This is a genomic window from Nocardioides sp. NPDC006273, from assembly GCF_040613495.1.
GTDB lineage: Bacteria > Actinomycetota > Actinomycetes > Propionibacteriales > Nocardioidaceae > Nocardioides.
Map to the genome: position 1 here is coordinate 1 of NZ_JBEXSD010000044.1, position 49,028 is coordinate 49,028.

Below are 49,028 nucleotides of genomic sequence, written 5' to 3' on the forward strand. Positions count from 1 at the left end.
CGCGAAGGTCATGTACTCGCTCGAGTGGTGGGCCTGGTGGGCCGCCCAGCCGACCCTGGTCCGGCCCACAACTGATTTCTCGGCCGCCGAAACTACAGATTCGGCTCGCCAGAACTACGGTTTCGGCGAGTTCCTCGGGGTCAGTCCTCGGGGTCGTCGAGGCGGGCGAGCCAGGTGGCGAACCGCTCGACGGCGGTCTCGTGCTCGGGGTGTATGTCGACGAAGGCCTGGAGCTGCTCGGCGAGCCAGGCGAGGGTGACCTCCTCGTCGCCCCGACGGGTGACGAGCTCCTCGATGCCGCGGTCGGTGAAGTACATGGACTCATTATTTCACCCACCTGTCTCAGACGTACGAAGGCCCCCCGGCGCGAACGCCGAGGGGCCTTTCATCTGCGTGGGTTTCGACTCGCGGTCACGGCCTCGCAAAATCGGCCGTGCGCTCGCTCAACCCGACCGGCCGACGCGGAGCGCTCCCTCGTCGCGCTACGCTGCCCGGTCGATCAGGAGAAGGCGCGCTCGATGAGCTCCGCCTGCTCGACCGTGTGCCGCTTGATGGTGCCGACGGCGGTGGTGGAGGAGGCCGGGCGGGTGATCGGCTCGACCTCGCGGTCCAGGTCGGGAACCACGTTGAGGTAGTAGCTCGGCCACGGGCCCTGGTTGTAGGGCTCGTCCTGAACCCACTTGACCTTGGCGTCGGGGTATTTCGCGAGCTCGGCTGCCAGCTCCTCGGTCGGCCACGGGTAGAGCTGCTCGACGCGGACGATCGCGACGTCCTCGCGGCTCCGCTTCTTACGCTCCACGACGAGGTCCCAGGTCAGGCGGCCGGAGACCACCAGCACGGTGCTGACCTTCGAGGCGTCGGCCTCGGCGTCGGCGATGACCGGCTGGAACGAGCCCGAGGTGAAGTCGGCCGGCTGCGAGGCGGCGTCCTTGCGACGCAGCATCGACTTCGGGGTGAAGACGATCAGCGGGCGGTGCTCCTCGCCGAGGGTGTGCGTACGAAGCAGGTGGAAGTAGGACGCCGGCGAGGACGGCTGAGCCACCACCATGGCCTCGTCCGCGCACAGCGTGAGGAACCGCTCGATGCGCGCCGAGGAGTGGTCGGCACCCTGGCCCTCATAGCCGTGCGGCAGCAGCAGCACGACACCGGAGTCCTGGCCCCACTTGGTCTTGCCGGCCGAGATGTACTCGTCGATCACCGACTGGGCGCCGTTGACGAAGTCACCGAACTGCGCCTCCCAGAGGACGAGCGCCTCCGGGCGAGCCACCGAGTAGCCGTACTCGAACCCGAGGGCGGCGTACTCCGAGAGCAGCGAGTCGTAGACGTAGAACTTCGCCTGCTCCTCGGTCAGGTTGTTCAGCGGCGTCCACTCATCGGCGTTCTTGCGGTCGATCATGGTCGCGAAGCGCTGCACGAACGTGCCGCGACGCGAGTCCTGACCGGCCAGACGCACCGGGCGGCCGTCGAGCAGCAGGGAACCGAAGGCGAGCGTCTCGCCGGTGGCCCAGTCGATGCCGCCGTCGGAGATCTGGGTCGCGCGACGCTGCAGCTGCGGCATCACCTTCGGGTGGACCGTGAAGCCCTCCGGCGGGGTGACGTACGCATCCGCGATCCGCTTCAGCACGTCCTGCGTGATGGCGGTGACAGTCTCGCCGGCAGGCTTCTCCGGGTAGTCCGGGACGGTCTCCCAGGCCTGCGGCATCTTGTCGGCCTCGCGCACCTCGGTGAAGACCTGCTCCAGGCGGGCCTGGTAGGCGGCCAGGACCTGCTCGGCCTCCTCGATCGTGATGTCACCGCGACCGATCAGGGACTCGGTGTAGAGCTTGCGGACCGAGCGCTTCTGCTCGATCAGGTCGTACATCATCGGCTGGGTGAACGACGGGTCGTCGCCCTCGTTGTGACCGCGGCGGCGGTAGCAGATGAGGTCGATGACGACATCCTTGTTGAACGCCTGTCGGTATTCGAAGGCGAGTCGTGCGACACGCACGCAGGCCTCGGGGTCGTCGCCGTTGACGTGGAAGATCGGCGCCTGGACCATGCGCGCGACGTCGGTGGCGTACAGGGAGGAACGGGAGGAGCCCGGCGAGGTGGTGAACCCGACCTGGTTGTTGATGACCAGGTGGACGGTGCCACCGGTGCGGTAGCCACGCAGCTGGGACAGGTTGAGCGTCTCCGCGACCACACCCTGGCCGGCGAAGGCGGCGTCACCGTGGACCAGCAGCGGCAGCACCGGGAAGACGGGGCCCTGGTCGAGCACGTCCTGCTTGGCGCGGGCGATGCCCTCCAGGACCGGGTCGACGGTCTCGAGGTGGGACGGGTTGGCGGCGACGGAGACCTTGATCTTGTCGCCCAGGTCGGAGACGAACTCGCCCTCGGCGCCGAGGTGGTACTTCACGTCGCCGGAGCCCTGCACCGTACGCGGGTCGATGTTGCCCTCGAACTCGCGGAAGATCTGGTTGTAGGACTTGCCGACGATGTTGGCGAGCACGTTGAGGCGACCGCGGTGGGCCATCCCGATCGTGACCTCGTCCAGACCGGCCTCGGCGGCGGCCTCGCAGACCTCGTCGATGACCGGGATCGCGGTCTCGCTGCCCTCGAGGGAGAACCGCTTCTGGCCGACGAACTTCGTCTGCAGGAAGGTCTCGAAGGCCTCGGCCTCGTTGAGCTTCGACAGGATCCGGAGCTGCTCCTGGCGCGGGGTCTTGTCGTAGGGCCGCTCCACGCGGTCCTGGATCCACCGGCGCTGCTCGGGGTCCTGGATGTGCATGTACTCGATGCCGGTGGTGCGGACGTAGGAGTCACGCAGCACACCGAGGATCTCGCGCAGCTTCATGAACGGCTTGCGGCCGCCGGCGAAGGAGCCGACCGGGAACTCGCGGTCGAGGTCCCACAGCGTCAGCCCGTGCGACTCGATCTGCAGGTCGGGGTGCGAACGCTGCTTGTACTCCAGCGGGTCGGTGTCGGCCATCATGTGACCACGCACGCGGTGGGCGTGGATGATCTCGCCGACCTTGACCTGCTTGGAGATCTGGTCGTCGTGGGTGGTGTCGATGTCCTGGTTCCAGCGGATCGGCTCGTAGGGGATCCGCAGCGACGCGAAGATCTCGTCGTAGAACTCGTTCTCGCCGAGCAGGAGCCGGTGGACGGTGGCCAGGAACTCGCCCGACTGCGCGCCCTGGATGACCCGGTGGTCGTACGTCGAGGTCATCGTCATGATCCGCGAGACCGCGCTCTTGGCCAAGGTGGCGTTGGACGCGCCCTGGAACTCGGGCGGGTAGTCCATCGAGCCGACGCCGATGATCGCTGCCTGCCCCTGCATCAACCGCGGCACCGAGTTGTTGGTGCCGATGCCGCCGACGTTGGTCAGGCTGACGGTGGTGCCGGAGTAGTCGGCCATGGACAGCTTGTTGTCCTTGGCCTTGCGGACGATGTCCTCGTACGCCGTCCAGAAGCCGGCGAAGTCCATCAGCTCGCATCCCTTGATGGACGGCGCGACCAGCTGGCGGGTGCCGTCCTTCTTCTGCTGGTCGATGGCCAGACCGAGGTTGATGTGCGGCGGGGTCACCTGGGTCGGCTTGCCGTCGATCTCGGCGTAGGTGTTGTTCATCGCCGGCATCGCCTTGATCGCCTTGATGATGGCGTAGCCGATGAGGTGGGTGAAGGAGACCTTGCCACCGCGAGCGCGCTTGAGGTGGTTGTTGATGACGGTGCGGTTGTCCCACAGCAGCTTGACCGGCATGTTGCGCACGGAGGTCGCGGTCGGCACCGCGAGCGACACGTCCATGTTCTTGGCGGTGGCGGCGGGGATGCCGCGCAGCGTGGTGTAGGTCGGCTCGTCGGTGACCGCGACGGCGGTCGGCTTCGGGGCGTCCTTGGGAGTGGGCTTCGCGGTGCCCGTGGCCGGCTCCGCGGCCTGAGCGGCCGGGCGGGGCTTTGCCTTGGGAGCCGGAGCCGCCTTCGCCACCGGCGCCTCGGCGGAGGTGGGTGAGGTCGGCGCGGGAGTGTTGGCCGACGCGGGGGAGACCGGAGCCTTGGCGGCGGGCGAGGCCGGAGCCGAGGCACCGTTCTGCGACGCGCCGGGCTGTCCGTTTGTCTCGAAGAACTTCACCCACACGGGGTCAACACTGCTGGGATCCTTGGTGTACTGGTCGTACATCTCCTCGACCAGCCACTCGTTGGCGCCGAATTCCGCGGGGATGTCGGCAGTGTTGGGGGACGGGGTGCCTGAGGACACGGCTTGATTCGCCTCTTCCGAATTTTCGCACTGTAAGAAATGGGTTGCCCACGGGCAAGGCTATCCCGCCGAACACACAAATGCCCGATGCTGGCTCCACCTGTGGACAGGATGTAATCCGTCACACATATTGCGTTACCTGCCGGGCGGAGTTGCAACCCGGGTCCTTGTGCGTACAGTGGCCCGGTCCGAGAGCAGGTCGACGAGGCGGATCCCCTACATGACGAGCAGCAGCACAAGGCAAAGTCGGTCGACCGGTCGGCGCGTCGTGACGGCACTCACGGCGGCCTTCCTGAGCGGCACCGTGGCCCTCGCCGGATGCGGTGGCGAGCCCGACGAGCCCGCCGCCTCGTCGTCGGCGTCGCCGCCCCCTGCCCCTATGGTGAAGTCGGCCGCCAAGCTCATCCACGTCCAGGGCAAGTTCCCGAAGAGCCGGCACCAGGCGGTCGCCGCCAACGTCTCCGCGGTCGTCGACCGCTGGCTGCAGGCTGCGTACGTCGGGGGTGACTTTCCGCGCGCGACCTCGACCTACGGCAACGTCTTCCCGGGGTTCTCCAAGGGCGCGGTCGCTCAGGCGGGCAAGCAGATGAGCCTGATGAGCAGCGCCACGATCGCTCCCCACATCGACGGCGTCGAGGTGGTCTCCAGCGACGTGCACGTCGACCTGCTGGCCAACAACAACCATCCGGTCGGCGCGGTCGCGCGGGTGCGACTGGTCTACGACACCACCGGCGAGCGCGAGTCCCGCCAGATCGTCCGCGGCCACCTCGACCTGGTGCCGACCAAGAGCTCCTGGGCCGTCTTCGGCTTCAACATCACCCGCGAGGAGAAGGGGGCACTGGACCCGTCTTCGGCGCCGTCGGCCTCGCCCAGCCCGTCCTCCTCCAGCAAGTCGGGAGACAAGTCGTGAGCCCTCTGACGAAGTTCGTACGCCGCCGCCTCCTGGCCACGCTCGCGCTCGGCCTGATGCTCGCGATGACCGCGATCCTGGTGCCCGACGCCCAGGTCGCCGAGCCGCGTGCCGAGCTGATCGCGACCAAGTGGGCCAAGGGCCTCGACGTCGCCAAGCACACCCGCAAGGGCGGCACCATCTGGGTCCTCGCCGTGGGCTCGGACGCCCGTCCCGGCCAGAAGGTCACCCGCAGCCGCGGCGACGCGCTGCACCTGATCGGCTTCAACCCGTCCTCCGGCCACGCGACCGACATCAGCATCCCCCGCGACTCCTACGTCAACATCCCCGGTCACGGCCGCTCCAAGATCAACGAGGCGCTGACCTTGGGCGGCCCGAAGCTGATGGGCCGGGCCGTCGGCAACCTGGTCGGCGTGCAGCCGCAGTACGTCTTCGTCACCTCCTTCTCGGGCATGAGCGACCTGGTGATCGGCATCGGCGGGGTCGACGTCGACAACCCGCGCGCCTTCAGCGACCCCTACGTCGCGCGCTACGGCTTCAAGAAGGGCCGGATCCACATCAGCGGCCCGCACTCGGTCGACTTCGCGCGGGCCCGCAAGACGCTGCCCGGCGGCGACTTCGACCGCTCGGCCAACCAGGCCCGGGTCATCCGCGGCATCCACCGCAAGATCGTCGCCCGGCAGAACGAGACCGGCTTCATGGCCAAGGGCGTCTCGCTGGTGATGAAGAAGATGCACACCACCGGCCTCTCCGGCCGCGACCTCTACCAGCTGGCCCACGCCGTCGCCGCGATCAACCCGAGCAAGGTCCGCACCTGCGTCCTTCCGGGCGGGATCGGCAACGTCGGCGCGGCCAGCGTGGTGTTCCCCAACGTCCAAGCCGCCCGCGCGATGGGCAACGACGCGCGCAACGACGGCCGGCTCAACCGCGGCTGCCGGGGCTAGCTTCGAGCTCTGACGAAGTCGCGCACCAGCGGTGCGACCCGCTCGGGATGGTCGGCGACCACCCAGTGGGAGCCCTCGATCTCGTGGACCGTCAGGTCCGCGACGTACGGCTTCGGGGCCTCGGCGGCCAGAGCGCGGCTGACATAGGCGTCGCCGATCGGGGCGATGACCTGGACCGGGACGGTCACCGGGCGCGGCCGCGGGCGAGCCATCCGGGCGATCGCGTTGGCCCGGTAGAGCTCGAGGCCGTTGATCCGGTCCGAGCGGGTGCGGTCGAGGGCCGAGCCGCCGACGATCCGGTCGAGGAGGCCTGAACGCCAGGCGAGCTCGGGAAGCAGCGGCGCCTGGAAGAACCCGATGTAGGTCGACCCGGCACCCTGCTTGAGGCGAGCGAGCACGCCACGGGCGGTTCTATCCGGCGTACGCAGCCAGGCCCCGGTCTGGTCGAGGCTCGGCCCGGAGATCGACGTGAACGACGCGATCCGTTCGGACGGTACGTTGCCGGCGACCGCCTCCCAGGTCTGGGTCGAGCCCCAGTCGTGGGCGAGCAGGTGCGCCGGCGCGGCCGGGCTGACCGCGTCGATGACGGCCTGCAGGTCGGCGTTGAGCTGTTCGATCAGGTAGCCCTCGCGGGTGGCCGGTGCCTGCGAGCTGCCGTGGCCGCGCACGTCGTACGTCACGATCCGCAGGTCGCCGCCCAAGATCCGAACCAGCGGGAGCCACACGCTGGAGTTGTCGGGATAGCCGTGGACGCAGATCAGCGTCGGGCGGGTGTCGCCGGGGGAGCCGAAGTCGGTGACCGCCAGTCGGAGCCCCATCGGTGGTCGTCACATGCAGGGTGCTCACGCGACCACCTCCGTAGCGCGAGCGCCAGAGTACGGACGCGGTCGCGTGTCGATTGGATGGTTCACTCGCTGACGCTCGTTCACGGAACGAGGCTAGTCCGACGGAGTTCACCGCTACGTGACACGATTCGGACATGGACATCAGCTATCCGGTCACGATCGCCGCGGCTCGCACCTGGTTCAAGCTCGGCGACATCAAGATCAACATGACCGGCGTGGAGCACATCCCGAAGTCGGGCGGCGCCCTGCTGGCCGTCAACCACCTCTCCTTCGTCGACTACGTCATGGCGGGATTCCCCGGGGCCGAGCGTGGCCGGCTGACCCGCTTCATCGCCAAGAAGGAGGTCTTCGACCACCCCGTCGGCGGCCCGGTGATGCGCTCGTTCCACCACATCCCGATCGACCGCAGCTACGGCGCGGCCGGGATGAAGAAGGCCGTGGACTACCTCCAGGACGGTGAGGTCGTCGGGATCTTCCCCGAGGCCACGATCTCGCGCTCGTTCCTGATCAAGGACCTCAAGACCGGCACCGTACGCATCGCAGCCGAGGCCGGCGTCCCGCTGATCCCCGTCGTGCTGTGGGGCACCCAGCGGATCATGACGAAGGGCCGACGCGTCGATCTGTCGCGCCACAAGACTGTCGGCATCGAGATCGGCCCGCCGCTGCCGGTGACCGGCGAGGACCCGGCCGCCGAGACCGCGGCGCTCAAGGCGCAGATGGAGGCCATGCTCGACCGGCTGATCAAGGCGCACCCGGCCGAGGAGCAGCCCCCGGGCTCGTGGTGGCTGCCGAAGGCGTACGGCGGCTCGGCCCCCACGCTCGAGGAGGCCGAGACGATGTACGCCGAGGAGCGCAGGCTCCGCGCCCAGCGGAAGGCCGCGAAGCGGAAGTCCTAGGCGCCACTAGGTCGGGGCGCCGACCTTTTCGGGCAGGAGGCCGCGCTCGGCGGCGGTCATCGCGGTGATCGCGTCATCGAGGAACTCCTCGATGACGCCGTCATAGCTGTGGATACTGCCTGGTCGGGGATTCTGCCCGGTGGCTCCGATGAGTGTGGCGATGGCCTCGCCGGCCTCTTCGCTCACCTTCGCAACTCTCCCCCAGAGAACGGCTTCCACGTCGCGATCGCCCTGGGACTCATCGAGCCACCGGGACAGATACGCGAGCAGAGCCGGCGTAGCGTCGGTCATGCGGTCGGAGTCTAGGGCGCTCCCGGTAATTCGGTCGAGCCTTAGAATTTGTGGCTACTCGGCAGGTTGATACACGCCGAGCCGATTCCCGGACGGGTCGGTGAAGATGAAGCGACGCCCGCCGGGGTAGTCGTAGGGCGGGTCGAGGACGGTGCCGCCGGCCTTCTCCACAGCCGCCAGCGCGGCCTCCAGGTCGGCCGTCCGGATGAGCGGGAGCGGGGCGACCGGGGTCTCGGAGGCGTACATCCCGCCGTTCTCGTCCTTGCCGTCCGGGCCGACGATGCCGGCGTACATCCCGCCGTAGTCGTTGAAGGACCAACCGAAGGCCGACTCGTAGAAGGCGCGGGAGCCCGGGAGATCGGTGACCGCGAGCTCGAGGTAGTCGATGTGAAGTGCATTCATGCCACTCGACGCTACCTGCGACCACCGACACTCGGACTCAGCCGAAGTCGACCTCGAAGCCCTTGCCGCGGAACGACGCGATCTTGGTGGCGTCGCGGAGGTAGGCGAGCGGGCCGTCGGGGTCGAAGCGCCAGCTGCCGCGTGCGGGCAGGAGCTTGGCCCGGCCGCTCATGGTGAGCCAGGCGGTCTCAGGGTGCTCCTCGATTCCGAGCTGCTCCACGTTGCCCCGCATCTGGACCCGAGGAGCGATCCGGGTGACGTCGCTGAACCGGGCCGTCGCGATCGGGCCCTCGTCGTGGCTCGACTCCCAGGTGTGGGTCGACAGCGGCCCCTTGGTGGCGGATCCTCCGCTGAACTTGGCCAGCCCCTTCGGGATCGCCCACAACGTACGGCCGCCGGCCACGGAGTCGGGGGAGTCCACCCAGATGTCGACCACGCTCACCGCCTTCTTCCCGTTTGAGGCGGTGATCACTCGGGCGGAGAGGAGCTCGTGGTAGGTCAGCGGGCTGGGCTCGGTGTAGTCGACCAGGGCGACGGCGTAGATGCCCTTCGGGTGCCGCTCGTCGACATGGTGTCCGAGCCGGTAGACCGAGAGCCACATCGATCCGTGCATGTGCCATGGGGCTGGGGGATAGCTGGTCACGTACGTCTCCCGAATTCTGTTGTCGATCCGTGTCGAGATGGTGATGCTTCGCTCGACGCGTTGGTGAGTGGCGATGGTCGCCACGCTTGCACAAGGAGACCAGAGATGACCGATCAGGTGAAGGGCCCCGCCTCCTACTTCCCGTCCATCGAGAAGAAGTACGGCCGCCCGATCGCCGAGTGGAAGCAGATCATCCGCGACCACAGGAGCAGCAAGCACATGGAGCTCGTGGCCCACCTGAAGAGCGAGTACGCCCTCGGCCACGGTCACGCCAACGCACTCGTCGCGCACACGCTCGCCGAGGGTCGGTGAGCAGGTGGACCGGAACCGTTACGCCTGCGACGGTTGAGGTGCATCAACTGCCTCAGGTGCAACGGTTCCGGTCCGTCGGCAGGCCGCGAAGGTTGCCTGCTGGTTGGGCGAGCCGATCCTCGATGCACACAGTTCGTTCCTTCCGCGGCGTGCATGAGTGTCACTGGCTCGGCCAGGGTCACGAACCGTGTGTCGCCGCTTCTGCGCGGATCAGAGAGCCACGCCGTGGGTCGCCAGCTGGGCGATGAGGGCGGCCATCGCGAGCTCGTCGTCGACGTCGAGGGTCCAGTGGATGGCTGACATGCCTGCTGATCGCGCGCCCTCGACGTTCTTGGCGCTGTCGTCGACGAACAGGATCTCGCCGGGCTCGGATCCGATGAGATCGGCCGCGCGCCGGAAGAAGCTCGGATCGGGCTTGGCCACGCCGAGCTCGTAGGAGTAGCAGCTCACGTCGAAGAGGTCGTCGTAGCCGAGCGTGGAGCGCATGAGGTGGCTTCGGTGTGCGGCCTGGTTCGTGCCGAGGTGCACGCCATAACCGGCGGTCCGCACCCGACGTATGACCTCGGCCGTCGCCGCGACCGTCTCGACTGTGCCCCACACGGCGGCATAGACCTCCGCAGTGGAGGCGGACGACCCGTGCTCGACGAGCAGCCCCTCCAGCGTCGCGACGAAGTCGACATCACCACCGGTGAGGAGCGGCGACTCCAGGGCCCAGGCGGCATGGAGGAAAGCCTCCGAGCTCTCCCCGAGGAACGGCTCCGCCGCGGCGTACCAACCTCCGGGGAGATGCTGGAGCACACCGTCGGCATCGAAGAGGACATGGCGTACGTCTGCGGTGTTCATCTCGCCGACAGCGTGACATGGATCGGCGTCGCGCATGACCTGTTCTCGGGCAGAAAATGAGAGAGACCGCTGGTCACCCAGCGGTCTCGTCTGTGCCCCCGGCAGGAATCGAACCTGCGGCCTACGGTACCGGAAACCGGCGCTCTATCCCCTGAGCTACGGAGGCAGTGCACCGCCTGAGCGATGCAGATGGAACCCTACAGGCTGGGACGGATAACGGTGAAACCGACTGGCGCTTATACGCTGGACCTCGTGACTCCTGAGCAGCTTTCCACCGCGGTCGTCGATGTCCTCACCGCGCTCGTCGATGAGGGTGCGATCACCCTTCCCGACGGCGTTCCGAGCACTGTCACGGTGGAGCGACCCCGGCAGAAGGGGCACGGCGACTACGCCACCAACGTCGCGCTGCAGCTGGCCAAGAAGGCCGGCATGAACCCGCGCGCGCTGGGGGAGCAGGTCGCCGAGAAGCTGAAGGCGACCGACGGGATCGCCGACGTCGAGATCGCCGGGCCGGGCTTCCTGAACATCTCCGTGGAGGCCGGTGCCCAGGGCAAGGTGGCGGGCGAGATCGTCGCTGCCGGCGCCGCCTACGGCAACAACGAGGCCTTCGCGGGACACAACATCAACCTGGAGTTCGTCTCCGCCAACCCGACCGGCCCGCTTCACCTCGGCGGTGTCCGCTGGGCCGCGGTGGGCGACGCGCTGGGCCGCGTGCTCGAGGCGAGCGGCGCCGAGGTGACCCGGGAGTACTACTTCAACGACCACGGCGGCCAGATCGACCGTTTCGCGCGCTCGCTCCTGGCCTGGGCGCAGGGCAAGCCGGTGCCCGAGGACGGCTACGGCGGGGCGTACATCGAGGAGATCGCCAAGCAGGTCATCGCCAAGGAGCCGGGCGCGCTCGAGAGCGATGACCCGCAGGAGGTCTTCCGTGCGATCGGCGTGGACCTGATGTTCACCGAGATCAAGCAGAGCCTGCACGACTTCAACGTCGACTTCGACGTCTACTTCCACGAGGACAACCTGCACAAGTCCGGTGCCGTGGACCGCGCCATCGCGAAGCTCAAGGAGCTCGGCAACGTCTACGAGAAGGACGGCGCGATCTGGCTCGCGACCGAGAAGTTCGGTGACGACAAGGACCGTGTCGTGATCAAGGCCGACGGCAACGGGGCCTACTTCTCCGGCGACCTCGCCTACTACCTCGACAAGCGCGAGCGCGGCTTCGACCGCTGCTTCATCATGCTGGGCGCCGACCACCACGGCTACGTCGGCCGGATGATGGCGATGTGCGCCGCCTTCGGCGACACGCCCCATGAGAACCTCGAGATCCTGATCGGCCAGATGGTCAACCTCCTCAAGGACGGCCAGCCGATGCGGATGTCGAAGCGCGCCGGCACCGTGGTCACCATCGACGACATCGTCGAGGCGATCGGCGTGGATGCGGCCCGCTACGCGCTGGCCCGCTACTCCAGCGACTCCAACATCGACATCGACCTGGACCTGTGGGCCAAGGCCGACAGCGCCAACCCGGTCTACTACGTGCAGTACGTCCACGCGCGCACCTGCCGGATGATGGCCAACGCCGCCGATCTCGGCATGCAGATCGACCTCGACGCCTTCGACCCCTCGCTGCTCACCCACGAGCGGGAGGGCGAGCTGCTGCGCGCGCTCGCCGAGCTTCCGCGCGTGGTCGCCACCGCCGCCGAGCTGCGTGAGCCCCACCGGGTCGCCCGCTACCTGGAGGACACCGCCGGGATCTTCCACCGCTGGTACGACGATGACGACTGCCGGATGCTGCCCAAGGGCGACGAGCCGGCCGGCCCTGTCAACCTGGCCCGGCTGGCGCTCGTCTCCGCTGCCCGCACCGTCTTCGCCAACGGCCTCGGGCTGCTCGGCGTCTCCGCTCCGGAGCGGATGTGAGCGGGCACGCATCGCCGGGCTCGTTCACCGGCACCTCCCCGGTGTGGCTGAAGACCCCGGACGACGTCAACGCCCTCGTGCCGGCGCTGTGGTCGGCGACGGCCGAGAAGACCGACGGTGTCCTCACCGTCGGTGGTGTCGCGGTGCCCGACCTGGTCGCGAACATCAACACCCCTGCGTACGTCCTGGACGAGGCCGACTTCCGCGAGCGTGCCCGCGCGTTCCGTGACGCCTTCACCGGCTACGACGTCTACTACGCCGGCAAGGCGTTCCTCTGCACCGAGGTCGCGCGCTGGGTGGCGCAGGAGGGGCTCTGCCTCGACGTGTGCTCCGACGGTGAGCTCTCGGTCGCGCTGCGCGCCGAGGTGGACCCGGCGAAGATCGGCTACCACGGCAACAACAAGACCCCGATGGAGCTGCGTCGGGCGATCGTCGCGGGCGTCGGACGGATCATCGTCGACTCCTTCGCCGAGGTCGAGCGGGTCGCCGCGATCGCGGCCGAGACCGGCATCACCGCCAAGGTGATGGTGCGGGTGACCGCCGGCGTCGAGGCCCACACCCACGAATACATCGCCACCGCCCACGAAGACCAGAAGTTCGGCTTCTCGATCTCCTCCGGCGACGCCTTCGAGGCCGTACGTCGGCTGCTCGAGGCTCCGAACGTCGAGATGCGCGGGCTCCACTCCCACATCGGCTCCCAGATCTTCGACTCCTCCGGCTTCGAGGTCGCTGCCCGGCGCGTGCTGGCGCTGCAGGCGCGGATCCGCGACGAGCTCGGCACCGAGCTGCCCGAGATGGATCTCGGTGGTGGCTTCGGCATCGCCTACACCACCCAGGACGACCCCTCGACGCCCAAGGCGCTCGCCGAGGAGCTGACCGCGATCGTCGAGCACGAGTGCCGTGGCTTCGGCCTGGCGGTGCCGCACCTCTCGATCGAGCCGGGCCGGGCCATCGTCGGGCCTTCGATGTGCACCGTCTACACGGTCGGCACGGTCAAGGAGGTCGCCCTCGACGGCGGCGTCACCCGCACCTATGTCAGCGTCGACGGCGGGATGAGCGACAACATCCGCACGGCCCTCTACGACGCCGACTACTCCGCCACGCTCGCCGGCCGGTCCTCGACCGCCGGGCCCGTCCTCGGTCGCGTCGTCGGCAAGCACTGCGAGGCCGGCGACATCGTGGTCAAGCACGAGTTCCTTCCCGGCGACATCGCTCCCGGCGACCTGATTGCCGTGCCGGGCACCGGTGCCTACGGGCGTTCGATGGCCTCCAACTACAACCACGCGCTGCGGCCCCCGGTCGTCGCGGTCCGTGACGGGGAGTCCCGCGTCATCGTCCGGCGCGAGACCGAGGCCGACCTGTTCGCCACCGACCTGGGCTGATCGGGTCTGTTCCTTCGTCAAGGTATGCCGACGAAGGAGCACATCCCTTGCGGAGCTCCGCTTGGGATGTGTTCCTTGCCCTGCATACCTTGATGGAGGGACAACCTCACGCCCGCAGCGCCCGGAGCACCGCCCGCCCACGAGGTGAGAGGCGATAGCCGACCGGGAGCGACTCGGTGAGACCGAGCTCCTTGAGGCGGCGGATGTCGGCCTTGAACGGCTTCTTCTCGCGCCCGATCGAGGCCGCGATGGTCTCGGCGAGCTCCCCGGGACGGGCCTCGATGAGCTCGAGGTGCTCCCGCGTCCACGGCCCCCGACGACTGCGCCGGTCCATGTCGGCCAGCTTTGCGACCAGCGCGGCGGTCTCCGTCTTGCCCGGGCGCTTGGCGCGCAGCGCGATCCGCTCGTCGTCGCCGGCGTAACGCACCTCGATCCGATAGACCTCCCCGTCCTTGCGAGCGAGGAACTCCAGCAGGTCCGGGAGCGTCGTACCTGCCCGGCGGGCCTCCTCGTCGGTGAGCGCATCACAGGTCACCGGGGACACGGCGACGAACTCGACCACACCCACCCCAGTGCGCTGGCGACCGCCGGCGACATGCATCGGACGCTTCCAGCGGCGGAAGGCCAGATCGATCTCACCGGCGCGGATGCGTTCGAGGTCGGCGTTGGGGAACAGCACCCACCCATCAAACCTCGTAATCAAGAAATTCGGTTTCGCCTTCCCGAAATCCGGTGGTGCAGGCGCTTACGATGGAGCGCATGCCGAGGGGCGCCTACTCAGATGGAGCCGCGGCGCCGTCGCAGGCGCCGCGGACCTCTGTCGCCCGCATGACGAAGGAGCGGCGCGACAGCGTGACCCGCGCTGCGCAGACGTTCGGCTGGTCGGTCGTGACGGGCAAGGCTGCGGCGCAGCGGCCGGTTCGGTGGGAGGTGCTGGGCACTGACGTACGCGCCGAGCGCTGCGACCTCGTCGTCGACGGCTCCTGCGACGGGATCCTGGTCGAGTACTGGCACGGCAAGGCGTCCCCGGGGAAAGGTGCCTGGCGCCCGGCGCGCTGGGTGGTGGTGCGGGTCCCCGCCCACCTGCCCAAGACAGCCGCGATGATCGGGCTCTCGCCAGGCTCCGGCAACACCGGCACGGGCCGGGTGCCCACGCCGGTCTTCTTCCCGCCGGAGTTCCGTGCCAAGACCAGCGTGACCACTCCCGACGGGGCCGTGATCGCGGCGGACGAGGAGCACGCCCGGGCGCTGTCCCGGTTCGCCAGCCACGTCGTCGACGAGCGCCTGTGGGTGGTGGCCCGCAACGACGCCATCACGGTCACCACCGACGTGGAGCCGGACGCGGAGGAGCTGCTCCGGCGCGTACGCCTCGCGCGTGACGTCGCCGCTGTGCTCCGGCCGATCCCGGAGCTCGCCTGAGGTCTTCCCGAAAACCTTGACCTCAAGTCAGCTTGAGCATGTTGACTCGCCGTATGAGAGCGATCAGACAGCACGAGTTCGGCGGCCCGGAGGTCCTGCGGATCGAGGAGGTGGCCGACCCGACACCGGGTCCGGGCCAGGTACGCATCAAGGTGGAGGCTGCCGGCATCCACCGTCTCGACACCTCGATCAGAGCGGCCGACCTTCCGCCGACGATGCCGCGCCCGGAGCTTCCGATGACTCCTGGCCGTGAGGTTGCCGGGGTGGTCGACGAGATCGGGGATGGCGTCGACGAGGTCTGGCGGGGCGCGAAGGTCGTCGCCCACCTCGGTGTGGGGAGCAGCGGCGGCTACGCCGAGCTCGCCGTCGCCGACGAGAAGCAGCTCTACCTCCGCCCCGACGGCCTGGAGTCGGCCGACGCCGTGGCCGCGATCGGCACCGGACGCACCTCGGCCGCTGTGCTCGAGGACGCCCAGATCACCCCCGACGACGTCGTCGTGGTCACCTCGGCAGCCGGTGGCATGGGTGCGATCCTGCTCCAGGGCATCCGCAACGCGGGCGCTCGTGCGGTCGGGCTCGCGGGCTCGGACGCCAAGCTCGAGATCGCCCGCGGGTTCGGTGCGCAGACGGTCGTCGACTACCGCAAAGACGGTTGGCTGGAGCGGCTTCGCGCCGCGGAGCCGCGGATCACGGTCCTCCTCGATGGGCTCGGGGGTGACGTACCCAGGCAGGTCTATGCCCACCTGGGGGCCGAGGGCCGGATGGTCCGGTTCTCCGGCGACCAGGACGGCTATGAGGGCGGCGCGACGATCATCGACATCCTCGGCCCCCGGGTCCTGGGCCGGATCAAGGAGTTCGAGCGGGCCTCCCTCGAGGCCGCCGCGAACGGCACCCGCAAGCCGTACGTCGGCTCTGCCTTCCCTCTCGCCGAAGCTGCGGCGGCCCACGCCGCTCTCGAGAATCGTGAGACGACGGGAAAGGTCGTCCTGCTGACTCAGCCGAGCTCGTTGTGAAGCTGAGAGTGGCCTATAGGTCACTCTCAGCTTCACAACCCCGTCGAGGTGTCCGCGCCTAGAGCGGAAGTCGGACCCGGGAGCCGGTCCCGGATACCCTTGGCGCGTGAGCAGCAACAAGACGACCGCGCACGCCGTCGAACCCCTGGGCGTCGCCGTCCTCGGCTGCGGTGTGGTGGGGTCCCAGGTGGTCCGGCTCCTGCTCGAGGGCGATGCGGATCTCGCCGCCAGAGTGGGTGCCCCGTTGGAGATCAGAGGCGTGGCCGTACGCCGCCTCGACGCACCTCGCGACGTCGAGGTGTCCGCGGAGCTGCTCACCACCGACGCGCAGGGCCTGGTCGCCCGCGACGACGTCGACCTCGTGATCGAGGTGATCGGCGGCATCGAGCCGGCGCGCGGCCTCATCCTCAAGGCACTGGAGAGCGGCGCCAGCGTCGTCACGGCCAACAAGGCGCTCCTCGCCGAGGACGGCCCGACCCTCTACGAGGCCGCCGAGAAGGCCGGCACCGACCTCTACTACGAGGCCGCGGTCGCCGGCGCGATCCCGATCCTGCGCCCCCTGCGCGACTCGCTCGTCGGCGACCACGTCACCAAGGTGATGGGCATCGTCAACGGCACCACCAACTACATCCTCGACAAGATGGACACCTACGGCGCCGGCTTCGAGGAGGCTCTCGTCGAAGCCCAGGAGCTGGGCTATGCCGAGGCCGACCCGACCGCCGACGTCGAGGGGTTCGACGCCGCCGCCAAGGCCGCGATCCTGGCCTCGCTCGCGTTCCACACCCGAGTGACCGCCAGCGACGTCTACCGCGAAGGCATCACCGAGGTCACCGCCGGTGACGTCGCCTCCGCCAAGGCCATGGGGAGCGTCGTCAAGCTGCTCGCGATCGCCGAGCTCGACGACGACGACGTCTCGGTCCGGGTCCACCCGGTGATGATCCCGCGGAGCCACGCACTGGCGACCGTACGCGGCGCCTACAACGCCGTCTTCGTCGAGTCCGCCTCGGCCGGTGACCTGATGTTCTACGGCCAGGGCGCGGGCGGGGAGCCCACCGCGAGCGCCGTCCTCGGTGACCTGGTCACGATCGCGCGCAACAAGGTCCTCGGCACCCGCAGCTTCGGCGAGTCCTCCTACGCCGCCCGCGCGGTGCGCCCGATGGGGGAGACCGTCACCCGCTACCACGTCAGCCTCGACGTGGCCGACAAGGCCGGCGTGCTCGCTGCCGTTGCGACCGCCTTCTCCGAGCACGGCGTCTCGATCAAGGCCGTCCGCCAAGAAGGACGCGGCGAGGACGCCCAGCTCGTCGTCGTCTCCCACGAAGCCCCCGACGCCGCGCTCGCGGCGACCGTGCAGCACCTGCGCGAGATGGAGTACGTCCGCGACGTCGCCTCGGTGATGCGCGTAGAAGGAGCAGTCTGATGACAACCAGCCAATGGCGCGGCGTGATCGAGGAGTATCGCACCCTCCTCGACATCCCCCAGGACACCCCCGCGGTCACGCTGGGCGAGGGCGGCACCCCGCTGGTCCACTCCGAGTGGCTCTCCAGCGCCACCAAGGGTGAGGTGTGGCTGAAGGTCGAGGGTCAGAACCCGACCGGCTCGTTCAAGGATCGCGGCATGACCGCGGCCATCTCCGTCGCCGTCCACGAGGGCGCGAAGGCTGTCGTGTGCGCATCGACCGGCAACACCAGCGCCTCGATGGCCGCCTATGCCGCCAAGGCCGGGATCACCCCGGTCGTGCTCGTCCCCAACGGCAAGATCAGCGCCGCCAAGATGGCCCAGGCGCTGGTCCACGGTGCCGAGGTGGTCAAGGTACGCGGCAACTTCGACGACTGCCTCAAGCTCTCCCGCGCGCTCGCCGACAGCTACCCGGTCGCGCTGGTCAACTCCGTCAACCCGATCCGGCTCGAGGGCCAGAAGACGGCTGCCTTCGAGGTGGTCGACCGCCTCGGCGACGCTCCCGACTACCACCTGATGCCGATCGGCAACGCCGGCAACCTGTCCGCCTACTGGCTCGGCTACGAGCAGTACGCAGCGGCGGGCCACGCCACCAAGACCCCGGTGATGCGCGCCTTCCAGGCAGAGGGCGCGGCGCCGCTCGTGCTCGGCCACCCGGTCGAGCATCCCGAGACCAAGGCGACCGCGATCCGTATCGGCAACCCGGCCTCATGGCAGCTCGCCGAGGCCGCGGCCGCCAAGTCCGGTGGCCGGTTCCGCGCGCTCACCGACGAGCAGATCCTCTCCGCCCAGTCCCAGCTCGCCCGCAACGACGGCGTCTTCGTCGAGCCCGCCTCGGCGGCGGGTGTCGCGGGCCTGCTCGCCGACCTCCAGGCGGGGGAGACCTACGCCGGAGCCACCACCGTCATCACCGTCACAGGTCACGGCCTCAAGGACACCGCCACCGCGTTGGAGTTCTTCGGTGAGCTGACCGAGATCGTCATCGACGCCGACCTCGAGGCCGCGGCGGCCGCAGCCGGGCTCGCGTAGTAGCAACGATGACCTTCGTAGAAGGCCCGGTGACCGTCACCGTCCCGGCCACCTCCGCCAACCTCGGCCCCGGTTACGACTCGCTGGGGCTGGCGCTCGACCTGCGTGACGAGCTCACCGGCGAGGTGCTCTCGACAGACGCGGCCGCCGGCAGCCTGGAGGTCACCGTCGAGGGTGCGGGCGAGGGCACGGTCCCGCTCGACGAGTCCCACCTCGTCGTACGCTCCATGCGAGCCGCCTTCGAGATCATCGGCAAGCAGCCGGCCGGGCTGAGGCTGCACTGCCGCAACCAGATCCCGCACGCCCGCGGGATGGGCTCGTCCTCGGCCGCGATCGTCGGCGGCCTGGTGCTGGCGCGGGCCCTGGTTGCCGGGGGAGAGCTGATCCTCGACGACGAGACGCTCTTCCAGACGGCCGCCGAGATCGAGGGCCACCCTGACAACGTCGCGCCTGCCTTCTACGGCGGTTTCACGATCGCGGGTGAGGACGAGGCCCAGCCGACAGGTTCAAAAGGGCACAGTTTTGCGGTACGCACCGCCGTCGACCCGAGGGTCAGCGTCGTCGTCTTCGTCCCCGCGACCGGTGTCGAGACCAAGACCGCCCGCGGGCTGCTGCCCGAGACGGTCCCGCACTCGGACGCAGCGGCCGACGCAGGTCGTACGGCCCTCCTGGTCGCGGCCCTGAGTGACGCGCCGGAGCACCTGCACCGCGCCACCCGAGACTTCCTCCACCAGGAATACCGCCGACCCGCCATGCCCGAGTCGCTCGCCCTGGTCGACGAGCTGCGCGCCGACGGCGTCGCGGCCATCGTCTCCGGTGCCGGGCCCACGGTCCTGGCCTTCAGCAGCGGCGTGGAGTCGGCGGAGACGACCAAGCTCACTGCCCGCTGTCCGGCAGGCTGGGCCAGCCATGCACTGAGCGTCGACATGGACGGCGTACGCATCCTCTGAACTGCCGTCCGGGCCCCTGCTGTCATGGGTGCTGTGCGTGTTAGCCTGGATCTACATCTGGCCGTTCAGGCATTCAGGATGTGATCCCCCTTTCGTGCCGTGCCACTTCGTTTGGCGCGCGTCGGCCCGTCAGGGGTTCTGACAAACGAGCCGTCGGTGTCGTACGCCGATCGGCGATACGTGGGAAAGGACTCACGTGACTGAGACCATGGAATCCACCGCTCCGGAGCCGAACGCCCCGAAGAAGCGTGGCGGCCTTGGCGGAATGCTCCTCGCCGACCTCAAGGCGATGGCCAACGGGATGGGCATCGCCGGGGCGAACTCGATGAAGAAGGCCCAGCTGATCGACGCGATCAAGGCTGCCCAGGGCAACCGTGCGCAGTCGGCGCCGGCGCAGAAGGCCGAGAAGGCTGCCGTCGAGAAACCCGCGGCCGAGAAGGCCCAGAAGCCCGTCGAGAAGCCTGCCGTCGAGAAGCCTGCCGCTGAGAAGCCGGCGGCGAAGACCGCTGAGAAGCCTGCCGAGAAACCGGCCGAGAAGGCCGAGAAGCCCGCGGAGAAGCCCGCCGAGGCTGCCGATGCCGGCAACGAGGGCGGCCAGCGCCCACGCCGCCAGCGCAACCAGAGCCAGAACAAGAGCGGCGGCCAGGGCAACCAGGGTGGCCAGGGCAACCAGGGCAACCAGGGCAACCAGGGCGGCCAGCCGGCCGGCGGTGGCCAGGGCAAGGGCCCGGCCAAGTCCGGCCAGCCTGCACCCGAGCGGAAGAACGAGGAAGCCCAGAAGGAGAAGCCGGCCGAGCAGACCGACGACTCCGGCGATGACGACGGCGAAGGCGGCAGCCGCCGCAACCGCCGGCGCCGTGGTCGTGACCGCGACCGCAACCGCCCGGGCCGTGGCGAGCCGGACACGACCGTCCTCGAGGACGACGTGCTGGTGCCCGCCGCAGGCATCCTGGACGTACTCGACAACTACGCCTTCGTCCGGACCTCCGGATACCTCCCCGGACCCGACGACGTCTATCTCTCCCTGTCGCTGGTCAAGCGCCTCGGCCTGCGCCGTGGCGACGCGATCGTCGGTCAGGTGCGCCAGCCTCGCGAGGGTGAGCGCAAGGAGAAGTACAACCCGATGGTGCGCATCGACTCGGTCAACGGTGCCGACCCCGAGGTCGCCAAGCACCGGGTCGAGTTCGACAAGCTCGCTCCGGTCCACCCCGACGAGCGGCTGCGCCTCGAGGGCGGCACCGACCCGGTGACCGGCCGGATCATCGATCTGGTCTCCCCGATCGGCAAGGGCCAGCGCGGTCTGATCTCCGCTCCGTCGAAGGCCGGCAAGACCACCGTCCTGCAGGCGATCGCCGGCGCGATCACCGCCAACAACCCCGAGTGCCACCTGATGGTCGTCCTCGTCGACGAGCGCCCCGAAGAGGTCACCGACTTCGAGCGCAGCGTCAAGGGCGAGGTCATCGCCTCCACCTTCGACCGGCAGCCGGCCGACCACACAGTGGTGGCCGAGCTGGCCATCGAGCGGGCCAAGCGTCTGGTCGAGCTCGGCCACGACGTCGTCGTCCTGCTCGACGGGCTGACCCGGCTCGGCAAGGCCTACAACCTCTCCGTCCCGGCCTCGGGCCGGATCCTCGGTGGCGGCGTCGACTCGGCGGCGCTCTACCCGACGAAGCGGTTCTTCGGTGCGGCTCGCAACGTGGAGGACGGCGGCTCGCTGACCATCCTCGCCACCGCTGCGGTCGAGACCGGCTCCAAGACCGACGAGATCATCTTCGACGCGTTCAAGGACACCGCCAACTCCGAGCTGCGGCTGAGCGAGGCGTACGCGGAGGCCGGGATCTTCCCTGCCGTCGACGTCAACGCCTCCGGCACCCGGCGCGACGACCTGCTCTTCACCGGCGGCGAGGGCGACGCGGTGCGCAAGCTGCGCGCCTCCCTGGCCACGCTCGAGGGTGCGAAGGCCGCGTCGGTCCTGGTCGACAAGGTCGCCGGTTCGGCCACCAACATGGTGCTGCTCAACGGCGTCGCCAAGAGCTAACACGAGGTGCGTCTGGGGCCGTCGGGAATTATTGGCGGCCCCAGACGTTCACATACACTGAATCCTCGGTGCCGGTTCACGTCCCGCAACCTGCGGCGGCGACCCGGGGCCCAATGTCTTGAGAGGAACCTCATGAAGCCCGAGATCCACCCGACCTACGTCGACACCCAGGTCACCTGCACCTGTGGCAACTCGTTCACCACCCGCAGCACCGTGAACGGGGGCGCCATCCGCGCCGACGTGTGCTCCAACTGCCACCCGTTCTACACCGGCAAGCAGAAGATCCTCGACACCGGCGGTCGCGTGGCTCGCTTCGAGGCTCGCTTCGGCAAGCGCAGCAAGTAGCTGCTTCCCAGCGCCGGCCCCTGCATTCGCGGGGGCCGGCGTTGGCGTATTTCAGCGACCACACGGTTTGAACACCCACTCCCGGGCGGAGACGTCCCGCCGGAGCGAAGCGGAGGCGCAAGACAATGCAGTTTGATGCGGTCGAAGGGCTCATCGAAGAGCACGTAGGGCTGGAGAAGCGGCTCGCCGAGCCCGAGACCCACGCCGACGCGCGCCTGGCGAAGAAGCTCAACCAGAGGTACGCCGAGCTGAGCTCGATCATCGACGCCTACCACTCCTGGCAGCAGCTCGGTGACGATCTCGAGGCAGCCCGGGAGCTGGCGGGGGAGGACCCCTCGTTCGCCGAGGAGGCCGAGGCGCTGGTGCCCCAGCGGGAGGTCGCCGAGGAGCGGCTGCGTCGGCTGCTCGTGCCCCGCGACCCGACCGACGACAAGGACGCCATCCTCGAGGTCAAGTCGGGGGAGGGCGGCGAGGAGTCGGCGCTGTTCGCCGGCGACCTGCTGCGGATGTACTCCCGCTATGCCGAGCACCAGGGCTGGAAGCTCGAGTTCCTCGATGCCAACGAGTCCGACCTCGGTGGCTACAAGTCGGTCACCGTCGCGGTGAAGGCGAAGGGCAACCCTGAGCCCGGCCGCGCCCCTTACGCGCTGCTCAAGTTCGAGGGTGGCGTGCACCGCGTCCAGCGGGTCCCGGTCACCGAGTCGCAGGGCCGGGTGCACACCTCGGCCGCCGGTGTCCTCGTGGTTCCCGAGGCGGAGCCCATCGATGTCGAGATCAACGACAACGACCTCCGCATCGACGTCTATCGCTCCTCGGGCCCAGGCGGCCAGTCGGTCAACACCACCGACTCCGCGGTCCGGATCACCCACGTCCCCACCGGCATCGTCGTCTCGATGCAGAACGAGAAGTCGCAGCTGCAGAACAAGGAGCAGGCGATGCGCGTGCTGCGCTCGCGCCTGCTCCAGGCCGCCCAGGACGCCGCCGACGCGGAAGCCTCCGACGTCCGCCGTTCGCAGGTGCGCACCGTCGACCGCTCCGAGCGCATCCGCACCTACAACTACCCCGAGAACCGCATCTCGGACCACCGCACCGGCTACAAGTCCTACAACCTGGACCAGGTCCTGGACGGCGACCTGGAGCCGGTGATCGCCAGCGCGGTGGACGCCGATCTCGCTGCCCGTCTGGCCAGCCTGGAGTCCTGACTCCCTGTGGGAAAGCCGAAGGTCGCAGCCATCGCGCGGCTGCGACCTTCGACCTCAGGGCCGATGCCCGATCAGGCGTCGACCTTCTTCTTGAAGCCCGCGATGAAGCCGGCGGCCTCGGCCGACTCCTCGGAGTCGAAGTAGACGGCCGCCTTCGTACGGCTGTAGTAAGGGCTCGCGGTCGTGTGGTACTTCTTCCCGCTGCTGCCCTTGATGTCGTACGCGGCATCCGAGCTGGTTCCGTCCGCAGCGGGCAGCACCGCGCCGGCGTAGGGGGCACCCTCGGTCGCGGCGGGCTTCTCGGCGACCGGGACGACCTCCGGCTCGGTGTCGACGGGAGCAGCCGGGGACTCCTCGGCCACGGGCTCCTCGGTGTCGGCGGCAGCGGCCGCGACGACGCTCTCGGCCTCCGCGACGACCGCAGCGGTGTCCACCTCGCTGTCCGCGGCGGACTCGGCGGTCTTGTCGGCGGTCTCGCTGTCAGCGACCTCGGCGGCCGGAGCCTCAGCAGCGGGAGCATCTGCGGCCTTCTCGGCCGGGTCTGCGGTCTTGGCGTCCTTGCGGATCGGTCGACCGAAGAAGAACCAGATCACGGAGGCGAGGACGAGGATGAGTGCAAGCAGCAATGGCCACTTCATGGGGTGGTGTTTCCTTCCAGGGGGGATCTCGGGTGCGATGGGGGCAGCACAGTGCCCGACGAGGGTGCGGCCATTCCCGCGTCCCCCGTCATGACCCGAAGAACTGTTGAAGCGCCCGAACGTTACCCTCAGCCGGGTAGTGCATGACTAACACATTTCAGGAGCAGTTGCCCATGACCGCCCCGCGCACCCTTCTGGCGAGTGCCCGAAAGCAGCTCGAAGAGGCCGGAGTCGACAGCCCGGACGCCGATGCGGCCATCCTGCTGGCCCACGTGCTCGACACCGACCGCAACCGACTCTTCCTCGTCGACGACGTCGCCGAGCATCAGGAGAAGGCCTATGCGAGCCTGCTCGCCCGCCGTGCGGAACGCGAGCCGGTGCAGCACCTGACCGGGGTGGCGTACTTCCGGCACGTCGACCTCGCTGTCGGGCCCGGTGTCTTCGTGCCTCGGCCGGAGACGGAGCTGCTCGCCGGCTGGGCGATCGACCTGGCCGCCGACATCGACCGGCCTGTCGTCGTCGACCTCTGCACCGGGTCGGGAGCGATCGCGAAGAGCATCGCCGACGAGGTCCCGGGCGCCGAGGTGCACGCGGTCGAGCTCTCCGAGGATGCCTACCCCTGGGCCGTACGCAACCTGGCCGGCACCGGCGTGGACCTGCGACAGGGCGACATGGCCGATGCGTTCCCCGAGCTGGACGGCACCGTCGACGTGCTCGTCTGCAACCCGCCGTACATCCCTCTCGAGGCCTGGGAGTCCGTCGCCACGGAGGCGCGCGACCACGACCCCGACCTCGCCCTCTTCTCCGGGCAGGACGGGCTCGACGCGATCCGCGTGTTGGAACGACGGGCTGCCGAGCTGCTCAAGCCCGGGGGAGTGGTCGGCTTCGAGCATGCCGACGAGCAGGGTCCGGACGGCGCCGACGGCGGCGCCCCAGCCGTCTTCAGCAGCACGGGAAGATGGCACGACGTGCGCGATCATCGCGATCTGGCAGGGCGTCCGCGCTTCACGACCGCGCAACTGGCAACATGAGCACTGTGACTGAGCGCTACCCGATCGCGACCGAGGATGAGCAGACCGAGGCGATTGATGCTGCGGTGACCGCCCTTCAGGCCGGCGAGCTCGTGATCGTGCCGACCGACACGGTCTACGGCATCGCCGCCGACGCGTTCGACAAGGGCGCGGTGGCTGGCCTGCTCGCCGCCAAGGGCCGAGGCCGCGCGATGCCGCCGCCCGTGCTGATCTCCAACGTAGCCACCCTCGACGCCCTCGCGACGAGGATCCCCGACTGGGCGCGCACCCTCGTCGAGGAGCTGTGGCCCGGTGCGCTGACGATCGTGCTCCACCAGCAGCCGTCGCTGCAGTGGGACCTGGGCGAGGCCCGCCAGACCGTGGCCGTACGCATCCCCGACTCCGACATCCTGCGGCAGATCATCGACCGGGTCGGCCCGCTCGCGACCAGCTCGGCCAACCGCACCACGAAGCCGGCAGCCACCAACGCCGACCAGGCCGAGGAGATGCTGGGCAAGATGGTCAAGGCCATCCTCGACGGCGGCGAGTCGCCTGTCGGTGAGGCGTCCACGATCGTCTCCGCCACCGGTGACGAGCCGAAGATCCTCCGCGAGGGCGCGATCAGCATCGATCGGATCAACGAGATCCTCGCCGAGCACGACGTCGCCATCCGTCGTCCGGGCGATCCGGATCCCGCTGCCGAGACCGAGACCGACACCCCCGCAACGCCCGCCACGGACGCCGACACAGAAGCCTGATGCGCGCCTACGTCCTCCTCTTCCTGGTCGCCGCCGTGGTGACCTACCTGCTCACCGTCGTCGCCCGCGAGTTCGCGATGCGCACGGGGGCCGTCGCCAAGGTCCGCGACCGAGACGTACACGCCGTGCCGATCCCCTACATGGGCGGCGTCGCGATGCTGGGCGGCTTGGTCGCGGCCTACCTGGTCGCCCGCGAGCTGCCGTTCCTGGCCGATGCGCCGGACTTCGTGCTCGAGGACACCGGCGTGGTGATCCTCGCCGGCGCGCTGATCTGCGTGGTCGGCGTCGTCGACGACATCTTCGAGCTCGATGCCCTGACCAAGCTCGGTGGTCAGGTGCTGGCGACCGCGATCCTGGTCGGCTTCAACCTCCAGTACAGCCTGATCACGTTCCCCGACGGCACCCAGTTCTCGATCGATCCCGCCCAGGGTGCTCTGCTCACCGGGCTCGTCGTGATCACCGTGGTCAACGCGGTCAACTTCATCGACGGTCTCGACGGTCTGGCCGCGGGTGTCGTCGGTATCGGCGCGCTGGCGCTGTTCCTGTTCTGCTACCAGTTCACCCGTATCAACGACATCGGCCGCGCCTCGACTGCGGCTCTCCTGACCGTCGCGCTCGCCGGAGCCTGCGCCGGCTTCCTCATCCACAACTGGCATCCGGCCCGGCTCTTCATGGGTGACAGCGGCTCGATGCTGATCGGTCTGATCCTCGCCGCCAGCGCGGTCACCCTCTCGGGCTCCTACAGCGCCGGCGGACTGAACGTGAACGCGTTCGACGCCTCCACCGCGCTCCTGGTGACCTTCCTGCCGTTGCTGCTCCCACTGACGATCCTGGTGGTGCCGCTGGTCGACCTCGTGCTGGCAGTCGTACGCCGCACCCGCGCCGGCCGGTCCCCCTTCGCCGCGGACAAGAAGCACCTCCACCACCGGCTCCTGGAGATCGGTCACTCCCAGCGTCGTGCCGTGCTGATCATGTGGCTCTGGGCCGGCCTGATGTCCTTCGGATCGGTCTTCGTGACCCTCTACCGCGGCCCGGTCGTCATCGGCGGCGTCATTGTCGCCACCGCCCTCATCGTGCTGCTCACCTTCGTCCTCCCCAAGATCCGCGGCGAGCGCACCGACAAGCTCCTCGAGGCCCCCGAGGACCTCACCCCGCTGGAGAAACAGGTAGGAGATCAGCGGATCTAGCAGGGCCGTCGCCGGATTGCCCTTGCCTCGTTTGTTTGCTTCGGGGCAAACTAGTCACGATCGGTCAATTGACCGGTACTTCGGATGGACTGGGGTCTCGGGTGGAGGAATTCATTGCTCGGCCGGCTGCGATTCGCGGTGCGGCGGCGGCTATTGAACAGCTTGGCGGGATGGGTAAGTACATTACCAATATCGCCGCGTCTGAGGTTTCTGTTACTTCGAATAGCGATGTTCTTGTCGATGCATCTCGCGAATTCGAACGAGTGCAGACCGCCCTGTTGGATGCATACGGCCCGACCGGTCCCTACGGGGACATGATGGAGGGTGCTGCGCAAGCCATGCGGTCGATCGCGAAAGAGTATGAAACTGTCGACGCTGATTCGGCAGCGCGGCTTGACTCCTTGCTGCCAGATCTTGGCGGCGTGCCCAGCTACTTCAGTTTCGACAGTCCAGGTATCGATGAGTCGTCTTACGCAGAGATCGGAAACGATATCGAGTCAGTGGCACTCGATCAGTACGACGATTTCATGAAGATCAGCAAGACGATCAATTACATAATCGACTGCAAGTGGGTCGGTGACATTCTAGAGACCGTCGGGATTCCGAACGAGATTGCAAAGGTTGAGGTCAAGCTTGGGGCCGAGTGGGACCAGGTGGGTGTTTCGGTGGCGGCCATTGATCAGTGCCGAAAATGTATGCGGTCGTTCGCGGGGGATCTGACTGGTGTGTGGGCTGGCCTCGAGGGGAAGTGGCAAGGACGTGCTGCGGCTTCTGCGTGTGACCATTTCAACGCGGTCGCGAGGGTTCTCAGAGATCACTCCAACGGCTTGGGCGCGCTCACGCAGCGCATCATTGCCGAGATGCATGCGGTGAGATCGTCCGTGGATACGATGAACGACCTGTTGGAGCAACTGATTCAGGAACTTCCTGGTCCCCAGAGCTTTAGTGAACTCTTCTCCAGTGCGATTGAGGATGGCCTTGATGAGCCATTCAGGAAGTTGCTTCAAAGAGTCAAGATGTTCAAGGCTGCCTTCGATGTCGCTCTGACTTTGGCATTTGGTGTGAATGCGCTGTTCGCGCAGTTGTGTAGATTCAACGAAGATGTGAATTTCCCTCCGATTCCTAGTTGGGATGCTCCAGACGTCAATGGAGGGTCGCGATGAATATCGGATCGTTCCGCCAGATGGTTGATGCTGTGTCGGCATCGTCCGCAAATGCTCGGGTGCGGCGACTTGTGAGTCGATATGACGACGGGGCGGCGTCCGAGGGCAGACTGTTGGAGGACCCCGACTTTATCGAGGCGCTCACGCGTTGTTATGAATCAGTTGTCCTTGACGCTCGTCGCCGTGGGGTCGACGGGCCAGCCGTGCTTGGTCGCCTCTATGACAGTCAAGATGACTGAGTAGCGGAGGAGTTCCGCGCGAGCGCCAAGCTCCTGACGCTGCAGGGAAGGAACGCCAGACCGAACACGGCCGTAGACCATCGAGGTTTCGAGGTCCTCGGCCAGGAGCAGGTGCCGGCCACCCAACGAGAAGCTGCCGTACCGCTGCGGTGGCTCAGGCGCGTCCCACCCCGGACCGGTCTCGACGTACTTCTGGACGCCAGCCTGATGGCGAGGAGGGGTCATGCGGGGCCCTGATGTGTCCGCGCGCACTCGGCGTTCATTGAAGCGGTGACCGCGCCCCTGAACACCGCGTCGAGGGCATGGATCGATCAATTAGGGACTCCAAACACGCTTGTGATAACTTTCACGAGCGTTCGGGATGCGCTCCTGAACACGTGAAATGCCCCCAGAGAGAACGGCCGCCAAAGATGACGACCGCAACGAGCAAGAGCAAGGTACTGCGAGGTTCTGCCGCGGTGTCCGCCGTCGCTGTGCTCGCCGCCCTCACGGTAGGCTTCGTTGTTGCCGGGGCCAGCGGTCTGACAGGTGCCGCGATCGGCTCGATCGCCACGCTCGTTGTGTTGGCGACGGGCTCGTGGGGCCTGTTCTGGGTCGCGGCCAAGTCGCCCGCTCTCTCGTTGCCCGCCGCCGTTGGCGTTTTCACGGTGTCGGGCATGATTCTCTTCGTCGTGCTGCTGGTTGTGTCGCAGACCGGGGGAGATGCTGTCGTACGTCCGGCAGCCTTCTCGGTCATGGCGCTCACAGTTGCATGGACGACCACGTTTACGGTCCTGGTGCGACGCGAGCGGATCCCGCTCTTCGACCTGCCCGGGGCAGACTCGTGACCCGCCAGTAGTGCCTGATATCGTCCGGGCCGTCGGGGGCCGCCGCCGGGATGATGCCCGAGCCTTTGGGGCTCGCCACCCAGAATCGTAAGTTCGAACAAACAGGAGACAGCGTGAAGTCGCTTGCCGCCACCGTTATGGCGTCGGAGTCGGGGCCCCATATCCCGGGGCCCGCGGACTTCTTCCCCCCGCCGATCGTCGGGTCCGGCGACTGGGCCCTGACCAAGGTGACCCTCCTGGTCCTGCTGTCCGTCGTGATCGCCTTCGGCTTCTTCTACGCCGCCTCTCGCAAGTCAGCCGTGGTTCCGAGCCGGCTGCAGTTCGCCGGTGAGTACGTCTACGGGATGGTTCGCAACTCCATCGCTCGAGACATCATCGGGTCGAAGGACTACATGAGGTTCGTGCCGTATCTCTTCACGGTCTTCGTCTTCATCCTCATCAACAACTTCTACGGGATCATCCCGTTCATCCAGTTCCCCACGATGTCGCACATCGGTTACACGGCGGCCCTGGCGGCCATCACCTGGCTGATCTACAACATCGTCGGCATCGCGAAGCATGGTTTCGTCGGCTACCTCAAGCTCCAGACGGTGCCCGGCGGTGTCAGCGGCCCGATCCTGCTCATGATGGTTCCGCTGGAGTTCCTCTCCAACATCATCGTGCGCCCGTTCACGCTGGCCATCCGTCTCTTCGCGACCATGTTCGCCGGCCACCTGCTCGTGGCGCTGTTCTCGATCGGTGGCGCCTGGCTGATCCTGCACTACTCTCCGGCGTGGCAGGGCGTCACGGCCGGTCTCTTCTCCTTCCTGCTCGGCATCTTGGTGTCCTTCCTGGACATGCTGATCATGTTCCTGCAGGCCTACGTCTTCACCCTGCTCTCGGCGATGTACATCGCCGGTGCAGTCGCGGACGAGCACTGATCCACGGCTCGCTCCACTAGCCAAACCCAACGATGTACAACAACTGACGCAAGGCGCGTCACAACCGAAAGGAAGTCCACAATGGACGGCTCCGCAGACATGATCGGCCTCGGCCTCTCCGCGATCGGCCCGGGCGTCGGTGTCGGTCTGATCTTCGCCGCGTACGTCGCCGGTGTCGCTCGCCAGCCGGAGGCCCAGAGCCGCCTGCAGGCCATCGCGATTCTCGGCTTCGCGCTTTGTGAGCAGTTCTTCATCATCTCCCTCGCCCTCGCCTTCGTGCTCTGACGTAGGGAACTACTGAAGGTTCCGACATGATCCTTACCCAGGTAACCGCTGCGGAGACCGAGATCAACCCGTTGGTCCCGCACGTCCCGGAGATCATTCTCGGTTTCATCGTCATCGCCATCCTCTTCGTGGGAGTTGCGAAGTTCATCGTTCCGAACTTCGAGAAGGCGTACGCCGATCGAACCGCGGCGATCGAGGGCGGCATCGAGAATGCCAACGCGAAGCAGGCCGAGGCTGACACCAAGCTCGCCCAGCTGGAGGCCCAGCTGGCCGACGCTCGTCACGAGGCTGCCCGCATCCGCGAGCAGGCTCGCGAGGAGGGCGCTGCGATCAAGGCCGAGATGCGCCTCGAGGCGCAGGCCGAGGCTGACCGCATCATCACCGCCGGCAAGGCGCAGATCGAAGCCGAGCGTCAGGCGGCTTCCACGTCGCTGCGCACCGAGGTCGGTTCGCTGGCCACCGGTCTCGCCGGTCGCATCGTCGGCGAGTCCCTCGAGGACGACGCGCGCTCCAGTCGTGTGGTCGAGCGGTTCCTCGCCGACCTCGAGGCAGGGGTTCACTGATGGACTTCCGTGGAGCGTCGGCCGACGCAGTTGCCGCCCTGACCGAGGAGCTGAAGACCGCTGTCTCCGCCTCTCCCGAGGCGGCGGCCAAGGCGGCCGACACCCTCTTCGAGGTCTCCCAGACCTTCCGCGCCGAAGCAGCTCTGCGCCGCTACGTCACCGACGCGTCGGTGCCGAAGGAGGCCAAGACCGGCCTCGTCGGTGAGCTGTTCGGCGGGAAGGTCGACGCGACGGCCCTCGGCGTGCTCGAGTCGGCGGTCAAGCACCGCTGGACGCGCGCCGGCGACCTGAGCAACGCGGTCGAGCGACTGAGCGAGATCGCGGCGGTCCGCAGCGCCGGCAGCGAGGCCAACCGCCTCGCTGACGAGCTCTTCGCGGTCCAGCGGTCCGTGCAGGAGACGCCGGAGCTGCGCGACGCGCTCTCCGACCCGGCCCGTACGACCGAGGACAAAGCCGCGCTGGTCGACACGCTGCTCGGGGGCAAGGCGCTTCCGGCGACCGTGACCCTGACGAAGCAGGCGCTGGCGGGCACCTACCGCACCGCATCGGCCGCTCTCGGTGAATACCAGAAGGTCGCGGCATCCGTCGCAGGCGAGGGCACCGCCGTCGTCCGCGTTGCGGCTCCGCTCTCGGAGGCCGAGACCACCCGTCTGGCGACAGCACTGGCGAGGAAGTACGGCCGCGAGGTCCACCTCAACGTGGTCGTCGACCCGGCTGTCGTCGGTGGCATCAAGGTATCGATCGGTGACGACGTCATCGACGGCACCGTCTCGAGTCGCCTCGAAGGGGCGCAGCGAGCCCTGGCCGGCTGATCCGGCACCGCGGCCGACCTCAACTGGCCGTACGACCCCTGTGTGACACAGACTGACTTGTAAGAACTGAGAGAGAAGGCACAGATGACGGAGCTCTCCATCCGTCCCGACGAGATCCGGGACGCACTGGCAAAGTACGTCGCGGACTACAAGCCGGAGGCGGCGAAGACCGAGGAGGTCGGCACCGTCGCTTCGACCGCGGACGGCATCGCCCGCGTGTCGGGTCTGCCCTCGGCCATGACCAACGAGCTCCTCGAGTTCGAGGACGGCACCCTTGGTCTCGCCCTGAACCTGGACACCCGCGAGATCGGTGTCGTCGTCCTGGGTGACTTCGACAAGATCGAGGAGGGCCAGGCGGTCCGACGTACGGGCGAGGTTCTCTCGGTCCCCGTCGGCGACGGCTACCTCGGTCGCGTCGTGGACCCGCTCGGCAACGCGATCGACGGCCTCGGCGACATCGAGACGGTCGGCCGTCGTGCACTGGAGCTCCAGGCTCCCGGCGTGATGGCCCGCAAGTCGGTGCACGAGCCGCTCGCCACCGGCATCAAGGCGATCGACGCGATGACCCCGATCGGCCGTGGCCAGCGTCAGCTGATCATCGGTGACCGCTCGACCGGTAAGACCACGGTCGCGATCGACACGATCATCAATCAGAAGCAGAACTGGGAGTCGGGTGACCCCGACAAGCAGGTCCGCTGCATCTACGTAGCCATCGGCCAGAAGGGCTCGACCATCGCCTCCGTGCGTGGCGCCCTCGAGGAGTCCGGCGCGCTGGAGTACACGACGATCGTCGCGGCCCCGGCCTCCGACTCCGCCGGCTTCAAGTACCTCGCCCCCTACACCGGCTCGGCCATCGGCCAGCACTGGATGTACGAGGGCAAGCACGTCCTGATCGTCTTCGACGACCTGACCAAGCAGGCCGAGGCCTACCGCGCCGTGTCGCTGCTGCTGCGCCGCCCGCCGGGCCGTGAGGCCTACCCGGGTGACGTCTTCTACCTGCACTCCCGGCTGCTGGAGCGCTGCGCGAAGCTCTCCGACGAGATGGGCAAGGGCTCGATGACCGGTCTGCCGATCATCGAGACCAAGGCCAACGACGTCTCGGCGTTCATCCCGACCAACGTCATCTCCATCACCGACGGTCAGATCTTCCTGCAGTCCGACCTGTTCGCGGCCAACCAGCGCCCGGCGATCGATGTCGGTGTCTCGGTCTCCCGCGTCGGTAGCGCCGCGATGACCAAGGCCCTCAAGGCCGTCACCGGCTCGCTCAAGGTCGAGCTCGCGCAGTACCGCGCGATGGAGGCCTTCGCGATGTTCGCCTCCGACCTGGATGCGGCCTCGAAGCAGCAGCTGGCCCGCGGCCAGCGGCTGATGGCGCTGCTCAAGCAGCCTGCCTACTCGCCCTACCCGATCGACGAGATGACCGTCTCGCTGTGGCTCGGCACCTCCGGCAGCCTGGACATCGTCCCGGTCGCGGACGTGCTCAAGTTCGAGCGCGAGTTCATCGACTACCTGCGTCGCGCCCACGACGGCATCCTCGCCGGCATCCGTGAGTCGCTGAAGTTCGAGGACTCCACCGAGTCCGAGCTGAAGAAGGCTTACGACTCGTTCCTCGACCAGTTCGAGACCTCGGAGGGCCACTCGATCAAGCCGGGTTCCGCCAAGGAAGAGGCCCTGGCTGACGAGGACGTCGAGCAGGAGCAGATCGTCAAGCAGAAGCGGGGCTGACCCATGGCCGTGTCAGTGCGTGAACTCCGCGCGCGGATCAAGTCGACGGAGTCGATGAAGAAGATCACGCGTGCCATGGAGCTCATCGCTGCGTCCCGGATCATCAAGGCGCAGCAGCGGGCCAATGCGGCCGCGCCGTACGCCCGTGAGCTCACCCGCGCCGTCTCGGCGGTGGCGACCTACTCCAACCAGGACCACCCGCTGACCACCGAGCCGGAGACGCCCACCCGCGCCGCCGTGCTGGTGGTCACCAGCGACCGTGGTCTGGCCGGCTCCTACTCCTCGAGCGTGCTCAAGGAGGCCGAGGGGCTGGTCGAGAAGCTCAAGGCCGAGGGCAAGGAGGTCGACCTCTACGTCACCGGACGCAAGGCGGAGGCCTTCTACAAGTTCCGCGGCCGTCCCGTGGTGCAGGCCTGGACCGGTTTCTCGGACCGCCCGGAGTTCGACGCGGCCAAGGAGATCGGTGAGAAGCTGATCGAGGTCTTCGTCGAGGGCGCTGAGGCTGAGGCCGCAGTGGCTCCCGGCGTCGACGAGGTCCACGTGGTCTACACGCGGTTCATCACCATGATGACGCAGAAGCCCACCGCCGTACGTCTCCTGCCTCTGGAGGTCGTGGAGGGCACCGAGGCTCCGGCCGAGGGCGATGTCCTGCCGCTCTACGAGTTCGAGCCGTCGGCCGAGGCCGTGCTCGACTCGCTGCTCCCGCAGTACGTCGTGAGCCGGATCTGGTTCGCGCTGCTGCAGGCCGCCGCCTCCGAGCTGGCCCAGCGTCAGAAGGCGATGAAGTCGGCTACCGACAACGCCGATGAGCTCATCAAGAAGTTCACCCGGGTCGCCAACCAGGCTCGCCAGGCAGGCATCACCCAGGAGATCAGCGAGATCGTCGGTGGCGTGAACGCGCTCGCCGACGCCCAGGCTGCGAACGACTGAGAACCCACAGAAGGACTGACTAGAAAATGACCGCACAGGTTGACGAGAAGACCACGACGGGCCGTATCGCCCGCGTGATCGGCCCGGTCGTCGACGTGGAGTTCCCCGTCGACGCCATGCCGGATATCTACAACAAGCTCGAGGTCGAGGTCACCATCAGCGGTGAGACGACGACCCTGCCTCTCGAGGTTGCCCAGCACATCGGTGACGGCATGGTCCGCGCGATCTCGCTGAAGCCGACCGACGGCGTCGTACGCGGCTCCGCGGTGCGCGACACCGGCGGCCCGATCACGGTTCCCGTGGGTGACGTGACCCTCGGCCACGTGTTCAACGCCACCGGTGACATCCTCGACGTCGACCCGTCCACGGTCGAGGTCAAGGAGCGCTGGGGCATCCACCGCAAGGCTCCGGCCTTCGACCAGCTCGAGTCCAAGACCCAGATGTTCGAGACGGGCATCAAGGTCATCGACCTCCTCACCCCGTACGTGACCGGTGGAAAGATCGGCCTCTTCGGTGGTGCGGGCGTCGGCAAGACCGTCCTCATCCAGGAGATGATCGCCCGAGTCGCCAAGAACCACGGCGGTGTCTCCGTGTTCGCCGGTGTCGGCGAGCGCACCCGTGAGGGCAACGACCTCATCCACGAGATGCAGGAGGCCGGCGTCTACGACAAGGTCGCCCTGACCTTCGGCCAGATGGACGAGCCGCCGGGCACGCGTCTTCGCGTGGCCCTCTCGGCGCTGACGATGGCGGAGTACTTCCGTGACGTCCAGGGCCAGGACGTGCTGCTGTTCATCGACAACATCTTCCGCTTCACCCAGGCGGGCTCCGAGGTCTCGACCCTGCTGGGCCGGATGCCTTCGGCCGTGGGCTACCAGCCCAACCTCGCCGACGAGATGGGTCAGCTCCAGGAGCGGATCACCTCGACGCGTGGTCACTCGATCACCTCGATGCAGGCGATCTACGTGCCGGCCGACGACTACACCGACCCGGCGCCGGCGACCACGTTCGCGCACCTGGACGCCACGACCGAGCTCTCCCGTGAGATCGCGTCGCTCGGTATCTACCCGGCCGTGGACCCGCTGACCTCGACGTCGCGAATCCTGGACCCGCAGTACATCGGTCAGGACCACTACGACTGCGCCGTCCGTGTCAAGCAGATCCTCCAGCGCAACAAGGAGCTGCAGGACATCATCGCGATCCTGGGTGTCGACGAGCTCTCCGAGGAAGACAAGATCATCGTCTCCCGCGCTCGCCGGATCCAGCGGTTCCTGTCGCAGAACACCTACGTCGCCAAGCAGTTCACCGGCATCGAGGGTTCGACGGTTCCGGTCAAGGACACCATCGAGGCGTTCAACAAGATCGCCGAGGGTGAGTACGACCACGTCGCCGAGCAGGCGTTCTTCATGTGCGGTGGCCTCGACGACGTCGAGGCGAAGTGGGCCGAGATCCAGAAGAGCCTCTGATGACGGACGCACTTCAGGTGGAGCTCGTCGCTGCGGACCGCGTGGTCTGGAGCGGCGGGGCCACCATGGTCATCGCCCGAACGGTCGACGGTGATGTCGGCGTCCTGCGCGGTCACGCGCCGGTGCTGTCGGCTCTCACCGACGCGGTTGTGGAGATCACTCCTGAGGAGGGCACCGAGGTCATCGCGACCGTCGACGGTGGCTTCCTCTCGGTGGCAGGCGACCGCGTCTCGATCCTGTCCGAGCATGTGCTGCTGTCCCATGAGATCGACCTCAGCAAGGCTGAGGTCGAGCTCGAGGAAGCCCGTCGCCTGCTCGGCACCAGCAACGACGCCGAGAAGCGCATCCGTCGTGCTGAGGCACGCATCCGCGCTGTCGAGAAGGCCTCCTAGGTAGAGAGGGACGGACCCGAATGGCATGGTGGGAGCTGCTCTTGGCCGTTGTGGCCTGTTTGCTTCTGCTTGTCCTTGCCTATGGCATCGGGATCGCCGTACGCCGCCGTCTGCTCGAACGCAACGGCGGCGTCTTCGAACTGAGCCACCGCGTCCGGGACACCAAGCCCGGGCGCGGTTGGATCATCGGTATCGGCCGCTACTCCGGAGATGCGCAGCTGGAGTGGTTTCGCATCTTCTCGCTCTCGCCCAAGCCCAAACGGGTCTGGCGCCGCGTCGAGCTCAGCTACGTCTCCAGTCGATCCCCTGAGGGGATCGAGGAGCTGGTTCTCTACCCCGAGAGCCTGATCGTGACCTGTGAGGTCAAGGGCGAGCTGATCGACCTCTCGATGGATCAGCAGACCCTCATCGGGTTCCAGGCGTGGCTCGAGTCGCGCCCGATCCGGTCCAACTGGACCGTCTTCTGAGCTTCTCGACGCGACCGACTCCGGCACGACGCCGGGGTCGGTCGTTCGGTTTTCGGGGGCTTCCCTGATTGTCCGGGAGCCGTCTGGGGCGGATGGTTGAGGTATGTCCTCAACTGCTCCCATCCCTCCCGCGACCACCCTGTCCGCCCAGCCCGACGAGCTCCGCTGCACCGATGCCGACCGCGACCGCGTCATCGACGTGCTGAAGTCCGCCTACGCAGACGGCCGGCTCGACCAGGCCGAGTTCGACCTCCGGTTCGACCTGACCATGAAGGCGAAGACGTACGCCGCCCTCGAGCCGATCACTCGTGACCTGGTCGCACAGCCCGCTGCTGCCGCTCCGGCGCCCGCGAAGCCCGCCCGTGACCTGCTGCCGCCCCCGACCACCGAGGAGAGGCTGCTGGGCGCCCTCGCCCAGGCCACGACCTTGGTGCCGATCGTCGTCGGCCCGGCGATCATGTACTACACCGTCGGCAAGCGCTCCGAGTTCGTCAAGCACCACGCGGCCGGCGCTCTCAACCTGCAGCTGACCCTGCTCGCCGTCACGATCGTGACCTTCGGGCTCGGTGGTGCGCTCTACGGGATCGCCTGGGTCCTGGCGACCGCCTTCGCCGTGGTCGCGCTCGCCGGCGCGCCGCTGCGCCAGCCGTGGGTGCTGCCGATCTTCGGTCGCGGCGGTCCGTACGAGAAGCGCGACTGAGACCCACCCCTGGAGGCGTCCGGGGGCCTACTAGCCTTTGCCCGTGACGCCTCTTTCCCGTGCCCAAGCCGGTTCGGTGGTGGCATTCGCCACCAACGGCCTGCTGTCCGCGACCTTCATCTCTCGGATCCCGGCGCTGCGCGAGAGCCTCGGCCTGAGCAACTCTGCCGTCGGCCTGATGCTGCTGGCGATGGGCATCGGATCGGTCGCTGCGCTGCCGTTCGCCGGTGGGCTGGTGATGCGCTGGGGCGCGGCCCGGCTCGTACGCCGCTGCGCGGCCCTCTGTGCCGTCGCCCTGTGTCTGGTGGCGGTCTCCGGCAGCTGGCTCGGACAGGCTTGGCTGGTGGCGCTGTTCCTGGTGGCGTACGGCGTCGGCTACGGGGTCTGGGACGTCGCCATGAACGTCGAGGGGGCCGCGGTCGAGCGGCTGGGCGGCAAGACGCTGATGCCACAGCTGCACGCGATGTGGAGCGTCGGCACCGTGCTCGGTGGGGTGTTGGGCATCGCCCTGGTGGGTACGTTGCCGACCGTGTGGCACATCGTCGGGGTCGCCGGCGTCGCGCTGGCGGCCTGCTGGTGGGGGACAGCCGGGTTCCTACCGGCCGAAGCCCCACCGGAGGGACACTCGCCGCGGCGCGAGCTGATCGCCGCCTGGCGCTCGCCCCACACTCTGCTGCTCGGCCTGATGGTGCTCGCCTTCGCCGCCGCCGAGGGGAGCGCGAACGACTGGGTCGCGCTGGCGATGATCGACGGCTACGACGTCAGCCACCGGGTCGGGGTGGCGTGCTACGCGGCGTTCGTCCTCTGTATGAGCGTTGCCCGTTTCGCCGGTGCGAAGGTGATCGACCGGGTCGGCCGGCAGCCGGTGCTGATCACCTCGGCGGCTCTCGCGGGGGCCGGGATCGTGCTGACGGTCTTCGCCGGCTCCGTGGGGCTCGCTCTGGCCGGGATCGTCCTGTGGGGCTTCGGTGCAGCCCTCGGCTTCCCGCTCGGGATCAGCATCGCCGCGGACGACGAGACCCGGGCCGCGGCTCGCGTCTCGGTCGTCTCCACGCTGGCGTACGGTGCTTTCCTGGGCTTCCCGCCGATCCTGGGGGCGGTAGGAGACCAGATCGGCACCCTGAGGTCCCTCCTGGTCGTCGCCGTCCTGATGCTCCCCGCGGCGGCGTTGGCGGCGACGGTGGCAAGGCGGCGTAGGTAATTTCGGCTACACGAAGAGGGCGCGGATGTCGTCGGCGCCGATGGTGGAGCCCATCGCGCCCTCGCCGTCGACGACCTTGGCGAAGAGCTCGGCCTTGCGCTCCTTGAGCTCCATGACCTTCTCCTCGATCGTCCCCGTCGAGACCAGCCGGTAGACCATGACGTGCTGGGTCTGGCCGATGCGGTGGGCGCGGTCGACGGCCTGAGCCTCGGCTGCGGGGTTCCACCAGGGGTCGAGCACGAAGACGTAGTCGGCCTCGGTCAGAGTCAGACCGACGCCACCCGCCTTGAGAGAGATCAGGAAGACCGGGGCGTCACCCTCGCGGAAGCTCTCGATCACCGCCCCGCGGTCGCGCGTCGAGCCGTCGAGGTAGGCGGCGTCGATGCCGGCTTCGGCGAGCCGGGTGCGGGCCCGGCCGAGGAACGAGGTGAACTGGCTGAAGACGAGCGCCTTGTGGCCCTCGGCGGCGAGCTCCTCGATGTGGTCGACGAGCGTCTCGAGCTTGGCCGAGCCGACGTCGTCGTCCTCGGGGTCGACCAGACCGGGGTCTAGCGAGAGCTGGCGCAGCCTGGTCAGCGCGCTGAGGATCGCGACCCGGTTGTCGTTGAAGTCGTCGAGCAGATGCAGGATCCGCTGACGTTCCTTGGCCAGGTGGGCGTCGTAGATCTTGCGGTGGGCGGGGTTGAGGTCGACGCCGAGCACCTGCTCCTGCTTGGGCGGCAGGTCGTCGGCGACGAGCTCCTTCGTACGCCGCAGCAGGAACGGGCGCAGCCGGGTCCGGAACCGGCGCAGCGCGTCGTCGTCGCCCGACTTCTCCACGGGGGAGACCACGGTGTCGCGGAACATCCGCGGGCTGGGGTAGAGGCCCGGTGCGGTGATCGAGAGCAGCGCCCACAGCTCCATCAGCCGGTTCTCGAACGGCGTGCCCGTCACCGCGAGACGCCAGCGGGCGTCGATGCGGCGGGCCGCAGCGTACGTCTTGGACTGGTGGTTCTTGACCTGCTGCGCCTCGTCGAGAACGAGACCGGACCATGGCCGGCCGGCGAAGGCGTCCTGCTCGAGCCGGAGGATGGCGTAGGTCGTGACCACGACATCGGCGTCCTCGCGCGCCTCGGCCACGGAGTCGACGCGCCTGCTCACCGTGCTGACTCGAAGGCCGGGGGTGTGGCGGCGGGCCTCCTGCACCCAGGCCGGTACGACGCTGGTCGGCGCGACCACGAGGTAAGGCGCGCGTTCGCCCGGCTGAGCGTGCACAGCGTGGGAGATCGTGGCCAGGACCTGGAGCGTCTTGCCGAGGCCCATGTCGTCGGCGAGGATCCCACCGAGACCCTGCTCGTGGAGGAAGGCCAGCCAGTGGAAGCCGTCGAGCTGGTAGTGGCGCAGCTCGGTCGCCACGCCGATGGGCTCCGGGCGCGGGATCTCGCGCAGGTCGCGAAGTGCCTGGGCCCGCTGGACCCACTCGGCGGCCTGCTGGTCGACCACGCCCAGCTCGGCGAGCTCGGCCCAGACGCCGAGGTCGTGCTTGCCGACGGCGATCCCCTCACCGCTGCGCTCGTGGAGCTGACCGGCGGCCTCGACGACGTTGCGGAGCCGGTCCAGCTCGGGGCGGTCGGTGGTGAGGTAGGTGCCGCTGGGGAGGATGAGGTGGTCGTCGCCGCGGGTCAGCGCCCCGAGCACGTCGGGCAGCGGAACGGCCTCGTTGCCGATGCGGATGACCACCTGAAGGTCGAGCCAGTCCTGGCCGCCCACGGCGGCGCCGTCGGGGGAGGTGATCTCGAAGGAGATCTCCGGGTCCTCGTCGGTCTCGCGGAAGTCGGGGCGCTGCACCTCGGTGACCTCGACGCCCTCGACCTCACGCAGCGCCGGGAGGTCGTGGATGGCGAGCGCTAGCGCGTCACCGTCCCGGACCTCTTGCTTGCGGAGCAGCTCGGCGGAGACGCGTCCGCGAAGCGAGGCCTCCTCGGCAGGGTCGCGGACCAGGCCGAGGTCCTCGCGGGAGTCCAGGGGGTAGTGGCGTACGCCGTAGGCCCACGTCCAGCCGAGCGTGGCGTGGGTCGAGCTGCGCCAGGTGACCGTCAGGCTCAGCCGCGGTGCGGGCGGGTCCGGGATGTCGAGGGAGTCGTCGGACGAGCGCAGCGGAACCAGTCGGGCCAGCGGGCCCAGCAGGGCGCTCAGCGTGCCGATCTCGGGCTCAGGGACGGTCAGCGGCTCCCGGGCGGTCACCAGCCGATGTGCGTGCGTCGAGAGCGGCCCGGACAGCTCGCCGAGGTGGAGAACTCCGGCATCGAGCACGCCCACCGAGCGGGTCGGCCGACCGATCGGGAGCACCGTGGGGCCGGCGTAGACGCGGTCACCATGGGCCAGGCCGAAGCGGAGGACGGCCTCGCCGTCCTCGCGATGTAGCTCCCCGGCGAGCGAGAGCGGCTCGTCGAAGACCACCACGCCGCGTACGTTCTCGCCGGGGAGCACGGTCACGCCGCCACGGATCGCATCGCGCAGCAGCGAGATCGCGTGCTCACCGAAGTCGGCGAGGCTGAGCGAGGAGCCGCGTGCGTAGAGCAGCCGATCCGGCCGCAGTTGGCGGGCCAGCTCCTGCAGGGGAACCAGCTGACTGCGCGGGAAGTCCTTGCCGGGCTGGGCGTTGGGGATGCTGGACCAGTCTGCGCCGGTCTTCGCCCAGCGGTCGCGGTTGCCCATGCGCATCGGCCGGAGCTCGACGAAGGGCGAGCCCCCCACGGCCGCCCGCGGGCTGTGGACGTCGATCTCGAGCGCCAGCGCGGGCAGGTCGTCCTCGGGCTTGTTGTCCTCGGCGAGCTGGCCCAGCAGCGTACGCAGCTCCGTCTCCCACGTGGGTCCCGGCGCGGTCGCCTTCCTGGGCGCATCGGCGAGGACCATGGCCAAGGCGACCCCGTGCTTGCAGCTGTTGCGCACGGGGCAGCTGCACTGGGTCGTCAGCCTGGCGACGCCGTTCCTGGACTCCAGGTTGAGGGTCACGCGATAGGGGGCTGGGCTGCTGCCTCCGACCTCCGCCGCTGCTCGCAGCGCGCTGCCGCCGATCTCCGTGGTCCGGGTTTCACCGACCCGGCCCTCGGCGGCGTAGGCCTGGCCACGCTCGATGGTCTGCGGGTCGAAGGTCTCGCGGAGTAGGTCGTTCGTGAGAGCTTCGAGCAAGGGCACCCGATCTATTCTTCCAGCATGAGGCCGGTTCTGCGACTTCGCGGACGCTTGTGGTGAGCTGCGCCTCGCTCGCTGCAGTGGCACTGGTCCAGACCGGTCGGCCGCCTCGACGGCGTTTCGCGCACTCGTCGGCGTGAATGGCCATGCGGCCCGCCCTGGACGCTGGGCAACTGGATCCGAACCGATCGGGACGACTTCGCCACGCAAAAGTAAAGCCACCTCGATCCGAGCGGGGGGATCCGGACCGAGGTGGCGATGAATACTTTCGGCCAAGTTGACGCGGAATGCAAGTCGAAGCGCCATGGCGGGAATGTGACGTGTCGTATATCTGCCATGATGTCGGTCGTTCGTTCCCGCAATGGAAAGGCATTCCGGATGCTCGATGCGCTCGGTCTCGACAACCTCGAGGAGACGGTCTACCGCCAGCTGGTCGGCGCGCCGTCGGCCAATCTGGAAGAGCTGGCCGAGGCTGCCGAACTGGACGCCTATGCGGTCTCCGCGGTGCTGGCCGCGCTCGAGGGGAAGGGTCTGGTCGCGCGGGCGTCGGCGGGCCAGGACCGCTATGTCGCCTCTCCGCCGGCGGTGGCGCTCGGGGCGCTGCTCGTCCAGCGTCAGGACGAGCTGCGTCGCGCCCAAGTCGAGATGACCGAGCTCGCCGGTCTATATCGCGGCTCGGTCGCTCGCCGGGACGTGGCGGACGTCGTCGACGTCGTGCACGGCACCGAGGCGATCGCCCAGCGGTTCGCCCAGCTGCAGTACTCGGCGAGGAAGTGCATCCAGGCACTGCAGAAGCCCCAGGCCGCCGTCGTCACCCGTGAGGACGCCGACGAGGCCGAGCGGGCCGCGATCGAACGCGGCGTCCGGCACGACATCGTGCTCGAGCGTTCCGTCTTCGACACACCCGGCATCTACGAGACGATCGACTCCGGGCTCGAGATCGGGATCGAGCTGCGGGTGGTGCCGACGGTGCCGCTGCGCGCCTTCATCGTCGACCGGGAGATCGCGCTGATCCCGCTGATGCAGGGTGAGTCGGCGACGGGCGGACACAGCACGGTCCAGGACGCGCTGCTGCTTCATCCCAGCGGTCTGCTCGACGCGATCATCGCTCTCTTCGACCTGATCTGGGCCTCCGCGCCGAAGCTGGTCGCCACGCCGGAGGGCACGGTCGAGACGGCCGCCGACCGGCTCGAGCCTCTCGACACCAAGGTCCTCTCGCTGCTGCTCGCGGGCCTGACGGATGCCTCGATCGGTGCGCAGCTCGGACTGTCGCTGCGTACGGTCCAGCGCCGGGTCCGCCAGATGATGGATCGGGCGCAGGTCGACACCCGGCTCCAGCTCGGCTACGAGGCGGGGCGCCGCGGCTGGCTGTGAGCAGGCGGTGGGTGACTAGCGCTCGCCGCCCGGCACCCACAGGACGTCACCCTGCTCGCGGTTCGCGTGCCGGGCGAGGATGAAGAGCAGGTCGCTGAGCCGGTTGAGATAGGTGAGGGCGAGCTTGTTCATGATCTCGCCGTGGACCTCGTACGCAGCCCAGGCGGCTCGTTCCGCGCGGCGTACGACGGTGCGGGCGACGTGCAGATGGGCCGCGGCCACGGTGCCGCCGGAGAGGATGAACGAGCGGAGCTTCTCGAGGGGCTCGTTGTACTCGTCGCACCAGGCCTCGAGGCGGTCGACGTACGCCTGCTCGACGCGGAGCGGGGGGTACTCGGGGTCGGCCGCCACCGGGGTCGAGAGGTCGGCGCCGACGTCGAAGAGATCGTTCTGGATGGTCGTCAGCACCTTCACGACGTCCTCGTCGATGCCGCCGTGGGCGAGAGCGACACCGATCGCCGCCCCGGCCTCGTCGGTGGTCGCGTAAGCCTCCAGCCGCAGGTCGGTCTTGGCGGTCAGGCTCATGTCGCCGAGCCGGGTCTCACCGGCGTCGCCGGTGCGGGTGTAGATGCGCGTCAGATTGACCATGCGCTGAGCCTATTCGCAGGGGCCATATCTCGGCGAACAAGGTCAATTGACAGAAAATAGGTACGGAAGTGACGAATGAGGCTGGTGAGGTGCAACCAACGGCTGCGACCAGGCGTCATAGTGGCGAGAGGGAGCGCCGTGTGATGCGTAGGGCTTCTGTGTAGGGCAACCACTTCCCGGGGATGGAGGCAGGCATGGAGATCGTGATCGACGGGCCGACGCTGGTGTTGAGCGGAGATTTCGACGTACGCAGCACCTGGATGGCTCGCAGTGTCATCTACGACCATCTCGACGCGGTGGAGGGTGACGTCGTGCTCGATGTCTCCGGCGTGACCAGTGCTGATGTGACGGCGCTGAAACTGCTCGCCGTCGCGACCAGGCAGGCCCATGCGGACGGCCGTCGCCTCATTCTTCACGGCTGCACCCCGGCGGTGCGGCGGATGCTCCACCTCTCCAGGCTCTACCGCGTCCTAGAGGTGGAGAACTCCCCGCTCATCGCCTAGGCGGGTAAAGGAATGTCGGTGAGTGACATCTTCCACACCGGAGCCGGTTACTGAGCGGTAACCGAAGGGCTAGCATGCCTCTTATGACGGACACCACGCCCTCCGAGCAGCGCCGCCCGGCGAAGGATCGCTCCTGGCTGATGCGCACGTACGCCGGCCACTCGACCGCCGAGGCGTCCAACGAGCTCTATCGCAACAATCTCGCCAAGGGTCAGACGGGCCTCTCGGTCGCCTTCGACCTGCCGACGCAGACCGGTTACGACCCCGACAGCGTTCTCGCTCGCGGCGAGGTCGGCAAGGTGGGTGTGCCGATCATGCACATGGGGGAGATGCGCAAGCTCTTCGACCAGATCCCCCTCACCGAGATGAACACCTCGATGACGATCAACGCGACCGCCATGTGGCTGCTCGCGATGTATCAGGTCGCCGCCGAGGAGCAGAACCCCGGGATGGACCCTGCAGAGGTCGCTGCCAAGCTGGCCGGCACCACTCAGAACGACATCATCAAGGAGTATCTCTCCCGGGGGACGTACGTCTTTCCGCCGGAGCACTCCCTGCGGCTGATCAGCGACATGATCGCCTACACGGTCCACCAGATCCCGAAGTGGAACCCGATCAACATCTGCAGCTACCACCTGCAGGAGGCCGGCGCGACGCCGGTGCAGGAGATCGCCTACGCGATGTGCACCGCCATCTCGGTGCTCGACTCGGTCAAGGCCTCCGGGCAGGTGTCGGAGGAGGACTTCGGCAAGGTCGTCGGCCGGATCTCGTTCTTCGTCAACGCCGGCGTGCGGTTCGTCGAGGAGATGTGCAAGATGCGCGCCTTCGTCGAGCTGTGGGACGAGATCACCCGTGAGCGCTACGGGGTCGAGGACCCGAAGATGCGCCGGTTCCGCTACGGCGTCCAGGTCAACTCGCTCGGTCTGACCGAGGCTCAGCCGGAGAACAACGTCCAGCGCATCGTGCTGGAGATGCTCGCTGTGACCCTGTCCAAGAACGCCCGAGCTCGTGCGGTGCAGCTGCCGGCCTGGAACGAGGCGCTCGGTCTGCCGCGTCCGTGGGACCAGCAGTGGTCCCTGCGCCTGCAGCAGGTGCTGGCCTACGAGTCCGACCTGCTGGAGTACGGCGACCTCTTCGACGGCTCGCCGGTCGTGGAGGCCAAGGTGGCCGAGCTCGTCGCGGGCGCCAAGGAGGAGATCGACCGGGTCCAGGCCATGGGTGGCGCGATCGCCGCGGTCGACACGGGCTACATGAAGTCCGAGCTGGTCTCCTCGCACGCCCGCCGTCGAGGCGCCATCGAGTCCGGCGAGGAGATCATCGTCGGCGTCAACAAGTTCACCACCACCGAGCCGTCTCCGCTGACCGCCGATCTGGACGCCGCGATCATGGTCGCGGACCCGCGCGCCGAGGAGGCCGCCAAGGCCTCTCTCGAGGCGTGGAAGGCAGAGCGTGACGAGACCGCCGTGACCGAGGCGCTGGCCGCGCTGGCCGCTGCCGCGAAGACCGACGCCAACCTGATGGAGGCCACCTTGGCCGCCGCCCGTGCGGGCGCGACCACGGGGGAGTGGGCAGGCACCCTGCGCGAGGTGTTCGGCGAGTTCCGGGCGCCCACCGGTGTCTCCGGTGCGGTCGGTGCCGCGGAGGCCGGCGCCGAGCTCTCGGTCGTACGCGACCGGGTCAAGGCCACCGGCGACGAGCTCGGCGTCAAGCTGCGCATGCTCGTCGGCAAGCCTGGCCTGGACGGTCACTCCAACGGGGCCGAGCAGGTCGCGGTCCGCGCTCGCGATGCCGGTTTCGAGGTCATCTACCAGGGCATCCGGCTCACGCCGGAGCAGATCGTCGCCGCGGCGGTCGCCGAGGACGTACACGTGGTCGGCCTCTCCATCCTCTCCGGGTCGCACATGTCCCTGGTGCCGTCGGTGGTCGAGGGCCTGCGCGATGCGGGTCTCGGTGACGTACCGGTCATCGTCGGCGGCATCGTGCCCGAGTCCGACGCCCGCACCCTGATCGAGTCGGGGGTCGCGGCGGTCTACACGCCCAAGGACTTCAGCCTCACCGAGATCATGGCCGACATCGTCGAGGTCATCCGCAAGGCCAACGACCTCACCTGAGCCGAGGATCGACGCGTCTCTCGAAGATTCTCGGGAGACGTGTCGATCCGACGCGCTCCCGTTCGTGGAATGGGCAGAGGGAGGCGAACAGCGCCTCTCACCACGTAACGGGAGATAGAGATGTCCGCCATCACCACCGCCCAGCAGATCACCACCCCCACCGTCCGCGTCGCCCGCAAGTCTCTCTGGCTCCATGGCCTCGGTGCCACGGTTGCCGCGAGTGCACTCGTCACCGCCCTCGCGGCGGCCTCCTCGGCGGCGGGGGTGAGCTTCGAGACCGCCAGCGGCACGATCCCGCTCGCCGGCTACGCCCAGCTGACCGCCGTCTTCTCGCTCATCGGGGTGGCGATGGCCGCGGTGATGGCCCGGGTCGCCCGCCGTCCGCGGCGTACGTTCGTGGTCACCACGGTCGTGCTCACCGTCGTCTCGCTCGTCCCCGACGTCACCTTCGGCTTCGACGCCGCCAGCGCGATCGTGCTGATGCTCCTGCACGTCGTCGCGGCCGCCATCGTCATCCCGGTGCTGGCTCGCCGCCTCGCCGAGGAGCGGTGAGAACCTCGGCTCGTACGCTCCGACGCCGAGGCGCACGCCGGTCGAACCGGGTGCGCCTCGGCGTCCGCTGGTAGTAAGGCTCGCCTAACACGCTGTTATTCTTCGAGTGTGGGCAAGAAGAGGAAGCCTCCCAAGACGGAGTGCTGCGTGTCGAAGACGCGCTGCAAGCGGTGCCCGATCCGCATGCTCAAGGAAGGCACTCTGCCCGAGGGGATGACGGTCAAGAAGCGACGCCTGGTGACCCTCGACGGCAAGCCTGTCAAGAAGAAGCATCTCGCGGCCTAGGACCGAACTCCTTTGCCGGGAAAAGCCGCCGCCAAGTTGCACCCGAGGTGGTAGGAATTGCCTTGCAGCGTTTTACCTACTCATGCAAGGACGTTACCGATGCCTCTCGCCACCCGCCGCACTGTCCTGTCCGGAGCCGTCACAGGCGCCGCGGCGCTGAGCGCCGCAGGCTACGCCGCTACTCCTGCCCATGGTGTGAACAGCGCGGGCAAGTTCGACACCTTCCGGCTGACCGTGCTCGGCACCACCGACCTGCACGGCAACGTCTTCAACTGGGACTACTACAAGAACGCCGCGTTCTCCAACAGCGCCGGCAACGAGATCGGCGTCGCCAAGGTCAAGACGCTGATCGACGCCGTCCGTGAGGAGCGCCGCGGCGAGCCGATCCTGACGATCGACGCCGGTGACACCATCCAGGGCACGCCGCTGGCCTACTACTACGCACGGATCGACCCGATCACCAAGGGCTCGGTCCACCCGATGGCGCGGGCGATGAACCTGGTCGGCTACGACGCCGCCGCGCTCGGAAACCACGAGTTCAACTACGGCATCGACACGATCCGGAAGTTCGAGGAGCAGGTGAACTTCCCGATGCTCGGCGCCAACGCCGTCGACCCCTCGACCAAGCTGCCGGTGTTCCCGCCCTACATCATCAAGGACTACGACCTCGGCCGCGGCCGGCGCCTGCGGGTCGGCGTGCTCGGACTGACCAACCCGGGCATCGCGATCTGGGACAAGGCCATCGTCGAGGGCAAGATGGAGTTCCCGGGTCTGGTCGAGCAGGCCAAGATCTACGTCCCCGAGCTCAAGAAGGCCGGCTGCGACCTGGTCATCATCAGCGCCCACTCCGGCGCCGACACCTCCAGCTCCTACGGCGACGAGCTGCCCCCGGAGAACGCAGCCACCTTGGTCGCCGAGCAGGTGCCGGACGTCGACGCCATCCTGGTCGGCCACGCCCACCGAGAGATCACCGAGCGCTTCGTCACCAACGCCGAGACCGGCAAGCAGGTGCTGCTCACCGAGCCGCTCTACTGGGGCATGCGCGTGTCCGTGATGGACCTTGTCGTACGCCGCGAGAAGGGTCACGGCCGGCCGCGCTGGGTCCTGCAGTCGGCGACCTCGCAGACGCTCAACTCCAACACCGTCGACGCCGACCCGGACGTCTCCGCCGCGGTGCAGGAGCAGCACGACGTCGTGGTCTCCTATGTCAACTCCGTCGTCGGCACCTCGGCGGTGGAGATGCTGGCGGCCCGGGCGGTCGTCGAGGACGTACCCATCATCGACTTCGTGAGCTTCGTCCAGGCGGACGCGGTCAAGGCCGCGCTGACCGGGGACGACGCAGCTCTGCCGGTGCTCTCGATCGCGGCCCCGTTCAGCCGCGCCGCGGCCTTCCCCGCGGGGGAGGTGACCGTACGCGACGTGGCCGGTCTCTACATCTACGACAACACGCTGATGGCGGTGCGCATCACCGGCGCTCAGCTCAAGGACTATCTCGAGTTCACCGCGCGCTACTTCAAGCGGGTCAGTGGCACCGGCCCGTTCCCGATCGCGGATGTGACCAATGCGCCCACCGACACCGCCCCAAACGGCACGCCCGACTACAACTTCGACACCATCGCGGGGCTGGATGCGGCGCTGACCTACGACATCGACATCTCGATGCCGGTCGGCTCGCGGGTCACCGACCTCGCCTACGACGGCGTCGCGGTCGCCGACGGGCAGGAGTTCGTGCTCGCGGTCAACAACTACCGCCAGTCCGGTGGCGGCGGTTTCCCGCACGTCACCGACGCCACCGTGGTCTACAACCAGCAGGTCGAGATCCGGCAGCTGCTCATCGACTGGGTCACCGCCAACCAGGTCATCGACCCAGCGGCCTTCGCGTCGGTCGACTGGCGCCTGGTCTCCGGCGGCGAGCCGATCACCGTCAACTCCTGAGCGCCGAGTCGGCTCGTTCTGACCGAGATTCCCGTCGAGTCGGCTCGATGAACATCTGCTCCCCGACCCGATCCTGGTCGCCGACAACATCGTGCGTACGTTCGGTGGCCTGACCACCGTCGACGTGGACCACTTCGAGATCCAGCGGGGTGC

Annotated in this window: 48 protein-coding genes and 1 tRNA gene; 36 read left to right on the plus strand and 13 right to left on the minus strand. The window is 68.1% G+C overall.

What is annotated here, in order from left to right; all coding sequences use genetic code 11:
- Positions 1 to 140 precede the first annotated feature (140 nt).
- Positions 141 to 317, minus strand: coding sequence for a DUF6104 family protein (locus ABZZ22_RS18390; RefSeq protein ID WP_354933924.1), 177 nt, complete (start codon positions 315 to 317; stop codon positions 141 to 143).
- A 182-nt stretch (positions 318 to 499) separates the two neighbouring features.
- On the minus strand, positions 500 to 4,234 hold the full coding sequence (locus ABZZ22_RS18395) for a multifunctional oxoglutarate decarboxylase/oxoglutarate dehydrogenase thiamine pyrophosphate-binding subunit/dihydrolipoyllysine-residue succinyltransferase subunit (RefSeq protein WP_354933926.1): 3,735 nt from the start codon (positions 4,232 to 4,234) through the stop codon (positions 500 to 502).
- A gap of 268 nt (positions 4,235 to 4,502) precedes the next feature.
- On the opposite strand from ABZZ22_RS18395, the gene ABZZ22_RS18400 reads away from it, so the two are divergent.
- Both ABZZ22_RS18400 and ABZZ22_RS18405 read left to right on the plus strand, forming a co-directional pair.
- Positions 4,503 to 5,144, plus strand: coding sequence for a hypothetical protein (locus ABZZ22_RS18400; protein WP_354933928.1), 642 nt, complete (start codon positions 4,503 to 4,505; stop codon positions 5,142 to 5,144).
- The gene (locus ABZZ22_RS18405; protein ID WP_354933930.1) at positions 5,141 to 6,088 is read left to right on the plus strand and encodes an LCP family protein; all 948 of its coding nucleotides are present in this window, start codon (positions 5,141 to 5,143) and stop codon (positions 6,086 to 6,088) included. The genes ABZZ22_RS18400 and ABZZ22_RS18405 overlap by 4 nt, the downstream gene beginning before the upstream one ends.
- Here ABZZ22_RS18405 and ABZZ22_RS18410 read toward each other — a convergent pair.
- Entirely contained in the window at positions 6,085 to 6,906 is an 822-nt protein-coding gene (locus ABZZ22_RS18410) for an alpha/beta fold hydrolase (RefSeq protein WP_354933932.1), read from the minus strand. The genes ABZZ22_RS18405 and ABZZ22_RS18410 overlap by 4 nt on opposite strands.
- A gap of 161 nt (positions 6,907 to 7,067) precedes the next feature.
- Between ABZZ22_RS18410 and ABZZ22_RS18415 the strand changes: the two genes are divergently transcribed.
- A complete protein-coding gene (locus tag ABZZ22_RS18415) occupies positions 7,068 to 7,829 on the plus strand; it encodes a lysophospholipid acyltransferase family protein (protein ID WP_354933934.1) in 762 nt (253 codons plus the stop codon).
- Between the two features lie 6 nt (positions 7,830 to 7,835).
- On the opposite strand, the gene ABZZ22_RS18420 is transcribed toward ABZZ22_RS18415, so the two are convergent.
- Genes ABZZ22_RS18420 through ABZZ22_RS18430 form a run of 3 tightly spaced genes read right to left on the minus strand, consistent with a single transcriptional unit; the run spans position 7,836 to position 9,165 of the window.
- A complete protein-coding gene (locus ABZZ22_RS18420) occupies positions 7,836 to 8,120 on the minus strand; it encodes a MazG-like family protein (protein ID WP_354933936.1) in 285 nt (94 codons plus the stop codon).
- A gap of 54 nt (positions 8,121 to 8,174) precedes the next feature.
- Positions 8,175 to 8,522, minus strand: coding sequence for a VOC family protein (locus ABZZ22_RS18425; protein WP_354933938.1), 348 nt, complete (start codon positions 8,520 to 8,522; stop codon positions 8,175 to 8,177).
- A 37-nt stretch (positions 8,523 to 8,559) separates the two neighbouring features.
- On the minus strand, positions 8,560 to 9,165 hold the full coding sequence (locus tag ABZZ22_RS18430) for an acetoacetate decarboxylase family protein (RefSeq protein WP_354933940.1): 606 nt from the start codon (positions 9,163 to 9,165) through the stop codon (positions 8,560 to 8,562).
- 105 nt (positions 9,166 to 9,270) lie between these two features.
- Here ABZZ22_RS18430 and ABZZ22_RS18435 point away from each other — a divergent pair, with 105 nt between their 5' ends.
- Positions 9,271 to 9,477, plus strand: a complete 207-nt coding sequence (locus ABZZ22_RS18435) for a DUF4287 domain-containing protein (protein WP_354933942.1) — start codon at positions 9,271 to 9,273, stop codon at positions 9,475 to 9,477.
- Between the two features lie 210 nt (positions 9,478 to 9,687).
- Here ABZZ22_RS18435 and ABZZ22_RS18440 read toward each other — a convergent pair whose 3' ends face one another.
- Entirely contained in the window at positions 9,688 to 10,356 is a 669-nt protein-coding gene (locus tag ABZZ22_RS18440) for an HAD-IA family hydrolase (RefSeq protein ID WP_354933944.1), read from the minus strand.
- A 57-nt stretch (positions 10,357 to 10,413) separates the two neighbouring features.
- Positions 10,414 to 10,486 (minus strand) — tRNA-Arg (locus tag ABZZ22_RS18445).
- An 86-nt stretch (positions 10,487 to 10,572) separates the two neighbouring features.
- On the opposite strand from ABZZ22_RS18445, the gene argS reads away from it, so the two are divergent.
- The gene (gene argS, locus ABZZ22_RS18450; RefSeq protein ID WP_354933946.1) at positions 10,573 to 12,237 is read left to right on the plus strand and encodes an arginine--tRNA ligase; all 1,665 of its coding nucleotides are present in this window, start codon (positions 10,573 to 10,575) and stop codon (positions 12,235 to 12,237) included.
- Positions 12,234 to 13,619, plus strand: coding sequence for a diaminopimelate decarboxylase (gene lysA, locus ABZZ22_RS18455; protein ID WP_354933948.1), 1,386 nt, complete (start codon positions 12,234 to 12,236; stop codon positions 13,617 to 13,619). The genes argS and lysA overlap by 4 nt, the downstream gene beginning before the upstream one ends.
- Positions 13,620 to 13,725: 106 nt before the next feature.
- On the opposite strand, the gene ABZZ22_RS18460 is transcribed toward lysA, so the two are convergent.
- Positions 13,726 to 14,298 carry a hypothetical protein gene (locus tag ABZZ22_RS18460; RefSeq protein WP_354933950.1) on the minus strand — a complete coding sequence of 191 codons (573 nt, stop codon included), beginning with the start codon at positions 14,296 to 14,298 and terminating at the stop codon, positions 13,726 to 13,728.
- Between the two features lie 80 nt (positions 14,299 to 14,378).
- Between ABZZ22_RS18460 and ABZZ22_RS18465 the strand changes: the two genes are divergently transcribed.
- The 8 genes from ABZZ22_RS18465 (at position 14,379) to prfA (ending at position 23,073) form a co-directional block, all read left to right on the plus strand.
- The gene (locus ABZZ22_RS18465; RefSeq protein ID WP_354933952.1) at positions 14,379 to 15,038 is read left to right on the plus strand and encodes a hypothetical protein; all 660 of its coding nucleotides are present in this window, start codon (positions 14,379 to 14,381) and stop codon (positions 15,036 to 15,038) included.
- Between the two features lie 53 nt (positions 15,039 to 15,091).
- Positions 15,092 to 16,051, plus strand: a complete 960-nt coding sequence (locus ABZZ22_RS18470; protein ID WP_354933954.1) for a zinc-binding dehydrogenase — start codon at positions 15,092 to 15,094, stop codon at positions 16,049 to 16,051.
- Between the two features lie 106 nt (positions 16,052 to 16,157).
- Positions 16,158 to 17,471 (plus strand): homoserine dehydrogenase, encoded by a 1,314-nt coding sequence (locus ABZZ22_RS18475; protein WP_354933956.1) that lies wholly within the window; start codon positions 16,158 to 16,160, stop codon positions 17,469 to 17,471.
- Positions 17,471 to 18,538, plus strand: coding sequence for a threonine synthase (thrC, locus tag ABZZ22_RS18480; protein ID WP_354933958.1), 1,068 nt, complete (start codon positions 17,471 to 17,473; stop codon positions 18,536 to 18,538). The genes ABZZ22_RS18475 and thrC overlap by 1 nt, the downstream gene beginning before the upstream one ends.
- A gap of 8 nt (positions 18,539 to 18,546) precedes the next feature.
- Entirely contained in the window at positions 18,547 to 19,488 is a 942-nt protein-coding gene (gene thrB, locus ABZZ22_RS18485; RefSeq protein WP_354933960.1) for a homoserine kinase, read from the plus strand.
- A 196-nt stretch (positions 19,489 to 19,684) separates the two neighbouring features.
- Positions 19,685 to 21,526 (plus strand): transcription termination factor Rho, encoded by a 1,842-nt coding sequence (gene rho, locus ABZZ22_RS18490; protein ID WP_354933962.1) that lies wholly within the window; start codon positions 19,685 to 19,687, stop codon positions 21,524 to 21,526.
- Positions 21,527 to 21,658: 132 nt separating this feature from the next.
- Positions 21,659 to 21,871, plus strand: a complete 213-nt coding sequence (gene rpmE, locus ABZZ22_RS18495; protein ID WP_179659348.1) for a 50S ribosomal protein L31 — start codon at positions 21,659 to 21,661, stop codon at positions 21,869 to 21,871.
- Positions 21,872 to 21,996: 125 nt separating this feature from the next.
- Positions 21,997 to 23,073: a peptide chain release factor 1 gene (gene prfA, locus ABZZ22_RS18500; RefSeq protein ID WP_354933965.1), complete on the plus strand. Its 1,077-nt coding sequence runs from the start codon at positions 21,997 to 21,999 to the stop codon at positions 23,071 to 23,073.
- Between the two features lie 71 nt (positions 23,074 to 23,144).
- Here prfA and ABZZ22_RS18505 read toward each other — a convergent pair whose 3' ends face one another.
- Positions 23,145 to 23,711 (minus strand): hypothetical protein, encoded by a 567-nt coding sequence (locus ABZZ22_RS18505; RefSeq protein ID WP_354933967.1) that lies wholly within the window; start codon positions 23,709 to 23,711, stop codon positions 23,145 to 23,147.
- A gap of 173 nt (positions 23,712 to 23,884) precedes the next feature.
- Here ABZZ22_RS18505 and prmC point away from each other — a divergent pair, with 173 nt between their 5' ends.
- The 4 genes from prmC to ABZZ22_RS18525 all read left to right on the plus strand — a co-directional run bounded on the left by prmC (position 23,885) and on the right by ABZZ22_RS18525 (position 27,829).
- On the plus strand, positions 23,885 to 24,742 hold the full coding sequence (prmC, locus tag ABZZ22_RS18510) for a peptide chain release factor N(5)-glutamine methyltransferase (RefSeq protein WP_354933969.1): 858 nt from the start codon (positions 23,885 to 23,887) through the stop codon (positions 24,740 to 24,742).
- Complete coding sequence (locus tag ABZZ22_RS18515; RefSeq protein WP_354933971.1) at positions 24,739 to 25,479, plus strand: L-threonylcarbamoyladenylate synthase; 741 nt, start codon at positions 24,739 to 24,741, stop codon at positions 25,477 to 25,479. The genes prmC and ABZZ22_RS18515 overlap by 4 nt, the downstream gene beginning before the upstream one ends.
- Positions 25,479 to 26,666, plus strand: a complete 1,188-nt coding sequence (locus ABZZ22_RS18520) for an MraY family glycosyltransferase (protein WP_354933973.1) — start codon at positions 25,479 to 25,481, stop codon at positions 26,664 to 26,666. Before ABZZ22_RS18515 ends, ABZZ22_RS18520 begins: the two co-directional genes overlap by 1 nt.
- 101 nt (positions 26,667 to 26,767) lie before the next feature.
- Complete coding sequence (locus ABZZ22_RS18525) at positions 26,768 to 27,829, plus strand: hypothetical protein (RefSeq protein WP_354933975.1); 1,062 nt, start codon at positions 26,768 to 26,770, stop codon at positions 27,827 to 27,829.
- 158 nt (positions 27,830 to 27,987) lie between these two features.
- On the opposite strand, the gene ABZZ22_RS18530 is transcribed toward ABZZ22_RS18525, so the two are convergent.
- A complete protein-coding gene (locus tag ABZZ22_RS18530) occupies positions 27,988 to 28,293 on the minus strand; it encodes a hypothetical protein (RefSeq protein ID WP_354933977.1) in 306 nt (101 codons plus the stop codon).
- A 185-nt stretch (positions 28,294 to 28,478) separates the two neighbouring features.
- Here ABZZ22_RS18530 and ABZZ22_RS18535 point away from each other — a divergent pair, with 185 nt between their 5' ends.
- From ABZZ22_RS18535 to ABZZ22_RS18590, 12 genes are all read left to right on the plus strand, one after another.
- The gene (locus ABZZ22_RS18535) at positions 28,479 to 28,895 is read left to right on the plus strand and encodes a hypothetical protein (protein ID WP_354933979.1); all 417 of its coding nucleotides are present in this window, start codon (positions 28,479 to 28,481) and stop codon (positions 28,893 to 28,895) included.
- 113 nt (positions 28,896 to 29,008) lie between these two features.
- Positions 29,009 to 29,815, plus strand: a complete 807-nt coding sequence (gene atpB / locus ABZZ22_RS18540) for a F0F1 ATP synthase subunit A (RefSeq protein WP_354933981.1) — start codon at positions 29,009 to 29,011, stop codon at positions 29,813 to 29,815.
- Between the two features lie 81 nt (positions 29,816 to 29,896).
- Positions 29,897 to 30,100: an ATP synthase F0 subunit C gene (locus tag ABZZ22_RS18545; protein ID WP_008362139.1), complete on the plus strand. Its 204-nt coding sequence runs from the start codon at positions 29,897 to 29,899 to the stop codon at positions 30,098 to 30,100.
- A gap of 26 nt (positions 30,101 to 30,126) precedes the next feature.
- A complete protein-coding gene (locus tag ABZZ22_RS18550; RefSeq protein ID WP_354933984.1) occupies positions 30,127 to 30,663 on the plus strand; it encodes a F0F1 ATP synthase subunit B in 537 nt (178 codons plus the stop codon).
- Entirely contained in the window at positions 30,663 to 31,475 is an 813-nt protein-coding gene (locus ABZZ22_RS18555; protein WP_354933986.1) for a F0F1 ATP synthase subunit delta, read from the plus strand. The genes ABZZ22_RS18550 and ABZZ22_RS18555 overlap by 1 nt, the downstream gene beginning before the upstream one ends.
- 84 nt (positions 31,476 to 31,559) lie before the next feature.
- The gene (gene atpA, locus ABZZ22_RS18560) at positions 31,560 to 33,200 is read left to right on the plus strand and encodes a F0F1 ATP synthase subunit alpha (protein ID WP_292650675.1); all 1,641 of its coding nucleotides are present in this window, start codon (positions 31,560 to 31,562) and stop codon (positions 33,198 to 33,200) included.
- 3 nt (positions 33,201 to 33,203) lie between these two features.
- Positions 33,204 to 34,130 carry a F0F1 ATP synthase subunit gamma gene (locus tag ABZZ22_RS18565; RefSeq protein WP_292650677.1) on the plus strand — a complete coding sequence of 309 codons (927 nt, stop codon included), beginning with the start codon at positions 33,204 to 33,206 and terminating at the stop codon, positions 34,128 to 34,130.
- Positions 34,131 to 34,156: 26 nt separating this feature from the next.
- Positions 34,157 to 35,593 carry a F0F1 ATP synthase subunit beta gene (gene atpD, locus ABZZ22_RS18570; RefSeq protein WP_354933989.1) on the plus strand — a complete coding sequence of 479 codons (1,437 nt, stop codon included), beginning with the start codon at positions 34,157 to 34,159 and terminating at the stop codon, positions 35,591 to 35,593.
- Positions 35,593 to 35,985: a F0F1 ATP synthase subunit epsilon gene (locus tag ABZZ22_RS18575; protein WP_354933991.1), complete on the plus strand. Its 393-nt coding sequence runs from the start codon at positions 35,593 to 35,595 to the stop codon at positions 35,983 to 35,985. Before atpD ends, ABZZ22_RS18575 begins: the two co-directional genes overlap by 1 nt.
- Positions 35,986 to 36,035: 50 nt before the next feature.
- Positions 36,036 to 36,452, plus strand: coding sequence for a DUF2550 domain-containing protein (locus tag ABZZ22_RS18580; protein WP_354934009.1), 417 nt, complete (start codon positions 36,036 to 36,038; stop codon positions 36,450 to 36,452).
- Between the two features lie 103 nt (positions 36,453 to 36,555).
- A complete protein-coding gene (locus ABZZ22_RS18585) occupies positions 36,556 to 37,152 on the plus strand; it encodes a DUF1707 and DUF4870 domain-containing protein (protein ID WP_354933993.1) in 597 nt (198 codons plus the stop codon).
- Positions 37,153 to 37,195: 43 nt separating this feature from the next.
- Positions 37,196 to 38,353, plus strand: coding sequence for an MFS transporter (locus ABZZ22_RS18590; protein WP_354933995.1), 1,158 nt, complete (start codon positions 37,196 to 37,198; stop codon positions 38,351 to 38,353).
- Between the two features lie 6 nt (positions 38,354 to 38,359).
- Here the strand turns inward: ABZZ22_RS18590 and ABZZ22_RS18595 are convergent, their stop codons facing one another.
- Positions 38,360 to 41,530, minus strand: a complete 3,171-nt coding sequence (locus ABZZ22_RS18595; protein WP_354933997.1) for a DEAD/DEAH box helicase — start codon at positions 41,528 to 41,530, stop codon at positions 38,360 to 38,362.
- Between the two features lie 336 nt (positions 41,531 to 41,866).
- On the opposite strand from ABZZ22_RS18595, the gene ABZZ22_RS18600 reads away from it, so the two are divergent.
- Entirely contained in the window at positions 41,867 to 42,901 is a 1,035-nt protein-coding gene (locus tag ABZZ22_RS18600) for a helix-turn-helix domain-containing protein (protein WP_354933999.1), read from the plus strand.
- A gap of 15 nt (positions 42,902 to 42,916) precedes the next feature.
- Here ABZZ22_RS18600 and ABZZ22_RS18605 read toward each other — a convergent pair whose 3' ends face one another.
- On the minus strand, positions 42,917 to 43,489 hold the full coding sequence (locus ABZZ22_RS18605; protein WP_354934001.1) for a cob(I)yrinic acid a,c-diamide adenosyltransferase: 573 nt from the start codon (positions 43,487 to 43,489) through the stop codon (positions 42,917 to 42,919).
- Between the two features lie 194 nt (positions 43,490 to 43,683).
- On the opposite strand from ABZZ22_RS18605, the gene ABZZ22_RS18610 reads away from it, so the two are divergent.
- From ABZZ22_RS18610 to ABZZ22_RS18630, 5 genes are all read left to right on the plus strand, one after another.
- On the plus strand, positions 43,684 to 43,992 hold the full coding sequence (locus ABZZ22_RS18610) for an STAS domain-containing protein (protein WP_292650695.1): 309 nt from the start codon (positions 43,684 to 43,686) through the stop codon (positions 43,990 to 43,992).
- An 83-nt stretch (positions 43,993 to 44,075) separates the two neighbouring features.
- Entirely contained in the window at positions 44,076 to 46,103 is a 2,028-nt protein-coding gene (locus tag ABZZ22_RS18615; protein WP_354934003.1) for a protein meaA, read from the plus strand.
- A gap of 120 nt (positions 46,104 to 46,223) precedes the next feature.
- Positions 46,224 to 46,655 (plus strand): DUF6069 family protein, encoded by a 432-nt coding sequence (locus ABZZ22_RS18620; RefSeq protein WP_354934004.1) that lies wholly within the window; start codon positions 46,224 to 46,226, stop codon positions 46,653 to 46,655.
- A 108-nt stretch (positions 46,656 to 46,763) separates the two neighbouring features.
- Complete coding sequence (locus ABZZ22_RS18625; protein WP_354934005.1) at positions 46,764 to 46,940, plus strand: hypothetical protein; 177 nt, start codon at positions 46,764 to 46,766, stop codon at positions 46,938 to 46,940.
- A gap of 99 nt (positions 46,941 to 47,039) precedes the next feature.
- Positions 47,040 to 48,875: a 5'-nucleotidase C-terminal domain-containing protein gene (locus ABZZ22_RS18630; protein WP_354934007.1), complete on the plus strand. Its 1,836-nt coding sequence runs from the start codon at positions 47,040 to 47,042 to the stop codon at positions 48,873 to 48,875.
- Positions 48,876 to 49,028: the final 153 nt, after the last annotated feature.

Bases quoted from the DNA above. Each gene is read 5' to 3' on its own strand.
- ABZZ22_RS18585 (WP_354933993.1), top strand. From the start codon at position 36,556: ATGTCCTCAACTGCTCCCATCCCTCCCGCGACCACCCTGTCCGCCCAG.
- ABZZ22_RS18555 (WP_354933986.1), top strand. From the start codon at position 30,663: ATGGACTTCCGTGGAGCGTCGGCCGACGCAGTTGCCGCCCTGACCGAG.
- ABZZ22_RS18545 (WP_008362139.1), top strand. From the start codon at position 29,897: ATGGACGGCTCCGCAGACATGATCGGCCTCGGCCTCTCCGCGATCGGC.
- thrB (WP_354933960.1), top strand. From the start codon at position 18,547: ATGACCTTCGTAGAAGGCCCGGTGACCGTCACCGTCCCGGCCACCTCC.
- ABZZ22_RS18530 (WP_354933977.1), bottom strand. From the start codon at position 28,293: ATGACCCCTCCTCGCCATCAGGCTGGCGTCCAGAAGTACGTCGAGACC.
- thrC (WP_354933958.1), top strand. From the start codon at position 17,471: ATGACAACCAGCCAATGGCGCGGCGTGATCGAGGAGTATCGCACCCTC.
- ABZZ22_RS18440 (WP_354933944.1), bottom strand. From the start codon at position 10,356: ATGCGCGACGCCGATCCATGTCACGCTGTCGGCGAGATGAACACCGCA.
- ABZZ22_RS18565 (WP_292650677.1), top strand. From the start codon at position 33,204: ATGGCCGTGTCAGTGCGTGAACTCCGCGCGCGGATCAAGTCGACGGAG.
- ABZZ22_RS18390 (WP_354933924.1), bottom strand. From the start codon at position 317: ATGTACTTCACCGACCGCGGCATCGAGGAGCTCGTCACCCGTCGGGGC.
- ABZZ22_RS18535 (WP_354933979.1), top strand. From the start codon at position 28,479: ATGACGACCGCAACGAGCAAGAGCAAGGTACTGCGAGGTTCTGCCGCG.
- ABZZ22_RS18415 (WP_354933934.1), top strand. From the start codon at position 7,068: ATGGACATCAGCTATCCGGTCACGATCGCCGCGGCTCGCACCTGGTTC.
- ABZZ22_RS18520 (WP_354933973.1), top strand. From the start codon at position 25,479: ATGCGCGCCTACGTCCTCCTCTTCCTGGTCGCCGCCGTGGTGACCTAC.
- ABZZ22_RS18610 (WP_292650695.1), top strand. From the start codon at position 43,684: ATGGAGATCGTGATCGACGGGCCGACGCTGGTGTTGAGCGGAGATTTC.
- ABZZ22_RS18550 (WP_354933984.1), top strand. From the start codon at position 30,127: ATGATCCTTACCCAGGTAACCGCTGCGGAGACCGAGATCAACCCGTTG.
- ABZZ22_RS18425 (WP_354933938.1), bottom strand. From the start codon at position 8,522: ATGAATGCACTTCACATCGACTACCTCGAGCTCGCGGTCACCGATCTC.
- ABZZ22_RS18515 (WP_354933971.1), top strand. From the start codon at position 24,739: ATGAGCACTGTGACTGAGCGCTACCCGATCGCGACCGAGGATGAGCAG.
- ABZZ22_RS18470 (WP_354933954.1), top strand. From the start codon at position 15,092: ATGAGAGCGATCAGACAGCACGAGTTCGGCGGCCCGGAGGTCCTGCGG.
- atpD (WP_354933989.1), top strand. From the start codon at position 34,157: ATGACCGCACAGGTTGACGAGAAGACCACGACGGGCCGTATCGCCCGC.
- ABZZ22_RS18575 (WP_354933991.1), top strand. From the start codon at position 35,593: ATGACGGACGCACTTCAGGTGGAGCTCGTCGCTGCGGACCGCGTGGTC.
- ABZZ22_RS18630 (WP_354934007.1), top strand. From the start codon at position 47,040: ATGCCTCTCGCCACCCGCCGCACTGTCCTGTCCGGAGCCGTCACAGGC.
- rpmE (WP_179659348.1), top strand. From the start codon at position 21,659: ATGAAGCCCGAGATCCACCCGACCTACGTCGACACCCAGGTCACCTGC.
- atpA (WP_292650675.1), top strand. From the start codon at position 31,560: ATGACGGAGCTCTCCATCCGTCCCGACGAGATCCGGGACGCACTGGCA.
- ABZZ22_RS18615 (WP_354934003.1), top strand. From the start codon at position 44,076: ATGACGGACACCACGCCCTCCGAGCAGCGCCGCCCGGCGAAGGATCGC.
- ABZZ22_RS18435 (WP_354933942.1), top strand. From the start codon at position 9,271: ATGACCGATCAGGTGAAGGGCCCCGCCTCCTACTTCCCGTCCATCGAG.
- prmC (WP_354933969.1), top strand. From the start codon at position 23,885: ATGACCGCCCCGCGCACCCTTCTGGCGAGTGCCCGAAAGCAGCTCGAA.
- ABZZ22_RS18465 (WP_354933952.1), top strand. From the start codon at position 14,379: ATGCCGAGGGGCGCCTACTCAGATGGAGCCGCGGCGCCGTCGCAGGCG.
- ABZZ22_RS18420 (WP_354933936.1), bottom strand. From the start codon at position 8,120: ATGACCGACGCTACGCCGGCTCTGCTCGCGTATCTGTCCCGGTGGCTC.
- ABZZ22_RS18605 (WP_354934001.1), bottom strand. From the start codon at position 43,489: ATGGTCAATCTGACGCGCATCTACACCCGCACCGGCGACGCCGGTGAG.
- prfA (WP_354933965.1), top strand. From the start codon at position 21,997: ATGCAGTTTGATGCGGTCGAAGGGCTCATCGAAGAGCACGTAGGGCTG.
- ABZZ22_RS18410 (WP_354933932.1), bottom strand. From the start codon at position 6,906: ATGGGGCTCCGACTGGCGGTCACCGACTTCGGCTCCCCCGGCGACACC.
- ABZZ22_RS18600 (WP_354933999.1), top strand. From the start codon at position 41,867: ATGTCGGTCGTTCGTTCCCGCAATGGAAAGGCATTCCGGATGCTCGAT.
- ABZZ22_RS18620 (WP_354934004.1), top strand. From the start codon at position 46,224: ATGTCCGCCATCACCACCGCCCAGCAGATCACCACCCCCACCGTCCGC.
- ABZZ22_RS18505 (WP_354933967.1), bottom strand. From the start codon at position 23,711: ATGAAGTGGCCATTGCTGCTTGCACTCATCCTCGTCCTCGCCTCCGTG.